The following is a 56,991-nucleotide window of genomic DNA, read 5'->3' on the forward strand; positions in this document are numbered from 1 at the left end:
GAAAGTTTTATTGAAAACGATTACATTTAAGATGTTCACACGATACATTCACTATCATTTAGGAGGCTTTTCTATGTCAGAAACAAGTACTGGCCGGCGGATAACATCCAGATTGTCCTATTCGTTTGGGGCGTTCGGTCACGATATGTTTTACGCAACATTATCAACTTATTTCATTATGTTTGTCACTTCCCATTTATTTGACAAGGACAGTGGCGGACAAAATGCGAAGATGATCGGGTATATCACACTGATCATCATGGTCTTGCGGTTTGTCGAACTGGTCATTGACCCGTTCATTGGAAATACCATCGATAATACGAATTCTCGCTGGGGTCACTTTAAGCCTTGGGTGGTTGCCGGTGGGACTGTGAGTTCAGCCATTATTATTATTTTATTTACGAACATGGGCGGTTTGAACACATCAAAGTCAATGCTCTACCTGGTATTATTCACGGTGCTCTACATCACGATGGATATCTTTTATTCGTTTAAGGATGTTGGGTTTTGGTCAATGATTCCTGCCATTTCATTTGATTCGGCGGAACGTGAAAAGACCGCAACATTTGCCCGGGTGGGGTCAAACATCGGGGCCAACATTGTTGGGGTCGTTGTGATGCCAATCGTCCTTTTCTTCTCCGTTAACTCAAATAGCGGTCAGGGGGATAATCGTGGGTGGTTTGCCTTTGCCCTGATCATCGGGGTCGTGGCATGGTTATCTGCCATTGCTGTTGGTATCGGAACAAAGGAAAATGATTCAGAATTGCGCCAGAATAAAGAAAAAACGAGTTTTAGCGCTGTTTTGAAAGTCTTGACGCGTAACGACCAATTGATGTGGCTTTCCTTAACGTACTGCCTGTACACGACTGGGATCGCAATTTTAAACTCGTTGGAACTGTACTACTTCACCTATATTCTCGGAAAAGCAGCTGAATTTAGTTTCTTAGCATCATTGAACGCTGTGATCGGGATCTTCTCTGTCCTGACCTTCCCATCGTTGGCACAGAAGTTTAGCCGGCGAAATGTGTTCTTCTCTTCAATCGTTGTGATGTTGATCGGGGTCTGCTTGTTCGTCTTTGCCGGTCATTCATTAGCACTGGTACTGACTGCTGCAGTGTTGTTCTACGTCCCACAAACCTTGATCTTCTTGGTTGTCTTGATGATTCTTTCTGATTCTGTTGAGTATGGCCAACTGAAGTTTGGTCACCGGGATGAATCATTAACATTGTCGGTTCGGCCGCTGCTTGATAAATTCGGTGGTGCCGTTTCAAACGGGGTCGTTGGGTTAACGGCTGTTTGGGCTGGGATGACCAGCGGCGCTACTGCGGGGTCAGTCACGCCCCATGGTCAAATGATCTTTAAGCTCATGATGTTTGGTGTGCCAGCCATCCTGATTCTTGCGGGAACGTTCACGTTCTACAAGAAGGTTACCTTGGATGAAAAGGAACATGCCCGCATTGTGGATGAACTCGAAAAGACTTGGCACGAACGTCTTGAAACGGATGACGATGAATCAATGGCCGATATCCGCGCGGAAGTGGATGCCGAAACGTTGACCTTGACGGCACCCGTTGATGGCGAACTCGTTGCGTTGAACACGGTTGGTGAATCAACGTTTGCGAGTGGTCAAATGGGCCAAGGCTTCGCAATCAAACCAAGCGATGGGCGCATCTTCGCACCGTTTGACGGGGTTGTGGAAGCGACCTTCCCAACCCGTCACGCAGTCGGCTTACGTGCTGCTAATGGGACGTTGGCTTTGATCCATATTGGCGTTGACACCGTAAAAATGCGTGGCACCGGCTTTATCAGCTACGTTGAAAAGGGTCAAGAAGTTAAACAGGGTGACCAGTTACTTGAATTCTGGCAACCCGCTCTGGCAAAGGCAGGCTACGATGATACGGTGATGGTCGTTGTGACGAATTACAAGGCCATCAAAGACTTTAAGGTGCTGAAAGAAACGGGTACCGTCAGTCACGGCGATAACGTTTTGAGCTTGTCCAAGCCTGAAGAATAATTAACCAGAGAGGCGGTTTGAAATGACGATTCAGATTGATGACACCCTATTTCACCTGCAGACGGACCATGTCAGTTATGTCTTCCACGTCATGGCTAATGGCGAACTCGGTCAGCTCTACTACGGGCCTAAGATTCATGCGAAAACGGCCTACGCAAATTTGGCGGCTGAGGATGAACGCGGATCAATGCCAGCACTCGCGGTTGACCAGCCGGCGTTTCAATTGGAAATGCTGAAACAGGAATTTGCGGGCTTGGCACGGGCGATTATCGATACCCGGCTACCAGATTGAAAATGCAGACGGCAGCCGAATCTCAGAATTTCGGTATGATCATTACGACTTAGTTGACGGGAAGACCCGGTTAGCACAGTTGCCATCAACGTTTGATGATGACGCGGACGATGCGCAAACGTTGACGATCTTTTTGAAAGATGCCGGTAACGGGGTAGCGGCCACACTGCACTATACCGTTTTCCCACATCAGGATGTCATTGTTAAAAGTGTGACCTACACGAATCAGGGCTCGCAAGCCGTCACCTTAAATGACGCATACAGCAGCGAGCTAGATCTGCCGGATGCCAAGTATGATCTCATTCAATTTTCTGGTGCCTGGACGCGCGAACGTCACCTGATTCGAACGCCGTTACGCGCAGGAATTCAAAGTGTCTCCAGTCTGCGCCATGCCTCCAGCCATCAGCAGAATCCCTTCTTCATGCTGGCGCGGCCAGATACAACGGACGATGCTGGTGAAGTTATCGGATTTAATCTGATTTATTCTGGCAACTTCATGGATCAAGTTGAGGTGGACCACTATGAGACGAGTCGCGTACTAACAGGTATTAATCCAACCGAATTTGCTTGGCAGCTGGATCCGGGCGAGACCTTTCAGACCCCGGAAGCCATTCTTAGTTTTTCAGCTAACGGAATGAATCAGCTGAGCCAACAATTATCAGCGTTCTATCAACGTCATTTGGTCAATCCGGCCTTTGCCCACCAACCACGGCCGGTGCTTATCAATAACTGGGAAGCCACGTACTTTGACTTTGATGAAGATAAACTCAGGACCATTGTCGACCAAGCACAACAGCTGGGCATTGAAATGTTTGTTCTAGACGACGGCTGGTTCGGCCACCGCAATAACGACCGGTCATCGCTTGGTGACTGGGTCGTGAATAAGGCTAAGTTTCCTAATGGTCTGGCACATTTTGTCGACCAAGTGCATGCTAAGCAAATGAAGTTTGGCTTGTGGCTCGAACCAGAAATGATCTCCGAGGACAGCCAGCTTTATGCACAACACCCAGACTGGCTGATTGCCGCACCTGGACGGCTTAAGACGCCTAGCCGCAACCAGCACGTGCTTGATATGTCGCGACAAGACGTTGTCGATTACCTCGTTAAAATGGTGAGCGATGTCATTCAAACGACGAAGCTGGACTATATTAAATGGGATATGAATCGCAATATTACAGACTTGTATGGGGCACAATTGCCTAAGTCTCGCCAGTTAGAGATGGGACACCGCTATATTCTTGGGGTGTACCAACTCTACGAACGCTTAACTAAGGCCTTTCCGAACGTCTTATTTGAGTCATGCGCCGGTGGCGGCGGTCGCTACGACCTTGGGATGATGTACTATGCACCCCAAGCCTGGGTCAGTGATGACACGGATGCTGTGGAACGGCTTAAAATTCAGTTTGGGACGTCCTACGGGTATTCACAATCAATGATGGGTGCGCACGTTTCCGCTGTGCCAAATGATCAAACCGGGCGGCAAACACCGTTTAAGACCCGGGGCGACGTTGCGTTCTTCGGCGACTTAGGTTACGAATTGGATGTGACTAAGCTTACCGAAGCTGATAAACGTCAGATCACCGCACAGGTCGCGCGCTACAAGCACTACCGGCCACTTCTGCAATTTGGGACCTTTTACCGAATCGATAGCCCATTTGAAGGGGACGGCAACGTGACCAGTTGGGCAGTCGTCAGTGCCGACCAGCAAACAGCCATTGCTGGGTGGTACCAGGTACTCCATCATCCTAATGGGCCATATCAACGCCTGAAGTTCCGGGGACTTCTTCCGGAACAACAGTACGTTGTCAACCAGTCATCGGAGCACTTCTACGGTGACGAACTCATGCGCGCTGGGATTATCCTTCATCCAGACATGATGACAGACGTCAGCAATGGCGACTATCAATCACAACTGTTTGTTGTGACAGCCGTGCAGGAATAACAACACGAAAACACCTAGGTTCAGGTCAGCCCCTTGCCTAGGTGTTTTTGTGTTTTATTTTTGGTTTGCTGGTGAAGTTCGTTGTATTGCGCGATTTGGTACTCCGCTGAGGTGGCTCGCGATTGACGTCGACAGCCACCTCAGCCAGCAGGGCCGACAAGTGGAACGAAGCGACAGTTACTCGTCCTTATGGAAAGGAAAATGCTTAGTAGCTATCCCCATTCATCACAGAGTTCTTAACAATCACGTAGTCCACAAGCCGAATATCGCTTAACTTGTCGCCGCCCGCGTATGAGATAGAGGACTGCAGGTCTTCCTGCATTTCTTCCAGCGTGTCGGCGATGTCGCCGCGGTATGGGACAAGCATTTGCTTACCTTCAACGTTGCGGTAGGCGCCCTTTTGCGTTTCTGAAGCGGAGCCCCAGTACTGCTTGAAGGTCTTGCCGTCAATTTTGATGACGCTGCCGGGTGATTGTAAGTGACCGGCAAGCAGGGAGCCGATCATGACCATGCTGGCGCCGAACCGAATTGACTTAGCGATGTCGCCGTTGTAACGAATCCCACCATCGGCAATGATCGGTTTCTTCGCTGCCTTGGCACAGAGCCGAATGGCAGCCAGTTGCCAACCGCCAGTCCCAAAGCCAGTTTTCAGCTTCGTGATGCAGGCCTTACCGGGACCGATACCGACTTTAGTGGCGTCGGCACCAGCGTTTTCAAGCTCCCGAACGGCTTCGGGGGTGCCAACGTTGCCGGCAATGACAAAGCTATCTGGCAACAGAGATTTGATGTGCTGAATCATGCGGATCACGGAGTTGGCGTGACCGTGGGCGATGTCGATGGTGATGTATTCTGGAACATCGTTGGCATCGGCCAGTTCTTGAATGAAATCGAGTTCTTCTTGCTTTACACCAACACTGATCGATGCAAATAAGTCTTGATCGTGCATGGTCTTGACAAACGCATGCCGCTTTTCTGGTTGGAACCGGTGCATCACGTAAAAGTAGTCGTGTTCCGCCATCCAAACCGCGAGTTCATCATTGATGACCGTTTCCATGTTGGCTGGGACGACGGGAATCTTAAATGTTTTGGGGCCGAATTTAACGGATGTGTCCGCCTGTGAACGGCTGTCAATAATACACTTGTTTGGCACGAGTTGAATATCTTCGTAATCAAATACTTCAGCTGGAATCATCATAAGTCGATCTCCTTTATGTGCTCAGTATAAAACTGAGACTTTTTGGCTTTAGACATAGCGTGACCCTCAAAGTTTAGTCGGGGATTCAAACCAGAATATTCGGCCTGTCTGCTACACTCTGGGGGTCACGAGTTCAATTTCAGTATTTAGTGGGTTGCTTCCTTGGCGTCAGTATCCTGCCAAGCGTCGATCAACACGTTAGTTTGCGTCCGGTCTGGGCCGACTGAGAAGGTGGCAATGTCAACGCCGACCAGTTCAGCTAACCGGTTAACGTAGTTTTGGGCGTTAACGGGCAGATCTTCGAAGTTACGGACACCGGTGATGTCTTCGTCCCAACCTGGGAATTCTTCGTAGACGGGCTTGCATCTGTTAATTTCTTTCAAACTAGCAGGGTAGTGATAGATGGTTTCACCATCCAATTCATACGCTTTGGCAATCTTCAAAGTCTTCAGACCAGTCAAAACATCCAAACAGTTCAGTGACAGGTGAGTAAGCCTGAAACGCGCTTTGCGTGACGGAGCACAACACTGTCAAACCAACCGATCCGACGTGGCCGCTTCGTCACAGTGCCGTATTCGTGGCCGGCTTCACGGATGAAGTCGCCGGTCTCGTTGCTTAATTCAGTTGGGAAGGGACCATCGCCGACACGTGAAGTGTAAGCTTTGCAGGCACCAACGACTTCGTCGATCTTGGATGGACCGACGCCGGAGCCAATCGTGACACCACCAGCGACGGGGTTGGATGAGGTGACGAATGGGTAAGTCCCGTGGTCGATATCCAGCATGACACCCTGGGCACCTTCAAACAACACGTGCTTGCCGTCATCGATCGCATCGTTGATCACAACGGAGGTATCGGTGACATAGTTTTTTAATTCTTGACCATAGTCGAAGTATTCTTCAAAAATATCGTCAAATTTCAATGGTTCATGGTCGTATAACTTGGTGATCAGTTGGTTCTTTTCTTCCAAGTTTTGGCGTAATTTTTCTTCAAACGTTTCTTTATCTAACAGGTCAGCAACCCGGATACCGATTCGTTCAGCTTTATCCATGTAAGCTGGGCCGATACCCTTGTTGGTGGTCCCAATTTTATTCGTTTTAGTTTGTTCTTGTAATTGATCAATGAGAATGTGGTAAGGCAAAATAACGTGTGCCCGGTTGGAGATCCGTAAGTTGTCAGTTGGCACGTTGCGGTCATGCAAATAACGCAATTCAGTAACCAGTGACTTTGGGTTCAGTACGACACCATTGCCGATGACGCTGATTTTGTCAGAATAGAAGATTCCTGATGGAATGAGGTGAAGTTTGTAAGTCTCACCCTTAAACACGATGGTGTGGCCTGCGTTGTCTCCGCCTTGGTACCGTGCGACAACGTCGGCTTTTTTGCTGAGAAAATCAGTGATCTTCCCCTTACCTTCATCGCCCCATTGACTCCCTACAACTACTATTGATGACATATGAACACCTCATAATCTTAAATTGCTTAGGCTGTAAAACACGAATAACCCAGCAAGAATTAGTATATCAAGTTCGGGAACCAAAAGCAACCTAAATCCGAATTATTTTTAAAATATCGATAGTGATCGTTCTTTATGAAAACGGTAAATGGGGTTTCTTCCTTTATATAGGTCATGAATTAATTCCGTTCACTTACATCCAGCGTGCAGATAAGAGATGAAAATTTTGTCTGATTATGTTATGATTTAACCATCAATTACCGAATATTAGTAACTAATGTTCGGAATTTACTAAAACCAGAAATGAGGATAACTATGCTCGAACGATACACACGGCCAGAAATGGCAAACATTTGGTCACTACACAACCAGTATCAATCCTGGCTGGAAGTTGAAATTGCGGTGGACGAGGCCTGGGCAAAACTGGGTGAGATCCCGCAAGAAGACGTCCACAAGATCAACGCAAAGGCAACCTTTGATGACGACCGGATCGCAGAAATTGAAGCCGTGACCCACCATGACGTTGTAGCGTTTACGCGTGATGTATCCGAATCCCTTGGCGAAGAGCGCAAGTGGATCCACTATGGCATGACCAGCACCGATATCGTGGATACGGCGCAGGGATACCGTTTAAAGCAAGCTAATGAAATTCTCCGAGCTGATTTGTTACATTTAAAGGAAGTTATTCGCAAACAAGCGCTCAAATATAAGGACACGGTCATGATTGGCCGGACCCACGGGGTACAAGCTGAACCAACCACGTTTGGCTATAAGATTGCCCGTTGGTATTCTGAAATTAACCGCGACATCAAACGCTTTGATGAAGCAGCTGCTGGTGTTGAAGCCGGCAAGATCAGTGGGGCAGTTGGGACGTTTGCAACGTGCCGCCATACGTTGAAGAGTACGTCTGCGATAAGCTTGGCCTTCGCGCTCAAGAAATCGCCAGTCAAGTACTGCCACGTGACTTGCACGCTGACTACATCGCCACCCTGGCTTTGATTGGGACTAGTTTGGAAGAATTTGCGACCGAGATTCGCTCGTTGCAACGTTCCGAGATTCACGAAGTTGAAGAACATTTCAACAAGGGACAAAAAGGGTCGTCCGCAATGCCACATAAGCGAAACCCAATCGGTTCAGAAAACGTGACTGGTTTAGCTCGGGTGTTACGCGGCCACGTCCAAACGGCATACGAAGATGTGTCATTGTGGCATGAACGTGATATCTCACATTCATCTGCAGAACGGATTATTTTACCGGACTCAACGGCAATTCTGGATTACATGCTGCACCGATTTGCCAATATTTTGGAGAACCTGACCGTTTTCCCAGACCGGATGAAGGAAAACATGAACTTGACTTACGGGTTGATTTACAGCCAACGCGTCATGTTGAAACTGATCGACGCGGGTCTGACACGGGAAGCTGCATATGATTTGGTGCAGCCACTGACTGCTCAGGCCTGATGAACATAAGCAGTTCCGGCCTTTGGTTGAAGGCAATGAGACGATTATGTCTCATTTGTCAGAGGACGAGATTGAGGATGCGTTTGATTATCACTACCATATTCGACACGTGGATGAGATTTTTAAGCGGATCGGGTTGGAATAGGTTGGTTATGTATTAGAAATAAATAGTGATTTTTCCAGTTTTTTTAGCAACTGGGTTCACTTTTATATTGCGGAAACGCGCTTCACAAGGGGCTAACGTGTAAGGGCTCTGACCAAAAAGTCAAAACCGGACTTTTCGGTGAGAGTCTTTCTCTGTTATATAGTGGAAACGCGTCCCACAAGGCAAGGGGCGGAGTGTAACGGACTCTGGCAAAAAAGTCAGGCCCGGACTTTTATACCAGAGTCCGTTACACTCCGCCCCTTAACCGCCTTGTTCCACGCTCTACTAGGTTCACTTTTATATTGCGGAAACGCGCGGAAGAAGGCAGGAGGCTCCTGCATAACGGACTTTGACTCAAAAAGTCAGGCCCAGAATTTTTAAGTCAAAGTCCGTTATGCTCCGCCTCCTAAGCGCCTTCTTCCACGCTCTAAAAATCCCCCTCCAGCACATGCTCCGGAGCAGGGATTTATTTGGATTAGGATATTGTGGTTGCCATTCGCATGAAATGGCTGTTAGAGGAATTTGTTCGACTCTTTCTCAGTAGGAGGAGGAAGAATCATCATGCACGGAATGTCAGTCAAAGAGGGGGGAGGACTGGCATCCCTTTTCAGAAAGTAAATCAGGGGAGTATATAGCAAGCAAGTTTGTTCTTTGCTTTGCTATGATTTAAATATACCTGAAAGTTGTGACGAAAGTGTGACCAAAAAAAGTTATATTCGTGAAGTAAGGGTTAATTAAAAGTTAAGAGAGAGTGGAGCAGGGCGGTTAAGGGGCACAATGTAAGGGACTTTGGCTGAAATTCCCGACCTTGGAATTTTAGCCAAAGTCCCTTACATGGCCGCCCCTTGCCCTGCGGAACTCGTTTGGGCTATGAGGCTAGAAAGGGTTAAAGGACTAAAATACTAAAGTATCAAAGTACTATAGAGCTAAAGCATGAAGCCCTAAACTCTAAAAGCTGGATTTTAAGGCCACATCTGCTACAGCATCCCTAACCTTGTACGCTACCGCGCCCAGTCTACCTAGCCGAAACGTGCAAAAAAAGCCGCTCCCGCCATATAAGTCCTAAGACCAAAATCAAAATTCGGGATTTCGGTCTTAGGACCCTTATATTCTGGGAGTAATCCCGCTTTTTTACTTGTTTCATGCGTTAAGTTAGAAGATATTCTTTCTAGGTCACCGTGCCGAAACGAGTTCCGAAAAACTGAGACCGGCCGCGTAAGGGCAATTAGTGACAAATCCAAGAACGGGATTTATCACTAATTGCCCTTACGCTCTGGTCTCAAACCGTTTTTCTCCACTCTCTTTAAAAATAAGTCCCCAAAAACTCACTAACCCGCCGCTTATAATTAGCAGGATTATACCAAAAGCTCTCAGCATGGCTCGCATTTTTCACGATCCACAACTGCTTAGGCGCCTTGGTCGACTCATAGTTTTCGTAAGCCATCTTAACCGGCACATAGGTGTCTTTACCGCCATGGATAAAGAGGATTGGCCGCCGGTTTTTTTTGAGCTGTTCCGTTGAAGAAACGTCATTCAAATAGTATCCCAATCGCTGTTTATTGATCGTACTAACAAGGGGTTCGATTGGATATTCTGGCAGGTGGTACTGGTTGTGCAGCAGGTACACAAGTTCCTCACGGATGCTGGCGTACCCACAGTCGGCGATGATTGCTTTGACTTGAGCGGGCAATTTTTCACCCGACAGCATTTCTACCGTGGCACCACCCATGCTGACACCAAACAGCAGGATCTTTTCGTCATCGCCGTTTTTGCCGATGATCTGCTCGATCCAGTGAATGTAGTCTAATCGATCCAACCAGCCAAAGTTGATGTATTTACCAGCACTATCGCCGTGTGCCCGGTCATCGGGCAACAGGACGTTGAAGCCGAGTTCATAAAACATCTTGCGTAGTTTGCCATCGTTTCGCGATTGCCCTTATAGCCGTGGGAAATGATAACCGTTTTCCCTTGACCAGCCGGGTTTGGAATATAGCTTGCCACCAGTTTATTTTCAGGGTCGTTTTCGTTCAGGTACCAGGTATCATGCGGAATTTGACGGTACCAGTCGACGTAGGCGTAGTAGTCGTCAGCGTATTTTTGCTTGTCTGCAGAGGTTTCAGGGACGTAGTTGACCCGTTTAAACGCAAAGTTGAAGAGCCGGTTGCTCATATAAACAGCCCCGGCAGAAACCGCGGCTAGGGGAAGTGTGAGTGCGAGAAGTCGTTTTTTCATCTTGAGCTCCTTTGAATGTTGGTTTAAGAAAAAAGATTATTAGCTTATTATCCTAAGCATTATAGTAATCTCTAATGATAAAAGTGTGGTCTACCTTATTAAAGTAGACCACACTAGTGTAAAACTCTTACGAATTAAGTCAAGCCTTAGTGAGGTATAAGGCCTTGAGATCAGCGATGTCTTGGGGAGATAACTGAAGCGCCTGGTTCAAAAAGCCGTTCATATTGCCATAGTTATCATGGATGGCGGTCATCGCCGTTTGATAGTAAGCATCCGAGACCCGCCAGAGCGCTTTGATCGAGTCCAACAATTGGCTGGATGCGCCTTCAGCCTTAGCGGAAGCCAGTCTGCGATTGACCAGGTCTGCCGCAACTTGGTTGGTCAACAGGTAGTCTTGTTTAATGGTCGTTTCAGGAACCCCCAGTGCGTTGAGGAGAAAAACGGCGCCCATTCCAGTCCGGTCTTTGCCGGCGGTGCAGTGAAACAGCACAACGTTATCTTCAGTGGCTAGCAGGGTGGTAAAAAATTGCTGGTAGGCGATGTGCGATTGGGTCGTCGTGATCATGTCGTGGTAGGTTTCCAGCATGTGCTGGAAGCCATTTTCCGCCTGCGCCTTCAATTCAGCTTGAATCTGCGCCTGGGTCTTGGAATTTTCTGTTTTGTCGTCGTCAAAAACGGGCAGGTGTTGGTATCGGACCCCAGTGGGCACACGGTCAGGTTCCTTGTTGATCTCAGTCTGAGAGCGAAAATCAACGTCCACGGTAACGCCATAGTTGAGCAGCGTTTGTTGATCCGTATCTGTGATCCGTGCAAGCGACGCCGTTCGGATGACCCGCTGCCATTTAACGGTCCGGCCATCCAGCGTTGGATAGCCGCCGAGTTCGCGAAAGTTGATGCCGCCGCTAATGTCTAATAATCGTTGCTTCGTCGTTTGCATGAAGGGGCCTCCTTGAGATTTCTGCATCCATTGTACATTAAATCATGAAAAAAGTCAGACAGCACGTCCGGTCCACATTGCTTTGAGCACTGTTATGAAAGCGTTATACTGGCGATACAATGACACATAGGAGGCGCGATTATGAAAATTGCAATTATCGGCGGCAACGGAAAAGCCAGTTCCAAAATTTACGAAGAGGACATCAAGCGCGGGCATGAGGCAACCGCAATTGTGCGGAATGCTGAGAAGGCGCAGGCGGTGCTTGGCGAAGATGCAGAATTGCTGGTCAAGGATGGGTTTGCGTTAACCAAGGAAGACCTGACCCGGTTTGACGTCATCGTGGACGCGTTTGGGGTACCGATGGGCTCACCATTGGCCTACCTGCACATGGATCTGGCAGCAAAACTGATTCACGATCTGCGCGATACGGACACGCGGCTGCTGGTCATCGTCGGGGCTGCCAGCCTGAATATGCCGGATGGCAAGCCGCTGATCGATCAATTATTGCAGGCGCCCGGCCACGAGGACTGGATCGGCGTCCCATTGAATCAATCTCACGAATTAGCGATCCTTCAAATGGTCGATAATGTGGACTGGGTCGCCATTTCGCCACAACGGAACTTTACGCCCGGCATCGATACGGGGTATATAATGGGAAGTAACGATGTGATGTTTGACGCCGACGGGAAGTCGGAGCTGACAACGGGAAACATGGCGCTGGCTGTGTTGGACGAACTGGAATCGCCGGAAAATCACCAGGAACGGTTTACGGTCCGTAACGCGGATACAGAATAAGACTATTGATGGCAGGTGGCAATTGTGAGTTTAAGCGGAAATTGGTTATATTTTAAAACAAAACATTCGCGGTTAAAACAACAGGTGGCGGCAGGGCTTCGACATCCGGGTCGCCGGACGGATGAGCTGGCTGCGACAAAGTTTGCGGCGCCGGAACGGGTCAAAACCACGGCAATGCCAAACGGCCGTCTGGTGACGCTGGTCACACAGGAGGCGGCCTCAAAGCACATTATCCTCTTGCACGGGGGTGCTTATACCTTGCGGGCAACAGAGAGTCACCGTGAATGGATGGAGCTCCTGGCAGCTGATACGGGTGCCAATGTGACCGCCATTGATTTTCCACTGACGCCGGAGTATACAGCACACGATACTGTGCCGTTTACCATTAAAGCCTATCAAGAACTCCGCAAACAATTTCCACTGGACGAGTACTTTTTACTGGGTGATTCGGCTGGCGGTGGCTTAGCGTTGGTACTGTTGCAACACTTGCGGGACAACCAGTTGCCGATGCCAAGCGGCACCTTACTCGTTTCACCATGGTCAGATCTCGCCATGACAGCACCGGCGTTTGAAGCCGGTGCGGCGGGTGACCCAGAGTTGCCGCTGGATGCGCTGCGAGAGGTGGCTGAAAGATATGCGGGTAAGCTAGCGTTGACGGACAAAAGGGTGAGTCCAATCAATGGTGATTTAGATCACCTAGGTAAAATTGGTTTGTTTTACGGGACCAGAGAAGTCTTACTGCCGGAGCACCAAGCGCTAGCTGAAAAGTTGGCGGCGACGGATGGTACGGATGTGGACACCCATGAGTTAAAGAATATGATGCATGATTATCTGCTGTGGACAAATTTGCCGGAGAGTCGGCGGACTTTTCGGTATTTGCAGGGGATGATGAGGTAAGAGCGCGGAGGAAGGCGATTAAGGGGCGGCCATGTAAGAGACTCTGCCTTCTGGAGCGCGTTTCGGTACGGTTGCCTAAAAAACAACTTTCATAGCGTTAATCAATTAACTAACAAGGCCGGTAGCGGCAATACCACTGTGATTTACGACAGATAGCTGCATTATTTTGACTTTCTAGGCTACCGTGTGGAAACGAGTTCCACAAACTAAAGACTTGCACAGAAGCGGACTATTTTACAAAATCCAAACCCGGGATTTTATAAAATAGTCCGCTTCTGCTCCAGTCTTTGACCAGTTTGTTCCACTCTCTATCGTTTAATCGTAACCCGCAAATCAGCCGGCTTATCAGTATCAGTAGGATTCAACTCTTCCTTATAATCGAAATTAGCATCTTCAAAATAGTGCCGCATTTCTTTATTAACCGCTTCCAAATCACGGTTGTTATTATCCTGATGGTTGATCAGCAGGGTGTATTCGTTAGCGTCTTCATCTGCGTTTTCAAAGTCGTAGACAAGGGCTACGGTGTTCAGAATTTCTTGAATTAATTGACGTTCTGTCATTGCCATAAAATCTACCTCATTTTCACAAATTAGTTACAACTCTAATGTACGCTTATTTGGGGGGAATGTTAAATAGAGAGTGGAAGAAGGCGGTTAAGGAGTGGAGCCTAGTGGACTTTGACCATTAAAGCCCGGTCTTGGCTTTGATGGTCGAAGTCCACTAGGTGCAACTCCTTGCCTTCTGTAACTCGTTTCGGCAATGTGGCATAGAAAGATAGCCAATAAATAATCTTCTAATCAGTGGTATGAAAAACAGTGAGTTCTGATGTGTTACTGATAGTCCAAAATTAACAGTTAACCACCAAATCCTCACAGTAGCGTAACAAGCATTGCTCTTAATGGGTTGTCAGCAGTCACGTGCGGATTCTCTACAAACCAGCCTTGACTATCTTTAGATATTTAATCGTGGTTACTTCCATCAGCAATATGAGTGAAATGACGGAATATAACGGACACATACCGCAATATAACCCGTGAAAATATTTTTGCTAATAGAAAAATCCACGAAAACAGCTCAAACTGCCCATTAAATCATGGTACACTAGATAGTTAAGAGCGTATCAAGCGAGTGCCTTGCTTTTCCGGCGACAGCATGCTATTTTCTTACTTTAAGTATGTGATTTTGTCTAGTGTTTAAAAACACCAGACCGGCACAAACAACGATTGAATAAGGGGGCTTTGAACGTGCGACCAAGAATTGCTTTACCGGCAGATACGTTAGCTGAGGCGACAAACATTATCAACGAACGTAACGCGGCTTATGCACCACGACCAGCGATTGAAGCGGTGGTTAAATCTGGCGGCGTGCCAGTGATCTTGCCAAGTGTTGACCCAGATGATGTGGTTGACTATATGGATCTGTTTGACGGGGTTTGTTTTTTAGGCGGCTATGATGTTGATCCCACGTTCTTTGGTGAAGAACCCTTTGAAAAATTGGGACCGACGTATCGCAAGCGGGATTTGTTTGAAATTGAATTATTGAAACAGTCTGTTGCGCGCGGCAAGGCCATTTTGGTATTTGCCGCGGGATGCAGCTGGTCAACATTGGCCTTGGCGGCACGCTGTTTCAGGATCTGTCACAGGACCCACACGTGACGTTGAAACACAATCAGCTGGCACCAGGCAACATGCCGTCACACCACATTACTGTGGCACCAGATAGCCGGTTATTTAAGATTGCGGGCGAGCGGCCCTATATCAATTCACGGCACCATCAGGCAATTCGCGATGTGGCGCCGACGTTGAAGGTCACTGCGCGGGCAGATGACCAGGTGATCGAAGCGGTTGAATCAATTGAAAATGACCAGATCTTAGGGGTGCAGTGGCATCCAGAGAATATGTATAAACACCATGCAAGTTCTAAGGCACTGTTTGCAGACCTTGTTGAACGCAGCACAGAAGTGGCGAAACGGACTCGCAAACAACCACAATAACTTTAAAAAGTAACCATCGTTTGATAGTAGAACGATTGGTTACTTTTTTGATTTCACAATATTATTAACTATACCAATTTCTAATGTTTCAGTTATACCATGAACATTAAACGTTTACTGCTAGACCAATCATTAAGAAAGTGCAATTTTTAAGACAAATCAAATGACGGCGGTGGTTATGCTATGATAACATCAGTTTATGAAATCGTTTTCTAAAGTAGGACGCCGTTAACGGCACGTTAAAATTGGAGGCTGGAGTTTTATGTCAATGAAGGAGCCGGAACATTACATTCTCGCCATCGATCAGGGGACCTCAATTACCCGAGCGATGTTATTTGACCATTCAGGGCGCAAGGTGATCGAGAGCCAAAAGACGTTTCCGCAATACTACCCGCATAATGGCTGGGTGGAACAGGACGCTAACGAAATTTGGAACTCGGTCCAGTCGGTGATTGCCAGTGCGCTCATCGATGCTGGGGTGCATCCAGAATTTATTGACGGCATTGGGATCTCCAGTCAACGTGAAACCACGGTCATTTGGGATAAGACCACGGGTCAGCCCATTTACCATGCAATCGGCTGGCTGTCTAAGCAGACGGCAGCCATCGCCAAGAAGATGGTGAGTGATGGGTACGAAGACGTGATCCACGAGAAGACTGGGCTGGTCATTGATTCCTACTTCTCAGCCACGAAGGTGCGCTGGCTGCTGGATAATGTCCCTGGGGCGCAGGAACGCGCTGAAAAGGGTGAGTTGCTGATGGGCACCATTGACAGTTGGCTGACCTGGAAATTATCAGACGGCCAGCTGCACATCACTGACTACACCAACGCTAGTCAAACCATGATGTTTAATATTAATGAGCTCACATGGGACGACGACATTTTAAAGTTGCTGAACATTCCGCGTCAGTTACTGCCGGAAGTTCACAGCTGTTCTGAAGTCTACGGGACGACTAAAAACTACCAATTCTATGGCGTTGAAGTGCCGATTGCTGGGATGGTTGGTGACCAGCAGGCAGCCCTGATCGGTCAGATGGCGTTTAAACCTGGTGAGGTCAAGAATACCTATGGTGACGGGGCCTTCATCGTGATGAACACGGGGGACAAGCCGCAGTTTTCCAACAATAAAATGCTGACGACGATTGCCTACGACCTTGGCGGCAAAATGACCTACGCGCTTGAAGGGTCGGTCTTCGTGGCCGGGACTGCGCTGAACTGGCTGGCTGAGAGCATGAAGATCATTGATAACGTGCCGCAATCTCGACAGGTCGCCATGGCGTCGACGGATGACGATGAAGTCTACGTAGTTCCTGCCTTTAACGGGTTAGGTGCACCGTACTGGGACCAGGATGCTCGCGGTGCCGTGTTCGGTCTCAGTCGTGGAACCAACCGGAGTGATTTTGTGAAGGCCACTCTGCAGTCGATCGCCTATCAGACGCGAGATATCATTGATACCATGCGCCAGGATACGGGGATGCCGGTGGTGGAAGTGCTGGCCGATGGTGGCGCTTCGCGGAATCGTTATTTGATGCAGTTTCAGGCGGATATTTTAAACGTGCCGATCGTGCGGTCCAGTGACGAAGAAACCACTGCTTTGGGTGCTGCCTTCTGTGCCGGGTTAGCGACTGGGTACTGGCAAGATCTGGATGACATTCAAAAAATTCACGCGGATGGGCAGACGTTTAAACCGGATATGGCGGATGACCGTCGGAAACGGCTGTACCACGGCTGGAAGGTTGCGGTAGAAGCAACAAGAGCGTTTAAAACCGAAGCATAGCGTGAGCAAATGAAGCTAAAAATAAGGCTAATCGACTGTAGATGTTGATTAGTCTTTTCTTAGCAAAACAGTGAAGTTCTTTTCCTGTTGCTATAAAAGAAAGCGGTTTATACTAATTAACAAGTATAAAAAGATTTAGCACTTATATAGAAATGAGGGATTCGCATGGCAAAAACAGATTTAAAGGCGGCGGTCATTGCTGGCACCGTCGCTGGTATTTTTTCAGGGTTCGTTAAGTTAGGGTGGGAAAACGTCCTGCCGCCGCGAACACCAGCGCGTAACGCAGTCAACCCGCCGCAGCATTTGATGGAGCAGGTTGGTGTTCCAGAAAAAATTCGGAATGCGACCTATACCTATTCTGAACAAAAGATGCCGATTGCCGGGTTCCTGATCCACTTTGGTTTCTCGACATCATTCGCCATTCTCTACAGTGTGGCGGGTCATTACCTCCCGTTCATTAAGGCGGGGAAGGGGTCGTTGTTCGGCCTGAGCATTTGGAGTGCCTTTCATCTCGGTGTTATGCCAGCGATGAAGACTGTGCCGGATGCTAAGGACCAGCCGATTGAAGAACATATTTCCGAAGCGGTTGGTCACGTTGTCTGGATGCACGCCAACGACTTTATCAGTGACAGCATCTACCGCAATTTGACGGCAAAACAGCACAACTAGTTTTTAATCGGGGGGGGTGTTGGGATGTCTGATTGGCAAACCAAGTGGCCTGAACGGCTCAGCTACGGACTCAGCGATGCAGCGGATAACCTTGTTTTTCAGGTAATGACGACTTACTTGCTGTTCTTTTACACCGATGTCTATGGTCTGACGCCGGGAGAAGCAGCTATCCTCTTCGTTGTGGCACGAATCGCGGATGTGATTGAAAGCCCGCTGATCGGTGTCTTGATCGACCATACCCATTCGAGGTGGGGCAAGAGCCGACCGTGGTTTTTATGGCCGGCACTGCCCTATGTGGTTTTTGCGATTTTAACCTTTGTCACGCCAGGGTTTTCACACACTGGAAAACTCGTGTGGGCTTACGTCACCTACCTGGGGTTAGGATTCTTCTACACGGCGGTCAACTTACCGATCACGGCCATTTTACCGACCATGTCGCGAAACGAACGCGAGCTGACCTTTCTCGGTGTGATTCGGCAGTTCTTTGGCAGTTCGGTTCAAATTATTGTGGCCGTCTGCACGCTGCCCCTAGTGGCATTTTTTGGTAAGGGAAATCAGCAACGCGGGTTTCTGCTGACGATTACGTTGTTTGGCGTGATCTCGTTGATCCTGATTTGGAACACGTTCTTTAACGTGCGGGAACGCTATAGCAATCCTAAAATTGCGCACCAGCCGTTTAAAAAAGTGTTGCCGATGATCTTGAAGAACACACCGTGGTTCGTCATATCGGTGGTGATCCTCCTGTTTTGGCTGGTGACCGCTATCAAAAACCAAACGGCAATTTACTATTTCAAATACACGCTGGGAAACGAGAACCTTGTCCCATTAGCGAACAGTTTTACGTTAGCGTCTCTGATTGGTGTTGTCCTGATCATGCATTTGTCCAATATTCGCGGCAATAAGCGTACCATGCTAATGGGAATTGTGACCGCGTTTGTCGGCCAAGTCATCATGTTAGCTGGGGTCTATCTGCCGCAGTTGCAGGTGCTCTTTGCCGGAATCGTTATTAATTCGATCGGTCACGGGATGATCGTCGGCCTGGTATCCATCATGATTTCAGATACGATTCGCTACGGGTCGGCCATGGGCATCCAAGCGGAAGGCATTCTGGCGTCTAGTGATAACTTTGGTGTCAACGTTGGATTGGGCGTCGGTGGGCTCATTACGGCCGGGCTGTTTGAGCTGTCCGGCTACACCGCTGATCACGCGCAGAACGCGGCCACACTGACAATGATCAATGTAAACTATATTTGGATTCCGCTCGTCATTTATGTGGTGATGTTTTTAGTGCTGCTGGGGTATGACGAGAAAAAGATTAGAAATGTGATTCACTAAAAACGCCTTGTGATGGGCGTTTTTTTGTTGCACTTTATTGTAATGAAAACAATTGTATTGACAACTATTTGGGCTGTGATAAACTCGGTGAGTACTTTAGTTGTACTTTAAACTGTTTTTTAAAAGGAGCGTTTAGAATGACACCAGAATTAACCGCAGAAGACTTGTTTGAGAGCTACACCGGCACCCATAGCAGTCCCTATGATGGTCAAATGGTCACCGTTTCCAGTCAAGTCACCTATGTTGGGCCAGATTCATATGGGTTGCCGTCAATTGAAATGGGCAATCCAAGTGACGGGAAACTCTGGGTCATGGCTGTTGTCAGTGACTATGATGCCGTTCATGAGGGGAATCAGGTGACCATTACTGGGAACTCGACTGGGTTTACGCAGGGTGGCGTTGTGCTGAAGCATAGTACGATTGTGGAAGTAGCCTGATTAAATTTCGGCTAGTTAAGTGGTGTAACTTGAATTTTATAAGGGTAATCGATACCCTAATGATGGTTTTGAATAAGGCATCGTTAGGAGCGTGACTCAAGTGAAACGTGAATTTGTACTTGATAACCAGTTAGTGACTCAAGCTGAGCATGTGTTTCAACAGTTAGGAATAAGTTCAAATAACGCCGTTACGCAGTTCTATCAGGCAGTTGTTGAATTTGGTGGTCTGCCGTTTGGATCGAAGACATCAGATGATTCGGATATCGAGTCAAAGATTCGTCAGGATTTGGCCGATATTCCGGCGGTGGATCTGAATCAGTCTGAGGAAGCCCGGCGTGAGTTTTTTGATGAGGATTAGGGTGAGTCGGATTTAGATTTATGTAGAGAAAGGGCGTCTTGGATTTTTTCCAAGGCGCCCCTTTGTATTGTTTTTTTGTTGGTGATTGAGGGTCTTGACTACTGTGCCGAAACGAGTTCCGGAAAACAGAAAGCTGCATGCAAATCAACTCTGGCAAAAATGCCAAGTTCGGTATTTCTGCCAGAGTTGACTTACACTCTGCTTCCTACCGTTTTCCTCCACTCTCTACCTCATTGCTTTCGGCAAATACCCCACTCGCGTCAACAGCTCTTTCGACCGATCCGTTGCCGGCTTAAAGCCGCGGTTGAACAAGTGTCGAAAATACATCAGGTTGTAAAGACCGGCCCAGACCAGATTGAAGGCAACGCTTGCCACGCTCATGGCGTAGCTCACCATGTTGTTGGTTGGCAGGGAATAAATGCCAAACAGCACGCCCATTTCAATGCCGACCATACACAGCAAGTTGTACCAGTCGCCGCGAAAGATCGGGACGATCAAGTTAAACCACAGGACGGTCCAGGAGAAGCCGACTTTAGCAATGCGGACATCGCCGTTTTCATTTTTCACAGTTGCGTAGTTTGGTGGCACCGGTAAGCCATTTGGTCCCTCGTTATTATCGCCGTTTTGAAACGGATTTTGCATGATAGACCTTCTTTCAAATTGGCTCGTTAAAAGTTATTCATCAATGATAAGACAAATTTTGCAAAATGGCTAGTATTCGGCCCGTGTAAATTTAACGACGGCTTCACACCGCGGCGTTTGCGGCATCATGTCGACGGATTGGATGTAGTCCACGTGGTACTTAGTTGTGAGCTGTTTCAGGTCGCGGGCCAGGGTCGATGGGTTGCAGGAAATGTAGACGAACTTCTGTGGCAGTGTGTCAAGAATCGTCCGGATAAGGCCATCATCAAGGCCAGTCCGCGGCGGGTCAACAATGAGGGCGTCAAACGAGAAGCCTTCGTCGATCCATCGTGGAATAACGTCTTCCGCCTTGCCGGTTTCGTAGTGGGCATTGGTAATGCCGTTTAACGCGGCGTTTTCGTTGGCATCCTTCACGGAATCCGCAATGATGTCCATCCCGCGAACTTCGTGGGCGGCGTGGGCAACGGAGAGGCCAATCGTGCCGACGCCAGCGTAGGCGTCGACCACGTTTTCGTTTTCACCAAGGTCAAGCGCTTTGAGGCTTCATCGTACAGTTTCACCGTCTGGTAGGGGTTCAACTGCAAGAACGCGCGGGCAGATAAGTTGAACTGCAGGCCCTTAAGTTCTTCGCGGATCTGATCCTTCCCGGCTAATCGAATGGTGTCATCACCCCAGATAAGTGAGGTTTTTTCTGGATTGATATTTTGCATGATGGAGACCACGTTTGGAAATTTAGCCTGCAGGTTGCTAACCAGTTCGTCGCGTTGCGGGAAGGTCGGCTTGGTCGTGACGAGCACCACCTGCAATTCATTGGTCGCAGCCGCCTCACGCACAACAATTGTTTTAACAAGTCCGGTCTCACGTCGTTCGTCATAGATGGCGACGTTAAGGTCCTGCAATTGCGAAACGACAAAGCGCATGACGGCCATCGTGGCGGGCATCTGAACGGAACAGGTTGCCAGGTCAACCAGGTTGTGGCTGTGCTCTTCATATAGGCCGGCAATGACCTGGCCCTCGGCCGTCTTGCGCACTTGGAACTGCGCCTTATTCCGATAGCTGTAGGGGTCGTCCATCCCAATTGTCGGTTTTAAAATGTAATGGTGGTAGCCATGTGGTTTGAATTTCTCAAGCGACTGCTGCACAACGTCACGTTTAAAGGCGAGTTGTGCCGGATAAGCGAGATGCTCGAGTTCAAAGCCACCGACTTGGCCAGCGTAATCATCTCGTGGGGTCACGCGATCCTTGCTGGGGGTTTTGATCCGGTGAATTTTCGCCGTCAGGAATGTTGCTTGATGCCAATCACTTCTGCGACGACGACCTCTGTGGGAAGGGCACCCTTAATAAAGACCAGCTTGCGTTTGTAGTAGCCGATCCCTTCACCATTGATGCCAAGACGCTTGATAGTCAGCGGGAACCGTTGACCGATTTCAACTTGAACGTCAGCTGACCGCTGTTGTGGTCGCCGATTGTGTGTGTAATGTTTTTGTGGGGTTGTCATTTTTTGTCCATTCTTTGGGTTGAGGTTGTTTCTTATTAAATACTGTCATCTAGTGCATAGAGTATTGTATCAGACTCGGCGAACATTTCAAAACTTGAGAGTGTGGAGCGAGGCGGTTAAGGGGCGGAGCAGAAGGGCGTCTGGGCACAAAAGTCTGGGTCTGACTTTTGTGCCCAGACGCCCTTCTGCAGTAGCCCCTTGCCTCGCGGAGCACGTTTCCGCAATATAAACTAGAAATTCAAGGATCTCCTGTATTAGTAACCAACTTAAGTACGGTCGCTAACTAATACCGACACCACAGCCTGCAATGCCGAACGGCTCCACTACGCTATTCTTGCGATATTAAGTAACAACTCCTCATGATGACCCCATAAAACTCGATAATTAGTCGATAACATTTTCAACTTGGCCTGAAGCATTGCTATTAATAGCCTTACAAGCAGTCGAGGGCGGATTCTCAGCAAACTCGGTTTAACACCTTATTGATACTTAACCAATAGTAAGAAATAAGCGCATAGTCAGTGGAATGGAGCAATTTGGCACGGAGCAGTGGTGTCGATGTCACTTGGTGGGCGCGGGTTTGGGCCACCTAGTGACATGCGAGACGATGAAGATCCATTCGAGTGGCGCACAGCGACAATCGAATTAGCTTCATCGCGAGCCACCACAGCGGAGTGTCAAATCGCGCAATGCAACGGCAGTATCATCCATAATTGGGAAGACTCCCTGTTCGAGTTAAATACAACAATATTGTTGCAACACAGAAAAACACACCCCAGACAACAGGCCTGAGGTGTGTTTTTGTAGTGTAGTTGAGATTAGTTAGTTGTTTACAAGTCTCATTATACGCTATTTGTAAGCGGTTTTACACGTTATTTTTCATAATATTGGTAACTGATGGTATATTCTTGTAATTTACCGGATGGCAACGTAATGTCACCGAACCCGTCGTGGTGAATGGCGTCTGGCAAAGTCTGCGCTTCAGTTGCTAAGGCGTTGTATGGCTTTGATTGGTTAAATGGGTTAGCGGTGAAGACGACCAGTGAGTTTCGGTCTGAGAAGATGTCCACGTGACGGTTAGAAGCACTGTCACTCAACGTTGCGATGGGCTTGTCAGCACTTGGAGTGACTTCATAAGCGTCATCAATTTCGACCTTCCCAGTTTCCTGCTTGATGTCAGCCAGGGCACTTGGGATGTCACGAGACTTGCTGAAATCGTAGCCAGTACCAGCGAGATCAACAAAGTTGCCAGTTGGCACCTTGTCTTTGTCGCTGAGTTCCAGCCGGCGCTTGCCGTTGACTTGGAGCTGCTGGGTGGTCAAATCTTTTTGACCATCGGTGATATTCCAGTAAACGTGGTTTGTTGGGTTAAACAGGGTATCAGCTGTCGAGGCGGCTGAGAAGGTGATGGACACCTTGTTGTCGTCCGTTAACGTAAAGGTGATGCGGGCGTCCAAGTCGCCAGGAAAGTTGTCTTCGTCGCTATCGATGTGACGTGAGAACGTCACGCTGGCGTCATGGTCACGAATGGATTGTTCCGCGTCCCAGATGATTTCTGAGAACCCGTGGAAGCCGCCGTGTAAGGTATTGTCGTTTTCGTTTTGGTCGAAATGAACTTCCTGACCATCAATGGTGGCTGTGGCCTTGCCGATCCGCCCAGCAACCCGACCAATCGACTTGCACAGACTGTATGATGCAGGACTGTCGTAGTGCGCGAGGTCGTCAAAGTGGGCAATCAACGGGGTACCGTTGACCGTAAAGGATTGCCAAGTGGCACCAAGGTCAGGACCTTAATAAAGTTACCGTCTTTGTTTGTAATTGTATATCGTTCAATGTCGTGGCCGTCTTTTTGGCCAAATACTTCGGATGAAATCTGCATGAAAAAATCCTCCTTATATGAAAACGATTAATCACCTACTAGTATACGCTTTTAAATGAAAAACCAAACTGAAAAATGAAAAAACTTTAGTAAAATAACGAGATTTTTAGTGAATTCTAATACCTTAACAAAACCTTTACACATCCTTCACAAAAACAACACAGAAACACAACAAAAAAACGACAATTCTTCTGTACAATAGATTTTGTAATCAAGTAACGCAATGTACAACTTGGAAGGAAGGATCACTATGCTACTTGACAACAATGATAATCATTGATAATCATATGGAAACGATCGCCGTTCAGCTTGTCTCAGTTTCGGACAAGGAACTGACGGCTAAAACCGAATCGAACCAACTGATCACAATTTCAACAGCTGAAACAAACAAGAAGGATCGCTCCTTCTGGCAATCGTTGAAGGATATTGCGCGAGCAAAAATCTGGGTGCCAGTCACTAAGGGCACGCATCAGCTTCTCCAATATGATTGGTTGACCGTTGCACCAGAAATGGCGTAAGGCAAAATAATTGGCTTTGAGGGCGACTCTTGCTACACTGGTATAGGTGTGATAATTGCGTTGAAACAAGGAGGAACCCCAATGTCATTAACGGATACGTACCAGTTAGCAAACGGGACCAAGATTCAGTGATTGGATTTGGTACCTGGCAGTCAGCGGATGGCGATGAAGCCTATCACGCAGTTCTGGATGCCCTGAAAGCTGGGTATCGTCATATCGATACGCCGCAGCGTATGGTAACGAAGACAGTGTTGGCAAGGCCATTAAAGATTCTGGCGTTGACCGTGACGAACTCTTCGTAACGACCAAGCTGTGGAATGCGGATCATGGTTATGATGCAACTAAGAAAGCCCTAGAAACGTCTCTAGCAAAGCTTGGCTTAGATTACGTCAACTTGTACCTGATTCACTGGGCAAACCCAGTTGCTTTCCGGGGTAACTGGGAAGAAATGAACGCCGGCTCTTGGCGGGCAATGGAGGAAGCATACGATGCTGGCAAGACAAAAGCAATCGGTGTCTCAAACTTCCGGCCCAAACATCTGGATGCCCTATTAAAGACTGCTAAGGTAACCCCAATGGTGAACCAACTGTTCATCAATCCGTCCGATCTCGAACCAGAAGTGGTGGCGTACAACGATGCCCATCATATTTTGACTGAAGCTACAGCCCATTTGGGACAGGGAAGCTGGTCAAGAACAAAGGTATTACCGCGATTGCTGAAAAATATGGCAAGTCCGTTCCTCAATTGATCTTGAGATGGCAACTCCAGCATGGTTTCTTACCATTGCCGAAGTCTGTACACACGCAGTACATTCAAGCCAACACCGAAATTTTCGACTTCAATCTAGCACATACCGATATGACTCAGCTAGATGAAGCTTTCAAAGGTGTGGCTGGTTATGCTCAAGATCCAGATACAGCGCGTTTTTAATCTAAACGTTTGCCATCACTAAACAGTGAGTTCTATTTTTAGATTCATTTAAACCATGCACACAACTGAAAAGCCGCGGCAGCCTGTGAGACTGTTGCGGCTTTTTTCTATGGGTTGAGATTGCTTGGTGATTTCGTTGCATTTCGCAATTTGGCAGGCCGTCGTCGTGGCTCGCGACTGAGCTAACTCGATTTCTGCTGCGCAGCTCTCGAGTGGATCTCAGTCGTCTCGCACATCAGTAACCGACCCAAGAACGGTCGCTAACTGATGTCGACACCACGACGGCCTGCCAAATTGCTCCATTCCACTGATTGTGAGCAAGCTTTCACGGCTAGTTTAGCATCTCAGTGGGCGTTAACCCATGTCCGAGGAGAATCCGCCCTCGACCGCTAATAAATTTTCTGACAGCAATGCTTTTTACGGTGTTAGCTCAGAGTTGTGTTTCACTAACTTGTTTCATGATGTTCCTGTGAATGCTTTCCGGTTAATGTTAATTCGATCAGGATTTTAGCGAAGTGGTGCCGGTCGGCATTGCAGGCTGTGGTGTCGGTATTAGTTGGCGACTGTACTTGGGTCGGTTACTAATACGGGAGACGTTGGAGATCCTTGAATTTCTGAAAAGACATTCACTAGCTCTCCAGAGCGACCCCACCTCAGCCTGCAGGGCCGACCGGCGGAACGGAGCGGGAATTGAATGCTATTTTCATCAGAAATCTGTAGAATACATCATGAAATCTTGGCCGACCACCTAAATGCGTTATAATACATGTAACCACTTACAAAAATAGAATAATTGCGTGGCACCACTGAGTTGTCGCGCAGCCTGGAGGGTTTAATCATGACAAGTAAACGACCAGTTGCGCTGGTAACCGGCGCCTCATCAGGGATTGGGTTTTCGATCGCGAAGCATCTGTACCGCCACGGTTTCACGGTCTATGCGGGCGCTCGGCGCGTGTACCAAATGGGTGGCCTTGAAGCGCTCGGCATTCACACCACTTATTTGGACGTCACAGATACCGATAATATTCAGACCGTTGTCAAACAAATTGCGGCGGACGAGGGTCGGCTTGATGTGTTGGTCAATAATGCCGGTTACGGGGTGTTTGGTGCCATCGAAGAGGTACCGCTGGAAAAGGCGCATCAACAGTTTGATGCCAACGTGTTTGGTGTGACTGAAATGAGTAAGGCAGTTCTGCCAATCATGCGTCAGCAGCAGGATGGGCGGATCATCAATATTAGTTCCCTGGACGGCAAGATTGCCAATCCATTGGGTGGCTGGTATGTCGGGTCAAAGTTTGCGATTGAAGGCATCAGTGACGCAATGCGGCTTGAACTGGCAGACTTTGGTATCAAGGTCATCGTGATCGAACCGGGTGACATTAAGTCAGACTGGGCTAAGATTTCAGCCGAACAGTTGGCTGACGTCGCTGGCGATGGCCCTTACCAAGAGTTGTCCGCAGAAGCGGGTGCTTTTTTAAAGACCATCAGCGAGTTTGGGTCTGAGCCGTCAGTGATTGCGCGCAAGGTTACTTTTGCGGCGACTGTGAGACGACCACGTGCCCGCTATGCGGTTGGCGGCGGTGCGCCGGTTGGTGCGTTTGCACGGCGGGTGTTGCCGGACAGTGCCATGGACTTTCTGCTGCGACAAAGCGGCAAGTTGGCATTGAAGTATCAAAACAATAAGACAGACCCTGATAACCCAGATTTCGACGACGCTTCAGAAGTTGACGAGTAAAACGGTTACAGGTATGATTAAGACAAACAACACGAGGGGTGTCCCGTAACGGGGCTGAGATGGCGGTAACGTCTATCCCTTTGAACCTGTAAGGTAATGCTTGCGTAGGAACGTGTTCATCGATGACCGGGTAACCGGAAGTGGGTCGAACAAGAGACGTTCTTGTTCGGCTCTTTTTTGCGCACAACGTTGTTTTAAACCATAATTCACGTGTATTAGACACGTAGCGGAGGTTAGCAACATGAAAATTAGTTTATTGGATGAGATTCGAGAAAAGAACCCAGTGGTGTTAAACATTTCGAACTTTGTGACGGTGCAGGATGTGGCCAACGGCATCAACGCTATTGGGGCGTCACCGATCATGTCCGAAGAGATTGCTGAAACCGACGAGATGGTGGGGATTAGTTCAGCAGTTGCACTGAATCTTGGCGCGTTTTCAAAGCCTCAGGTCGACCATATTTTAGCCATGGGCCAGGCCGCCAATGCGCAACACCGGCCGCTTGTGCTGGATCCAGTTGCTGTTGGTGCAATTAGTTACCGGAAACAAGTAGCCGCTGATTTGATGCGCCAGTTCCAGGTGGACGTGATCCGCGGTAACGCCGGTGAAATTGCGGCGCTGGCGGAAGTTGCATGGGACGCTAAGGGCATCGATGCTGGATCTGGCAATGCTGATTTGGCAGAAATTGCGAAGGCATGCGCTAAGAAACAGCACGCTGTCGTCATTTTAAGTGGCGAAACGGACTACATCACGGATGGTGAGCGCGTGGTTCGCGTGCAAAATGGGACACCACTGTTCCAGCTCCACGTTGGATCTGGTGACATGTTGAGCAGTATCGTGGGCGCCTTTTGTGCCGTAAGTGATGGCGATTACTTTGAAGCAGCGCAGACGGCTTGCCTTGTGTTTGCTGCCACGGGGGAGATCGTTGCCAACCAATTGGGCGAAGAACGTCCCGGCACCTTTGCGGCCCAGCTGATGGATGCGCTCCATCTGGTTTCTGTTGCGGATATTGAAAAAATTGCGAAGTTTGACTGAAAGGCGTGAACAATAGTGAGTGAAGAGGTTAATTCGTTTCCCCAGACCCTAACGATTGCGGGGACTGATTCCGGTGGCGGTGCCGGTGTGATGGCTGATCTGAAGACCATGCAGGAGCGCCACGTGTTTAGCTCGGCGGTCATCGTTGCCGTAACGGCGCAAAATACGCTGGGCGTCCAGGATTTTATGGCGCTGCCAAAGAAAATTATTGATGAACAGTTCGCTTCACTGGCGGATGATTTAGCAATCAAAGCCTGCAAGACGGGCATGTTGGCGGATGCCGAGCATGTGGACATCGTTGTGGATAATCTGAAAAAATATGATTTTGGCCCAGTTGTGGTGGACCCGGTCATGATTGCGAAGGGTGGGGCAGCGCTGCTGGCCGACGACGCGATCTGCTCCCGCTGGCAACGATCGTCACCCCCAACCTGCCTGAAGCCGAGCGCCTGACTGGCTTGAGCATCAAGAGCGATGCCGCCATGCGTGAAGCTGCCCAACAGTTGCAGGCTGCCGGCACTAAAAACATCATTATCAAGGGTGGCCACGGCAACACCGACACGGTTCGCGATTACGTGCTGCTGGAATCTGGCAAGGATTTCTGGCTGTCAGCACCGCGTGTCGATACAGTGCGCACCCACGGGACCGGCGATACGTTATCGAGTGCCATGACCGCTGAAATTGCGAAGGGGAATAGCATTGAAACGGCGATTCGAATTGCTAAGGATTATGTTGAAGCAGCTATTCGTAACACGATTCAAGTTGGTCATGGTCATGGCCCGCTGAACCACTGGGCATATGGGGAGGCGCACGCTAATGATTAGTTTTGAACCATCAATGTTAAAGGCTTACTTCATCTGTGGCACCCAAGACCTGAGACCGGATCAAGATCTGGTCGAGACGGTGCAGACCGCATTGCGAGCAGGCATTACAGCCTATCAGTTTCGGGATAAAGGCGCCGGTTCAACGCTGACACCGGAAACGCGATTAACGGTCGCAAAACGGTTGAAAGACTTGTGTCACTTGGCGTACGTCCCATTTATTGTGGATGATGACGTTGACTGGCGAAACGCGTTCACGCTGATGGCATCCATGTTGGCCAGTCGGATGAAGGTGTGCAGTCGGTCATCGCTGAGATGGGAGACCAGGCGTTCATTGGCCTTTCATGTTCAAACGAGACTGAGATTAAGGCAGCAAATGCCATTGAGGGCATCGCCTATTACGGCAGCGGTCCGGTCTTCCCAACGGGATCAAAGGCGGATGCTGACCCAGTCATTGGGTTAGCAGGATTGCAGCATCTGGTTGAGCTGGCAACGCGGCCAGTGGTCGGCATCGGCGGCATTACGGTTGATCAGTTGCCAGCCGTGATCCAAACGGGTGCGGCAGGGTCGTCAGTTATTTCGATGATTGCGGGCAGTTCGGATATTGGCGGGGTTGTGAAGGCGATGAAAGAGGCCTAGAGCGTGGAAGGAGGCGGTTAAGAGGTGGAGCCTAAGCGACTTCAGGCAGAAATTCACGGTTCTGGAATTTGTGCCTGAAGTCGCTTAGGTGCAACCTCTTGCCTCCTGGAACGCGTTTCGGCACAGAAGCCAAGAAAGCAAAACAATAAAACGCAAAAAAACACGACGAGTAATTTCGACTTCTCGAAATAACCAGTCGTGTTTTTAGTCTCTAAAAGACGCCGCTCCCAAAATTTTTGTAATATTTCAACCCACCAATTTCACCCAGCATTTCCCAAGATGTATCTTTAAGAATTTAATTAAAATAAAATAAGCTTAATGAAACTGTATGACGATCTAAGACAACAAAAATAGCCTCAAATAATGCACGACAAAAACCACAATGTGTTGCTAATCGTGACTTATCATGAAAGCGGTTGGACAATACTGCTTATCAGAATACGCCCTGAATCCCCATTTAACAGGCGTGGTGTCTTACTTATTTTTAGTGATTGTATTTATTAAATGTATAAGTGAATTTAATATTACATAAAAATTACATATGTATTACAAATGTTACGTACAGCGTTCGCTAAATTCAAAAATGTGCTATCTTTAACTCAGTAAATATTTAATGGGGTTCACTGTATTACTCGTTAACTAACGAGTAAGCACCATTTTCGGGGAGATGGCATTTATGAAATTTAGTCGACATAATCAACAGCAACAAACAAAAGTTTTAAACGATAACGCACGGTTCAAATTGTATAAGTCAAAGACAAAGTGGCTGGTCAGCAAACGGGTCTTAGGGGTCATGGTCGCTACGGTTGCGGTTGGTATCGGCCTTAGTTTAGGGATGGCTGGTACGGCATACGCCGACACAACGGTTACTGATGTTCCAATGGATCAGCAAGCGACACCGTCTGAGCCGGCGACTGGATCAACTGATTCAACCAGTGACGTTACATCACAGGAGGCACCAGTTGATCAGCCAGCGCCACAGATTGATGGCACCACAACAACGGATACACCTGCCGAACCAAACTCAGTATCCACTACTAACGAGAATGACACGTTAAAAGGTGATGGTAGTGAAACGAGTACCACGCCGGTTGATGCAACACGGCCAATTACAGCAACGGATTCGCAATCGTCTTCGGAGTACTTTACTCCGGGAGAATCGGCCATTAAAAATGATGGGAAAACGTCAACCAGTAAATCGCCAACGACTACCGCGGATGAAACAGACGGTAGTTTTACGTTAACCCAGGATACTGTTAAAAATAAGGCCGGGAACATCATCTTCAATAACGATGTTGATATGACTCATGATTGGGAGATGAGTGGGTCCTTTAAATTCAGTAAGGACGATGACGCTACAGCGGATGCCACAGATACGAATGCCGATAATGATTCGGACTGGGGTGTTGGATTTAGTGGTTGGCAACTTGGTGATGGGGCAGGAATTGTGATTTCAGGAGCCACCCAGGACCAACTTGGTTTAGGTGGCGATGGCAATGCATTCGGTATCGGTGGTGTTGGCAATTCGATTGCGGCAGTTATTGATACGCATTACAACACACAATCTCAAACTGGAAAAGCTGCCAACGGTGTGAACTACACTGAGGTTGCTGACGAACCCGTTTCCACTGCTAGCGGTCTTGATAACGATCCAGGCACGTTACAAGTGATTGGAAATCGTTGGATTAACAAAAACGGTCACCCGGAAAATGGGGTTGCACTTGATGTGACTGGTACAAATGGCAGTCAAGATACGAGTGCTGGCGGAGCGGCAATCCGAAATGATGGTTTGAATCAAGCTGTTGTTAAATTTGTGACCACCAATGCAGATGGGTCCGTTGTCACTCCAGACGTGGACTCAGAGAAGGCTTATTCACCATCGAGTGCAGTAGGGTCTTCCACCGCAGCTAACGCATCTGGTGAACACTTTGTTGCCACTTGGAAACCAGATTTGACCACGCTTGATCCAACAACGGGAACCGTGAGTGGGACTTTGACGGTGACCTGGTACGGCAATGATAGTGACGCCTACAAAAATGGGTTTACCATTTCCACTAAATACACGGCTTCAACGAATTCTAGTATTGGTTTGATTTCATCCAATGGCAATCAAACTGCAACAACTGTTGCCACGGTTGACAGCTTTACTGGAAATGTGAAGTCTCAGCTTGTCACCATCGACTATCACGTCAACGGCACGGATGCACCCGAACTGCAAACCTCCAACGTCAGCGCGAATATTGGTGATACGCTGGCAGTGAGCCCAGATGGGACGACTGCCAGTGATGTGAACCTGACACTGCCAAAGCTGCAGGGCTACCACGTGTCACAAATCACCTTGAATGGTCAGAAAATTGCGGCTGATCAAGTTATCATGACCGTATCACGGGCAGCTGCGGATAATACACTGTTAGTGACTTACGAACCAAACACGATTAAAACGACTGTAACGGTTCCAACAACGCTTGTTCAAACAAACGGCGATGAGACTAGTGGCACTGTCACAATCTAAGATGTTTCTGGATCCGTTGGGGAAACAGTCACGGTTGAACACATTCCTGGCACATACACAGACGGAAATGGGACAGTTTATACTACAACTGAAACGACTACGCAGGGTCTTGTGAATGCTGACGGATCAATTACAGTTAAGACGCCGGTTGCTTACACCGCGATTCCCGCGAAGGATGCAACCCTCACTTATGTGGACACGACCACAGGAAAAACGGTGGCGACGAAAATTGTGTCTGGGCAAGAGGAAATTTCGAGTGACGTACCATTTGTGACGACTGACGATGGTACCTATACGGCAGATGATGGCACTGTTTATGGCTTGGCAGACGGTCAGGCAATGAACGGTAAAATCACCTTCGTGGATGGCGACGCCGATAACTTGACGGTTAACCTCATCGAACTGACCACTCAAAGCAACGGTACGTTATCCGTCGTACCAGTCATTCAAATTGAAACCAATGGTGACGATAGCACGCTTTCTAAAAACGTCATCAGTAATTCAGACACTGGCAACATTAGTTTTACGGATACGGCTAACAAGACCACTAACACGAATACTTGGCAGAACGATGGTAATTCGTACATGGTTGATATGACGTTGTTGCGAGGGATGACAGTTACGATTACACGAATGCCACAGTCAAAGTCATGGATCAAAATGGTCAGGTCATTGAGACACTCACCGGCGTGGATTTAAATGACATTATTGACTCAACGACTGGAGAATTAAAAACGATTTTTCTCAATGTTCCTCAGGGCAGCCAATTGTCTGGCGCGCAAGTGTTGGGGAAGACAGGCGTTACGACTGATGATACTGTAGTGATGACGGGGGCTGAGAATGGGCTGTCAGATGCCCAAAAGACCGGTACGACAGTTATTATTAGCGTTCCAGGGGAAGAAATCGATTATACTGTTTATCCCACTCATAATGGTGGTAAAAAATTGACTGATCCTGTAAGTGAACATGGGAGAGTTGGAACACCCATTACGATACCTAATATTCCTGGGTATGAGCCTGCCAATAAAGATCAGAAAGTAACGGCTGATGAGGTTTCTATCGTTGAATACACGCCGACTGAACAAAAGGTGACGGTCGTTCCAGTTTTGCAGGATGTGCAAGGTGAAACGGTGATCAAGGTTGATGACGGCACTGATTTAACAGTAAAAGGGAGCACAGACAGTAAGGTTGACGCTCCGAAAATCTCAGGGTATGAACCAACAACTCAAGTTGAAATTCCAGCCGCAAATGGTACGACCACGACCATCGTTTATACGCCAACACAACAAACGGTGACTGTTAACCCAGTTTCAAGTGATGGCACACAAATGGTTATCACAGATGGGACGATCTTAACTGTTTCAGGGGACACTAACACAAATGTTGACGCACCAGTGATCCCGGGATATACCACGGATCAAAAAGTTAAGATTCAATCAACAGATGGCACCCAAACGGTTACCTATACGCCAACTAAACAAACGGTGACAATTGTGCCGATTAGCAGTAAAACCGGCGAACCAATTACAACGGACAAGCCACTGCAAGTAACTGGAACGACAGGCAGTACAATCGATATGTCATTAATTCCAGGATACTCGACAACTGAAACGATTCAGACGCCTACACAAGATGGATCACAGAATGTGACTTACACACCCAATAGTGTGACTGGCACTGTCGAGATTTCAAACACTGATGGCACCAAAATAACAGTTGATGGTGTGACCGGCGATACTGATGAAATCGTTGATGTGACGGTACCTTTGAAAAAAGGGTACACCTCAGATCATGACACTGTTAAAGCGACCGTGGGCCGAGACGGTAAGATTACAACAGATGAAACGGTAACCTATACACCCAACACGGTCACGGGATCTGTGAAAATCCCTAGTAATAAAGGCGACATCATTGTCAACAACGTTACAGGACAGACGGACGAGATGGTTTCTGTTGAAGTGCCAAAGAAGAAAGGGTATACGGTAGATCACAACAAGGTTCAAGCCATTATAAATCCAGATGGCACAATCACCCCAGACGAAACGGTGACCTACACACCTAACTCAGTAACAGGATCTGTGAAAATTCCTAGCAATAAAGGCGACATCATTGTCGACAACGTTACCGGACAGACGGATCAGACGGTTACTGTTGAGGTACCGGATAAGCCGGGCTACACAGTAGATCACAATACGGTGAATGCGACAGTAAAGCCAGATGGCACTATCACCACGGATGAAACGGTGATTTACACACCAAACACAGTAACAGGCAAGGTCAAGATTCCTAGCAATAAAGGCGACATCATTGTCGACAACGTTACCGGACAGACGGATCAGACGGTTACTGTTGAAGTACCGGAGAAGCCGGGATATACGGTAGATCACAATACGGTGAATGCGACAGTAAAGCCAGATGGCACAATCAAAACAGACGAAACAGTAACCTACACCCCAAGCCCAGTAACAGGCACGGTCACAATCCCCAGCAACAAAGGTGACGTCACGGTCGACGGTGTCACAGTTGAGGGTGATCAGTCAGTTGACGTTAAGGTGCCAACGCTACCAGGCTACACGCCTGACCATGACACGATTTCGGCCCATTTGGATACGAAAGGCAACATTACAACGGATGACAAGGTCATCTATACACCAATCGTAACCAACCAACCCGACAATTCAGGCTCTGGTCAAAACACTGGCAGCAATTCCGGTGATACTCAAAACACTGGGACCACTTCAACACCGAAGAACGATGGACAGAACAACCAGCCAAGTATTGTGACACCTGAACAGTCGGATGGTTCTGACAGCACTACTGTGCAGAAACCGACCGATCTCGCATCAATCAGTGAAACGGTAACGCCAATTCATATCGCAAGTCACGGCGCCCACAAGGGGACGACCTGAATACAGCTCAGTCACCTTCGAAACACGAGTTAGCTTCGGCAGCGGTTGATATGGTACCCGCATTAGCGAGCGACACTGGTAACCAGACGGCAACATCTCATACGCAACGTGCCGATGATCAAGCGCTGTAAGCACCATGCAAAATGATATCGCGGGCGCAACGACTCATCAGCAAGCCACACAAAACGAGACGTTGCCGCAAACGGATGAACAAGCGTCAGCCTACTCAATGATGGGTCTGCTTGGCATCCTTATGAGCTTCCTAGGCTTAGGCGTCACGCGTAAGAAACATGACACAAAATAGATAACTAGCTCAATCATTAAGGAGATTACGTAAATTAAACGTAATCTTCTTTTTGTATCAACCTTGTGAATGATAAGTCCTATCTTAACCACCGTTATGACTAAAAGTGATACACTGGCTTCACAAGATAGTTAACGGGGGTAACAACTGGTTAAAGGGGGGCGTTGAGGATGAAAAAACAATTGATAGGATTGCTGGTCGGCTTGGTTTTTGGCGTCGTTGGCTTCACTGGAACGCAAGCTCAAGCGGCTACGCTCTGGGAAACGGGGACCGATCTCATGCCAAGCACGACGTTACTGCACCAATCACCTGACTATTATGCTCAAAATAAGGCAATCCTTACAAAACAGTATAATTTGGTGGGTGACGTAGCTCGTTTTCACCACAACCAAATTCAAGTCTATGTCACGCAGTCCAAGCTACGGCCATTTGTTCAGACAGCAATGACCACTTGGAATCACGCGTTGGGGCAGACAGTCTTCGAATTTGGGACGGCCACGGCACATCAGTTAACAGTGACGACAAAACCAAGTCAGGATTGGGATGGCTTAATTACGGGCAACATAATCTATCTCAACAGCACGCACTTACAGAACGCAACGTATGTGGATGAGGTTGCCAATACAGCAACAACTCGGCGGTTAACGGCAGACTACTTAGCACAAGAGGCCCGCTATAACGCTTCAACAGGGCACACAAGACAGGTCGCCTATGCCAGCGCGACACAGTATTATCAAAAATTGCTTACTGCTGAGAGGGCGGCTGCTCCAACCTATCAAGCGTTTTGGTCAGGCACGATGACCCATGAATTCGGACACGCTTTAGGGTTGATCATACGCCGTACCTCTCGGATAGGATGTACGCGCCTGCAAGTTCAGGCAATGTCAGCAGTCCTGTCGCCGGCAAGTACACGTGGACGGGACCGAAAGACCCTGCGGATACGCAACGCCAATCTAGCAGTTTATCATTCCGGGATGTTCGGCGGGCAGAATTGAGTCAACTCCTAGGGTACTGGTAAGGGGATTCAGGTATCAGTAACCCAACGTATGAGCGGTTTCTTGCTGACTATTTTCACTTACTTTTAAAAAGAAAACAATTGACAAAACTAGCAAAATAGAATAGTATTTGGGCATCAAATTGCATTGATAGACCAAACAAACATCGCAACACGTTGTGACTAATGCGGATAGCAGTTGATACGTTTCGGGTCAATTACGTTCAGAGATCATCGTTGTCTCATCAAGCAGGATGTAACCGATACGGCCGCGTGGTAACGCGTTGTTTAGTCCCTATTCGTTTCAACGAGTAGGGACTTTTTGGCACTAGCCAGTGTGATAAAAAGGGAGACGCTGAGGATGACGTCTAGAGGAAAAATCGGAATAGGACTTTCAGTATTTGGGTTAGCGTTGCTACTGGCTGCTTGTGGGCAGTCAAGCAGCGGCACTGGCATGCAAAAAACAGGGACACAAACGAAACCATTAAAGGTAACGGCGAGTCAAGCCATGGCAACGGCTGACCCAACGAAGGCGACTGATGTCGTGAGTCAGGCTGCCATTGCGCAGGTCTATGAGGGGCTTTACACCACGAACCAGAAGGGCAAAATTATCCCAGGGATTGCCACGAAGGTCGTTAAGCCAACTAACGGCGGTAAGACCTACACGTTTACGCTGCGAAAGAATGCGAAATAGTCAAACGGGACAGCGGTCACGGCGCAGGATTTCGTTTACGCTTTGCGGCGGCAGGCTGATCCTAAGACCAAGTCACAGGAAGTCGGCCACATTGCTGAAATTAAGAACGCCACGGCGATCAACAATGGTAAGTTGCCACTGAAGGACCTTGGTGTGACGGCGCTATCGAAGACAAAGCTGCGGATCACGTTAACGCAAAAAACGCCGTGGTTTAACTCGCGGTTGGCGGCAGAACTGTATCCATTGAACGAGAAATTCACTGAAAAATACGGCAGTAATTATGGCAGCAGTGCAGCAAAAACGCTGAGTGACGGGCCATATGTATTGAAGAATTGGAATGGGACGAGCGACACGTGGACCTATGCCAAAAACAAAGATTACTACGACAAAAAGAGCGTTCGGATCAAGACCGTTGACGTGCAAACGGTCAAGGATGTGACGACCGCCCAAAATTTGTTTGCGTCAAACAGCGTTCAGCAGACGACCCTGACTGGGACACAGGTTCAGGCGGCATCGACAGGTAAGCTGGCCAAGGAGTTGCACATCACCAAGAGTAACCGACTGGCCTACTTGGATTGGAATTCCAAGCATAAGACGCTCAATAACACGAATTTGCGGCTGGCTGTGAGCTACGCCATCAATCGACAGTCGCTGGTGAAGAACGTGCTGAAGGATAAGTCGATTGCAGCCAAAAGTGCGGTTACTGAGGGGAACTTCAGTAATCCATCGACGGGCAAGGACTTTAACGCAGACACCGGCAATCTTTATCCCTACAACGTCAAAAAGGCCAAAGCATACTGGGCCAAGGCGCAACAGCAGTTAGGCAAGAAGAAACTTCATATTCAGTTGATGACGGCTGATGATGACGTCAGCAAGGCCGTTGGGGAGTACATTCAAAGCACCGTTCAGCAAAATTTGAAGGGCATCACAGTGAGTCTAACGACGGTCCCTCTGAACAACGAGATTTCAGCGATGGAAAAGGGCAACTTTGAGTTGGCTTCCATGGGCTGGACGAGCGATTTCAAGGATCCGTTAGACTTCCTAAACAAAGCTTCGATCACAAACGCCATCAACTTTGGCCGGTTCCATAACGCCGAGTATGAAAGTCTGATCAAGACGATCACGGATGACAAGCAGTCGGCTTCGGCGCGGTACACGACCATGCAGGCAGCCGCGAAGATGCTTGCTAAGAACCAAGGCTTCACGCCGTTGTATCAAAGTACCAAGGCAACCTTGATTAGTTCAAAGGTTGCTGGTGTGCAGCCGACATTATTACGTGATACACTGTATCGATACGCTTATTGGAAATAAAAACTAAAAAGTGAGGCTACCGTCATGAGCAAACCATTCATTATTGGAATCCCGGCTGAAGCACGGGAATTCAACTACGCAATCAGAAACAACGTGAACCAACCGGAAGTTGCCGCTATTGTCAAAGCAGGCGGTGTGCCTATCATGATTCCAACGCGCGAACCCAAGTTGATGGCCAGCTACATTGACCTGTTGGATGGCCTGCTGGTGCCAGGCGGCCCTGACGTCGCACCGAGATTTTACGTGGAAGAACCACATCCACGTTTGGGCGATACGGATGCACTCTTGGACGAGAGCGGCATTCAACTTGTTAAATTAGCAGTGGAACACAACATCCCGATCATGGGGATCTGCCGCGGGTTACAAGTCATCAACGTTGCCTTAGGCGGCAGTCTGTATCAGGACATTGAGTCACAGTTTGATACACCTGTTCAACAACATTTTCAAAAGGCGCCCATGGCTCAGGGGACTCAGCACGTTAGCGTTGAAGAGGACTCCCTGTTAGCTGCTGCGTTGAACGGTGCCTCACCGATCTTAGTGAACAGTCATCACCATCAGGCTGTGAAGAAGGTTTCTGGCGCCTTGAAAGTGACTGCGACCGCAAATGACGGCGTGATCGAAGCAGTCGAGACCAAAAACAGCGACTTGATTGCAGCCGTTCAGTGGCATCCTGAAACCATGTTCCAAGTCAACGACCAGCAAATGGCGCTGTTCACCAGCTTCATGAACCGTGTTGCTAAATGGCGTCAAGCCGCGAAGACGGGACAGCACCTGATATGATCGACCTTTCTGAAGATTAATTTTTTTATGCAAACAACCATCAGACATCCCTGTTTTGGGTATCTGATGGTTGTTTTAGGCTTTTGGATAGTGTTTTGAGTCCGTTGCATTGCGCGATTTGGCACTCCGTCGTAGTGGTTCGCGATGAAGCTAATTCGATTTCTGCTGCGCAGCTCTCGAATGGATCTCCATCGTCTCACACATCAGTAACCGACCAGAAAACGGTCGCTAACTGATGTCGACACCACGACTCCGTGCCAAATCGCTCCATTCCACTGACATTGAGCAGTCTGTTTATGTTGGTTAAGCATCGAAATACAGTCAAGGTTAGTTTGAAGAGAATCCGCCCTCGACTGCAAGTCCGCCATTAGTAGCTATGCTTTGTACACAGTGTGAAAATGGATGCGTTAATACTTAAGTGGATGAGACAATGTTGTGAACTCTTAGACATACAGTGACGTAATGGAGAATGTAGGACAGTTGATGCGACAGTATGGCAGGAACATTCAATCAGTATTTTTAACTTCACCCAAGCCAAAGGTCACATCGCCAGCCAACTGCAGTTCCTGCAGCCGTTTGGTGCCCCAATCATACATTGCGTTGACGATGGGCAGCAGCGTTTCACCAAGTGGGGTGAGGGTTACACGTTGATCTTTCACTGGCTTACGGTCGACGAGACCATCAGCGGCTAATTCTTTCAATTTTTCTGAAAGTTCTTTATGTGAAGCCGCTGGCAAGAGACGTTGGATTTCAGAAAAGTAGTAGGCGCCTTCCTTTCCTAAATGGTAGATGATATTGATCTTCCATTTGCCGCTAAACATGGAAAGGGTGAACTCTTTTGGACAGTTGAAAACGCCGTTGATCAGCTTTTCCTGGACTTCGCTACGAACAAGATCAGTCATTTTTCGAACTTCCTTTCATGGGTTACTAAAAAGTGCGTTATTGTAATTTATAGTGAATTGAACGATAATGAAAGCGTTAACAATAAGTCAGGAGGGACATCATAATGAGTAAAGTATATTTATCAGCAAAATTGCCAGAGGTTGCGACTGAAAAATTGTCTGAAAACGGCTTGGACGTCTCGACTTTCGCTGGCGAAGGTCTTATTTCTCATGATGAACTGCTCAAGGCAGTGGCCGACATTGATTTCTTGATCACCCCGTTATCAACCAAGGTGGACAAGGCCATCATCGACGCCGCACCAAAACTCAAATTAATTGCCAACTTCGGTGCTGGATTTAATAATATCGACACCGCCTACGCAAAGGAAAAGGGTATTCCTGTGACCAACACCCCTGCGGTCTCAACGAATGCGGTTGCTGAAGTGACCATTGGTTTAATTTTAGCACTAAGTCACCGAATTGTTGAAGGTGACCAGAAGATGCGTCACGAAGGGTTCCCTGGCTGGGCACCACTGTACTTCTTGGGCCACAAAATTGCCGGCAAAACGCTTGGTATCGTGGGTCTAGGGAATATTGGGAGTGACGTGGCTCGTAAAGCTAACGGACTGGGCATGAACGTTCAGTACTACAAGCCAAACCAGTTGTCTGACCCAGAGGAACGGTCAATGAAGGTGACCTACAAGTCATTTGATGACCTCGTTAAGACCAGTGACTACATTACGATCAACGCCCCTCAAACGCCTGAAAACCACCATCAGTTCAACGCCGATGTCTTCAAGGCGATGAAGAAGACCGCCTCGATCGTCAACGTTGGTCGGGGACCGATCATCGATGAGGCAGCCTTGTTGGATGCTTTAAAGAGTGGTGATATTGCTGGCGCTGCCCTTGATGTTTACGAACACGAACCAGAAGTTGATGACGGCTTCAAGACATTGAAGAACGTTATCCTGACCCCTCACGTTGGGAATGCTACGGTGGAAGCCCGGGACGCAATGGCAACCATTGTTGCGGACAACGTGATTGCTGGCGATAAAGGAAATAAAATTAAGTTTATTGTGAACAAGTAAGTGAAGTTATTAAAAAATTGTCCTTCAATCAGGTAAATCCACAGATTGAGGGACTTTTTTTGTTTTTTACTTGACTTACACCCGGTCTAACTTTATACGATGGGTCTAATCCTCGAGGTGATAATGATGACGACAATAAAGGAAGTTGCAAAATTAACAGGTGTTAGTCCATACGCCATAAGATTTTATGAACGCGAAGGACTCCTTGATGTGCCAAGAACAAAAAGCGGTATTCGAAACTTTGATGATGCAAGTGTTAACGCGGTAATCGCAATTGCGCATTATCGGAATGTTGGGATGTCCTTAGAAGGTATTCGACAGATTTTTGCAAACTATGATGATCACGAACTATCTGTGAAGTTACTTAAAGACACGAAAAAAAGGTTGGACGCCCAAATTTCGGCATTAGAATCAACTCGGGACTATTTAATTAACAAAATTGCACTTCATCAACAAATTGCAGACAAAGAAAGGATTGACAAAAATGGCAAAAGATAAGGTTATCGTCATTACGGGTGCTTCAAGCGGAATTGGTGAAGCCACGGCTAAATTATTAGCCAGTGATGGAAACAAAATGGTGTTAGCTGCTCGACGTGAGGAAAAGTTACAACAACTGGTTAGTGACATTAACGCTAATGGTGGAACAGCTATTTATGTCTTAGCTGATGTATCAAAGTTAGAAGATGTCAAAAATATTGCGCAAGTCGCTGTGGATGAATTTGGTCGGATCGATGTTTGGATGAATAATGCTGGACTCATGCCTTTATCTGAGTTTAGTCATGGAAAAGTAAGCGAATGGGATAGAACGATTGATGTTAACCTAAAGGGAACCTTATATGGTTTTGACGCTGCACTTCCGCAAATGAGAGCTCAAGAATCAGGTCAATTTGTTAATATCGCATCTATTTCAGCACACGTTTCAGGAGTTGCTTCTGGTCCATACGCAGCCAGCAAGTTTGGTGTTTGGGCGGCAAGTGAAGCCCTCCGACAAGAAGAAGTAAAGTCAGACTCTAATATTCGTGTAACTGTAGTTTCGCCAGGTGCCATTGATACTGAGTTGCCACAGCACGTGACAGATCCGGAACAGAGTGATGCCATGAAAGGGTTTTATGGTTCGACAGCTATTCCCGCTGATGAAGTCGCGCGTTCTGTTCAGTTTGCGATTAATACGCCAGAAAATACCTCAATCAATGAAATAGTGCTGCGCCCTACAAAACAGTTTATGTGAGGAAAATATTAATCAGTGAAAAGTTACATTGGCGCATCTTCATGTTATAAATCTTTTTGCTTTTGACACCGACCCCAAAATCAAGTATCATAATAACTTATCGCAACATGCTGAACCCGAATTAAAAAAAGTTTGACGTGTAATAATCGCTGAATTAGCAACATTTATTAGATATTTGAATGAATTGTTCGTGAAAAATGTGCTTGACGTTTTTTAAAATTAAAGTACAATGAGAATCAAGTTAGCGAACTAACAGAGAGTCGGTGAATTGCTGAGAACCGACACCGGAAAAATGGCAGTTTCAAACAAGGTTGCGCAACCGTTATCAGCGACAAAAGGCAGACCGCATATGGCCTGTGAAACTTGGGTGGAACAGCGTTAAGGACGCCCCTTGTACTAGGAAGTAGTACGAGGGACGTCCTTTTTCTGTCCCGTTTTGGATCAGCAGCGAAGAAAAGGAGCACTATATGCAAAAAGATGAGAAAAAGTTATCACGCTCATTACAGAGCCGGCACATTCAAATGATTGCCATTGGCGGAGCATCGGAACCGGTCTATTTCTTGGTTCCGGGAGTGCCATCAAGACATCCGGCCCGTCCATTATTTTGGCGTACCTGATCGTTGGTCTGTTTTGTTTCTTCATGATGCGGGCAATCGGTGAACTGCTGCTGTCTGATACAAGCAAGCACTCGTTTCTTGATTTTGTGAAACAATATCTCGGTGACCGGTTTGAATTTGTGACGGGCTGGATGTACTGGTTTTGCTGGATCAGTCTGGCCATGGCTGACCTGACCGCAACTGGGATCTACATGAAATTCTGGTTCAAGGACTTGCCGCAATGGGCGGCGCCGTTCGTTATTCTTGTGGTGCTGTATGCGACAAACAAGGTCAACGTTAAGCTCTTTGGGGAATTGGAATCGTGGTTCTCGATCATCAAGGTGGCCGCAATCATTATCCTCGTGGTGGTCGGGTTCGCACTGGCCATTATCGGCTTTCACGTTGACGGTCAGGCAGCGTCGTTTAGTAACTTGGTGAGTCACGGCGGCTTCTTCGCCACGGGTGGTTACGGCTTCTTGATGTCATTTCAAATGGTCGTCTTCGCCTTTGTCGGCATTGAAATGGTCGGCCTGACTGCTGGCGAAACGGACGATCCGAAAGCAAATTTGCCAAAAGCTATTAACAGTCTGCCGATTCGAATCGGGCTCTTCTACGTCGGGTCAATGATTGCTATCATGGCCGTCTATCCATGGAACGACATCACCACGACAACGAGCCCCTTCGTTCAGGTCTTTTCCAGCATTGGGATCACCGGTGCCGCTGGAATTTTAAACTTCGTTGTGCTGACCGCGGCCTTATCCGCCACCAACAGTTGTTTATTCAGTACCAGTCGGACACTGCATGCGTTAAGCAGCGGCGGCAACGCGCCAAAGCGGTTTATGAGTCTGAATAAAAATGGTGTTCCAAACGCATCGCTGAACTTTTCGACAATGGTGATGATGATTATCGTGGTCCTCAACTACATCATGCCGGCCAGTGTGTTCAGCCTCATCTCCGGGGTGTCGACGATCAACTTCGTGCTGGTCTGGATCGTGCTGATCTGGTGCCACATTCGCTACCGACAAGCAAATCCAGCGGGTGCAGAAACGTTTAAAATGCCGGGTTACCCGTTGACAGACTGGGCAAGCCTAATTTTCTTCAGCGCGGTTTTGGTATTCTTGCTGATCAACGCTAGCACGCGCGTCTCGATGCTGATTTCACTTGCTGTGTTTGTTGTGCTGCTTGGGGTTTATCAGGTGGTTTATAAGCCGGCGTTGAAGGAAACGAGGTAGAGCGCGGAGCAAGGCGGGTTAGGGGCGGTGTGTAACGGACTCTGGCAGAAAAGTCCGGGCCTGACTTCTTTGCCAGAGTCCGTTACACGTTAGCCTCGTTCCTTGCGAAACGCGTTTCCACTATGTGAAATAGAAAGACGCTTCTATTTTCCAGAACCGTTTCAGCACACATGCCTAACAATGGACTGGAATCGTTTCTTTTCAAATAAAGATAAAAACGTACTTTAAAAAAGGAAAGAAGAAAGCAGGAAAAAAACATTTTCCTGCTTCTTTTAGTGTTTTGGGAGTAACTTAATCTTGGTCTTTCGACAATGAGTTCAGTGATCTTTCCTGACAACCAATGAGGTTATCAACAACCTGACGAACAACGAGCTGATTATGCTCTGACTCAAAAAAATCACTAGGGGTTTCAAAGGGAAGGCGACCATCCTTGACGATTGCTTGGGAGAATAATTTAATCGCCGTTTGGTAAGACAGACCCAGATTTAGGAGTTCAGTCTCGGTCTGTTCTTTAAGGTCGGCATCCAGCTTAACAGTGAGCAGCGTTTGCTTTTTACCTGCCATGAAATCACCTCACACCTTGATAATATCTGAGATTAGGTGTGTATGCAACAAGTTAACGGACATTTGTGCATAAAAATGATGATTTGTTTAATTGCTTTATTAGTCAACTATTAGATTTTATTAAATTATTTCTGGATTTAGAGCGTCTTTTCAACGTTCACGCACGGGACACCATCTTCTTCATAAACATCGGAAACGAAATGGTAACCCTGTTTTTCGTAAAACTTTTGAGCAGTCAGCTCACTATGAATAAGCGATGTTTCAAACTCTTCATTGCGACCGACTTCTTCCAAGGCTGCAATAATCTGGGCGCCAAGGTGTTGACCACGATAGGCTTTTAACGTCGCAATCCGCCCAGGACGCATGGTCGTTGCATCGATGACCTGGAAACGACCAGTTGCGACAGGTGTTTCGTTATCTGCATAGCAGACAGCATAGACCATGTCCGGCGTGTCGTTGTCGTCGAATTCATCTTCAATTGCTATGTGGCGTTCCTGGACAAAAACGTTCATGCGGACAAAGAGGGCGGCTGCGTGGTTCCATGGTTCTGATCCTGTGTGACAGTTCATAGAGGTGCCTCATTTCTTGTTGAGTTGGTTTTGGGGTTTATTATACGCAGGTTGGTTGGGAATGGGTAGGGGTGATGTGGTTTTTGGTTAAATGAGGGAGGCTTCTATACCCGATGTTATTTCTTAAAGGAGGTGAATTATTTATTTGCGGGGTGGCTTTCTCGTTTATCTAGCGGAAACGCGTTCAGAAGGGCAGAGGCTCCTGTGTAAGCAACTCTGGCACAAATCCCAAGTTCGGGGATTTATGCCAGAGTTACTTACACTCCGCCCTCTAAGCGCCCTTCTTCACGCTCTTCACATTCTCTTCAAACTCTTTTAAGTTGTCTTTAAGCTGCTGTCTATATAGTTATCAGTGTACTCAAGTACAAGAGATACACGAGTACATCTATCACAGTGATAACTTCAACCCTGAAAGGAAATGCCCATGAAAAAAACCTTAGCAGTTATTCCCGCTCTACTGACTGTAGCCACCATTAGTCTGGTGACTTTACGGGCGAGACGACACGCTTAACATCTCATAGATTCAACCCCTAAACACACACAACCCAATAACACACAAGCAACACAATCAGAGGAGAACCAACACACACACTTTTCCCCAAAAAAGTAAATTCAATTTTCCTCTACCCCTTTTAAACCTTGTATAAAAACACCAGCGATCCGCATAGTCGCTGGTGTTTTTGTGTAGAGCGTGACGTAGGCGTTATCGTAATATGGTTTTTCTGGTGACATGAAGGAACCTCCTGAAATATGCTAGCAATTATTCTGATTTTATAAATTATGATAGCATCATCCGTCGTTTACATGCCGTTTGTTGCAAAAAACATGGGGATTCCCTTATCAAAATTTTTAAGTCGGCCGTACTGCGCGTTGTCTTTTAGCCTTGGCGGTTTATATATAACTGGAAAGCGATGGCAGCAAAATCCAGACGCAAATTGAAAGCGGTTTTTATTGGGGAAATGCCTAATTCATTTCAAAAATGCGGTCACTTATAATGAAATTATGTTAATCAGACACCGCGGCGATGGGCTTTTAAATGAAATGTCCTTAACCTAGCTACCAATCGTACATACTAGCGTCATATTTGGGGCAGTCGCTGCGGTGGCGTTACAACACTGTAAATGGGAGGATCTTTACGCATGACAGATGCAGTTCAGGATGAAGCAACGCTTAAAGCAAACCTTGAAGACGCTGCAAACGAGCACGGAGAACCTCACTGGTTTGTGGATCGCCGGTTAGCGGCCTTAGATCAGCTGGCGACACTGCCGTTGCCAACAGCACAGGGGCTGACCATTGATGAGTGGCCGTTGATGCCGCTGGATAAAATCGAGTGGCGGCGCTCCGACCGTGACTTAGCGGCAACCATTAAGCCGGATGACCAGCAAATTCAACTGGTTCAGTTGGGGCAAAAATCGATCATCAATTCATTACCAGATGACCTCGACGACCAGGATGTCGTTTTAACGGATGTTTTCACCGCTTTGCGAGAGCACCCGCAGTTGATCGAGCGCCGATTTATGTCGAAAATGATTCCGAGCACGACCAACCGATTAACCAGCTACCATTTGGCTTATCTGAGTTCCGGCATCTTTCTATACATGCCTAAGGACGTCAAAATCGACCAGCCAATCGACATTGAGCTGATTCAGGACAGCACGCGGCCGCAGCCGTTGGTCAGCCACGTGTTTGTGGTGGCTGAGAGCGGCAGCCAGTGCCAGTTGACGATTCGATTGGCGACGAAAGGGGACACGGCCAATACGGCCAACCTCCTCGTTGAGGTGATGGCGCGGGCGGATAGTCATTTAGACATTACCGCAATCGATGCCTTGGGCGCGAACACGACCAGTTATATTAAGCGCCACGCGGTAGTCAGCCGAGATGCGACGGTCAACTGGCATGTCTGCGAGATTAGCAAAGGAAACACCATTGCGGAAACGACGTCGGATTACGCCGGCAGCGGTGCCCAAAGTGCCATTATCAGCACCGCAGTCACCGACCAGCAGCAACAGGTCGCCATTACCACGGCGGTGACCGACCACGGGAAGCTCGTTGGTGAAGGGACACTATGTGGTGTTCAACTGGGTGATTCAACGTTAGCCAGTCACGGTGACCTACTGCCCGCAACGGCTGATACAGCAACACTAAAGAAGGGGTTAACTGCACCGTTCGCTGAGGCATCGGCAAACGTGCAGCAACAAATTTGCGGCGCTATCGCAGGGCGGCTAAGCTCGAACTAGCAGGCGGGGGGAGACTTCTGTCTTAGGGTCAACTGTCTGGTTGATCTGTGTTGGGTCACAATTTGGTTTAGGATGAAAGGGTTGTCAGATATGAAGAAGAACAGAACGATGCATCGTTTGGTTTTAGGGTTAGTGAGTGTTGCAACGCTGTTAGTTGTTGCGACGGGGTGTGGGAACTCCAGCAGTTCCAAGAAGTCGTCATCAAGCAGTACGAGCACGACCAAAGTTGTTACTGACATGAGCGGCAAGAAGGTCAAGATTCCAAAGAAGGTCACGCGCGTTGCCGATCTTTGGCACGCGAATAACCAAGTGGTCTTACTGTTAGGTGGCCAAAAGAAACTGGTTGCCACCACGCAGATGATTCAACAACAGCCATGGTTTAAGACCGTTTATCCAGGTATTTCAAAGGTCAAAGCGCCATTTGCGGGTCAAGATTTACAAGTCGAAGCGCTGTTAAAGACGAAGCCGCAAGTTGTTATTTCATCTGATCCAGCCAAATCAAACAGGCCCGGAATGCAAAACTGCCAACGGTCAACGCGATGTACCAAAACTTTGCAGGTCTGCGTAAGTCGGTTAATTTAACGGCGGACGTTTTGGGCGGCAAAGCACCTAAGGTTGCCAAAGAATATCAAAAGACACTGACCAACAACATCAACTACGTCAAGTCAAACCTGAAGGGCGTTTCAACCAAGCTAAGGTGTTGCACATTGTCAGCACCGCTAACCTGGACATTGTTGATGGTCAAAACACGATCGTGAACGACTGGATCAAGGATGCCGGTGGGCAAAATGCTTTGAGTCAAAAAGGCAACATGATCACGTTGACCACGGAACAATTAGCAAAGTCAAATCCTGATGTCATCATCGTGGGTCAAGCGACGGATGCGGCTGCTCGCAAGGCATTGGAAAAGAACCCTGTTTTGAGCAAATTGACGGCTGTTAAAGAAGGTCATGTTTACGGGAACCCACAAGGCACCTTCCCATGGGACCGTTACAGTGCTGAAGAAGCCCTTCAAGTGCTCTGGGCAGCCAAGAAATTGCACCCAGCAGACTTTAAGAACTTGAACATGACCACCAAGACGAAGCAGTTCTACAGCAAGTACTACAAGTACAACTTGTCGACTACTCAAGCTAACCAGATTCTTGCCGGGGAAAACCCAACGACTAAGTAATATTGTTGAGGGCGTTGCATTCCGCAATTTGGCACTCAGATTGAGCATACAATTATCTTTGGCTTCACATCAAAATACAGTCAGAACCAGTTTGTAGAGAATCCGCCCTCGACTGCTATGATGCCATTGATAGCAATGCTTAATGTGTTAGTTGCAAGCAATCGTAATTGTAATTACTTTGATAGTTCAATAAAACAACTCTTGCCTTCGTATCTGTGCAAGGGTTGTTTTTGTTTGTCTGATAATTGCCCAGAAAATCTATTTGTGATGCCTTGCGAAGTCACGATCCAATGGCAATTTATCAAAACAATCACCCATTTTCCGAACCTATCTTTAATACTTGATTCGGTAAAACGTAGTAATCTTAAACAAGATATTTAAAAAGGTGGATCAACACATGTACGTCCTTAAAACACAGCGTGACTTAAAGCTGAATGTGGCTCAAATCGCAGCCGTTGCCAGCACGCATGAGACGCGTTTTTTCTTTGAGAATAGTCAGCAAACAACGCAATATTTTGGCTGGCAGCCACTCACTTCAACGACTGGCAGTTTTGACCGGGTTCAGGCGTGGTTTACGCAGCTGACGATTGAAGGGGATACCGAAATGGCAGCGATTCTTGGCGGTTTTCCGTTTGAACAGGAGCCAAGCGATGAGACTGGTGCGCTCTCCAACGGCTTTTTCTTCCTGCCCGCAGTCATGGTTCAGCGCCAAGCTGACGGTCGGTTTTGCATCAGCGTTATTCAGGAGACTGCTGCGACAGCTGAGCAAATGCTTAAAGAGACCCTTCACCAGCTTGATACTGCTGACATTCTTTTGCCAGCACAGTATCACATGAGCACGGAGACGGCGGTGGCCGCGGATGCATGGGCGGCTGGTGTGCAAGAAACGGTAGCTGAAATCAAGCGTGATCGCACATTGAAAAAGGTCGTTTTGGCCCGCCAGTTACGCGTCACCGCAGATCGTCGTTTTGCACCTGAGCGGGTCTGGCTTAATGCGCGACAACAGAATCCGGAAGCCTACCACGTGTTGTTAAAGGTCAACGGTACGGCATTTATCAGCAACACACCGGAACGCCTGATCAAGTTTGACCATGACCAGTTTCAAACGGCAGCGGTTGCTGGCACGGCGCCACGAGGCACAACGAAAGAACAAGATGACCAACTGGCCACACAATTGCAGCGCGATGACAAGAATCAACGCGAGCACCGCTATGTTGTGGACACCATTGCCGCAACACTGCGGACGCAACAGGCAGTTGTCGAGTATGACACGACACCGCAAATTTTAAAGAATAAAAATGTGCAACACTTATACACGCCCATTACCGGAACACTGGCCAGCAACTGGTCACCATTTACCTTACTGGCAGCGCTGCATCCGACGCCCGCATTGGGTGGAGTGCCTCGCAATCAGGCACTGCGCGTGATCGGCCAGGTTGAACACGAGCCACGCGGATTATTTGGCGCGCCAATCGGCTACCTGACGTTTCACCAGACCGGCGAGTTTGTGGTCGGCATTCGCAGCGCCGTGCTGCGTCAGGCTTCTGCCACACTATTTGCGGGGGCAGGCATTGTGAGTGAGTCGGTTGCCGAGACCGAACTTGCGGAAACGCAATTGAAATTTAAACCCATGTTGCAGACACTTTTCGGGGAGGATGAGAAATGACAAACGAGGGGTTAACCACCTACGTGCAGACGATCATCGACGCCATTGCGGCGCAGGGAGTGAAACAGATCGTGATCTCACCGGGGTCGCGGTCAACGCCGGTCGCCTTGCTGTTGATGCACAACGCAGGGCATGATCAGTTTTCACTCTACGTTGACGTGGACGAACGGTCAGCCGGTTTCTTTGCGTTGGGCATGACAAAAACGACGCACGAGCCAACGTTGCTGATCTGCACGTCTGGCACCGCGGCGGCAAACTACTATCCCGCTGTGATCGAAGCCCAGCTGACACATCAGCCGCTCATCGTTTTGACAACGGACCGGCCGGCGGAGCTGACAAATATCGGCGCACCACAGGCCATTGACCAAGACCAGTTATACGGCAACCATGTTAAAACTTTTGTGCAATTACCGTTACCCGCGGCGGATGATACAACGTTGCGGTACGTGTCTTTCAATGTGCAGCGGACAATCATGCAGCACAGGCGACCGCTCGGGGACCGGTTCATTTGAATTTGCCGTTGCGAAAACCACTCATGCCAGATTTAGCCCCAGTTAACGAACCCCACCCTAAGACATTGACAGCACCTGTAACACAGGCCGTTTTAACCGCGGCGGCGTTGTCCCAATTGACGGCGCGGTTATCTGGCAAACGCGTGCTGATTCTGGCTGGCCCAGCGGAAAGCAAAGATGAGTTGGCTGGGGTGTTGGCGTTAGCGCACAAAGGGCGGTGGCCCATCTTAGCCGACCCACTCAGTCAGTTACGGCAAACGGATGACGACCTGCTGATAACGGGGAGTGACATCCTGTTTGATGGGGCAATCACCCTCGGCGACGCCCAACCAGATGTTGTGCTGCGGTTTGGCGCGACCCCCGTTTCGGCAACGGTGATCCAGTGGCTGCAGACGTTTACGGGTCAGGTGATCCTGGTTGATCCCAATCAGGCGCTGGCAGACCACAGTTTATCGACGCAGATTCAACTGACGGTGACACCGGCAATCCTGTGTCAGGCGTTGCTCCCGCAAGTACTGCCGGCCCCGGCGCGGTACTGTCAAATCTGGCAGGCACTTGAAGCTGCTTATCGGCAGTCGGTTAGGGCGATTCAAGCGACAGAGGCCCGTATTCCAGTGATAATGAGCAATAAACTGCAGGACAGCGCTATTTTTGTCAGCAATTCGATGCCGATTCGCGACGTGGACCACTTTTATTTACCAAATAACGGCCATAACCGGATCTATTGCAACCGCGGGGCAAACGGTATTGACGGTGTCGTTTCCAGCGCGCTAGGCATGGCGGCAGTTAGCGGTACGCCGAATAACTATCTGCTGATTGGTGACCTCGCGTTTTTCCACGACATGAACGGGTTGATGATGGCCAAACGGCACGCGCTTAAGGTGACGATCATTGTCGTCAACAATAATGGCGGCGGGATCTTCTCGTTTTTACCGCAAGCCGCAGCCAAGGACTACTTTGAACCACTCTTTGGCACGCCGCAGGATCTTGACGTCGCAACCGTTAGTAAGCTTTACGGTGCGCAATACGAGCGCGCCACGACTGCCGAGGACCTGCAATCTTATTTAAACGAAACACCAACGGGTCTGCGGATCATTGAAGTCCCGTCAGACCGGGAAGAAAATACGCAACAGCACCGTCAATTAAGCGATGCGTTACACAAAGTCATGGAGGACGTTCTTGAAAATTACAACACAAACAAGTCAAATTAACGTTTCTCATAGCGGTAACGGGGCACCGATTTGGGTGCTACTGCACGGATTCATGGGCACTGAAATTGATTTCGAGTGGCTAAAGCCCCGGCTGTCGGGTCCGTGATCTGTCCTGACTTATTAGGCCATGGGGCAACGGTGACACAGCCCGAGACGGCCTTCAGCATGGCCAACCAGGTTGAGGCGCTACACGACATGCTGGGCCAGTTGTACCCGCAAAATGTAACCTACAATGTGGTCGGCTACTCCATGGGTGGGCGGGTCGCCATTGCGTTTGCTGCCCAGTATCCGGACCTGATCGCCCACTTATTTGTTGAGAGCGGCCGGCCAGGACTAGCGTCGGCACAAGAGCGTGCTGACCGACAGGCCCACGATGCGCAATTAGCAACCCAATTGGAAACGACTGGCTTAACCAACTTTGTTGACCGCTGGGAAGCCCTACCGTTGTTTGCAACCCAACGAAACTTACCTGCCGAAACTCAGCAACGGGTGCGGGCAGGGCGGTTAGCGCAAGCACCTCAATTACTGGCGAAAAGTTTGCGCGAGATGGGCACGGGCAGTCAGCCTGATTACTGGTCAAGCCTGGCCACCTTTACCTTTCCAGTGACACTCATTACCGGCCAACAGGATGAAAAATTCACCAAGCTTGCTGATGCCATGATGACGACACTGCCGAATGCGCAACATCGCGTTGTGACCAACGCAGGCCACAATGTTCATTTGGAACAGCCTGAAGCGTTCTTGGATATTCTGACTGGAGGTGACTAGCATGCAGCTTGCTTCGATACGCATGTTGCCAGTCAGTTTGCCGCTAAAACAACCGTTTACGTCAGCGCACGAGCAATTGGCCGACTGTCACGTGACGCTGGTTCAGATCACGACAACTGATGGCCTGATGGCAACTGGTGAACTCGAGGCCTTTGATAACCCTGGCTATAACACGGAAATGCAGGCTTCGGAGGCGCAGGTCATTCGCGGCTTCTTGGTGCCACCGCTTAAGCGGAATCGAGACATCAGCAGCTTAAATCCGGATGACCTCTGGCCTGACGTGAGCGGCCACCGGATGGCGAAAGCGGCCGTGGAAATGACACTCTGGTCATTGGCAGCTCAAGCCGAACATCAGTCACTCGCTGCGTTGTTGGCCGCCGAAGCGAAGACTGAGCAGCGTTCGGAAATTGAAGTGGGTATCAGTCTGGGCATTGCGGATCTTACACAGCAGTTGCAACGTATTGCAGCTGCTCAGGCAGCCGGCTATTCGCGCATTAAGTTGAAGGTTGGCGGCGTGGCAGACATTGCTGTCATCAACCAAATTCGGCGTCAGTTTCCAACGATTCAAATGATCATCGATGGGAACGGCGCCTTTACTGAAAACGACGCGGCCGAATTGCAGCAACTGGACGCACTTCACGTGGACATGCTGGAGCAGCCCTTAGCATCGGGTGACTTTGCGGGCCACGCGCAATTGCAGCGTCAGTTGAAGACACCCATCTGCTTGGACGAAGATATATTAGACCTCAAAGACGCCCAACTAGCCGTTTTGATGGGCAGCTGTCGGGCAATCAATTTAAAACCAGCAAGGGTCGGCGGCTTCACGAAAGCGTTAGCGATACTGGACTATTGTCAGCAGCATCATATTCAGTGCTGGGTCGGCGGCATGGTGGAAAGCGACCTGGGGCGCTATTACAGCCAGTCACTGGCACGGCTGATAACACTCAGTTATCCAGGAGATGTGGGCCCAGCAAGTCAGTTTTTTGAGACTCAGGTCAGTGATCGGGTGGTAAAGTTGACGGATGGTAAGTTGAAGTTACCGGAAGAAGCGCCACGTTTATTGCCGGCTTACCAGAAGCAAATGATGCTGCAAGAGAATTTATTGGGTTGAACATTGTGTGAAGCATTGCTATTGATGGGCTTGGTAGCAGTCGAGGGCGGATTCTCTTCAAACTTGGTTTAATGTGATTTTGATGCTTAACTAGAAGGCAAAGTAGGCTCAATGTAAGTGGAGTCCCAAATTACGGAATGCAACGGACTATTAACTGCTTTACATTCAGCACGATTCTTTCGTAGCCTAAACGAGCGACAGGGTGCAACTCCTTAACCGCCCCTGATTCTGCAGACTACAAAAACGTCCCCCAATCCTCTGATTGGGGGACGTTACATCATATTAGAATTGAATCTAGTTGAAACCTATTTGATTAAGCCCAGAAGGCAGCAGCAATCTTTTGCCCCTGGTCGATTTTTGCCCATTCCTGTTCCTGTGTGAGTTCGTTTCCTGAGTCGCAGGAAGCAAAGCCACATTGGTGTGACAGGTAGAGGCGGTCCTTGCCTAAAATGTCGCTTGCTTGGTTCAGCAACCGATAGACGCGGTCCTCATCATCTAAGGTGTTGGTCTTACTTGAGAGTAAGCCAAGCACAACTTCGACGTTTGGCCGGTCTTGCAGGGCCTTCAGCGCGGTGATATCACCGGCGCGTTCGTCGTCCCATTCCAAGAAGAAACGGTCATAGTGCTGGTCGTGCAGGAATTTCTGCGCGATTGCAGCGTAGCTCCCACTGGCAGCGTGGCGGGATTCATAGTTGCCGCGGCAGTTGTGGGTCCAAACTTTAAGGCCAAGTTCGTGACCGTAGTCGGCAACGGCATTGTTGATGGCAACGAAGTCATCGGCGAGGTCGGCAAGACTACCGTTGCCCTCGGAGAAGAAGCTTTGTTGGTTGTCATCCGCAAATAATTCCCATAAACAGTCGTCAAACTGGATGATCTGACCACCGGCATCCTTGTATTCCGTTAAGAATTCTTTGTAGGCGTTGATTAAGCCAGCTTTGAGCTCATCGGCGGTCTTATAAACTTCATCTGGACCATAGAGGTGGTCGATCAGTGCAAGTTCTGTGAAGGCATGTGCGGCGCCCCAGACAGTTAATTTCACGTCGTTATCGCCGGCTTGGGCCTTCAGGTTCTTGTAGATATCGATGAAGTGGTGGTTTTTACCGGAAAGCGGTGCGGTGATGCGCACGCCAATGTCTTTCCGGGTTTCAAAATCACCGCCATCATGGTCCTCAAAGGTATAGCCGTGGTCGGCAATGTAGCGTTCAACGCCGCCAAAGCCCCAGATGAAGTCGAGGTGCCACATTGACTTCGTGTATTCCCCATCTGTTAGCACGTCCAAACCGTGGGCCTTTTCTTCAGCAATGATGGTTTTCACATCTGCTGATTCAACCGTTTGGTAACCGGGTAGGTCATTGTAAAACGGGTACGAAATGTCGTCGCGTTTTTCGATTTGGGTCTTGTAGTCTAAGAGATCTGTTGGTCGTAATAGAGAACCAACAATTTGGAATCGCGTTTTTGTCATGTGGCAGGGCCTCCGTTAAAGTTTGATTGAGATTAGTTTAACAACAAATGAGAAAAATAGATAATCCTAATTATCTTGGTGATATAATAGGTATTACCTATAATGTCAAAACGGGGGTTACTATGCGCATTCAACAACTAGAATACTTAGAAAAAATTGCCGCTACCGGGTCGATCAACGAAGCGGCTAAACAGTTATTTATCAGTCAACCATCACTGTCACAGGCGATGAAGGAACTGGAAAAAGAATATCAGGTGCAGCTGTTTTACAGGAGTAAAGCAGGCATCACACTGACGGATGCTGGGCGGGAGTTCATGAACTATTCCCGGAGTGTGTTGGATCAGGTCAACCTGTTGAACCAGCATTTTGGTCAGGGGACAGTGCGAAAACGCGTCTTCAGCGTTTCTGCGCAACACTACGCTTTTGTGGTGCATGCGTTTGTGGAGCTGGTGAAGGAGATCGGTGGCGATACCTACCAGTTTACGTTGCGGGAGACCCAGACGGAAAACGTGTTGGATGATATTCAGACGTTGAAGAGCGAACTGGGCGTCATCTACATCAACGCGTTTAATAAAACCGTGATGATGCGTTTGATTGCGGAAAAGGACTTGGAATTCACGCCGCTGTTTGACGTGCAACCCCACGTGTTTGTTGGCCGTGACAATCCGCTGACCGCAAAGTCGCACATTACCTTGGCCGACCTAAAGGATTACCCGTACCTGTCTTATGAGCAGGGCGATACCAACTCGTTTTACTTTTCAGAGGAAATTCAAAGTACACTGCCACATAAAAAACACATTCGAATCAGTGACCGGGCAACAATCTTTAACCTCATGGTCGGGCTTAACGGCTATACCATCAGTTCCGGGATCATCAGCAGTGAATTAAACGATGAGAAGATCGTCGCCATTCCATTGGATGTAGACGACACCATTACGCTGGGGTATTTGCGGCATAAGAAGATGGAGTTGAGCGCGACTGCTCAGCTTTATTTGGAGATGTTGAAGGACCATATTCGTGGGTACGGGTTTGAGATCAAGTGAGGCAGTAATGCAGGTCATCAGGCCGTTGCATTGCGCGATTTGGCACTCCACCGAGAGTGGCTCGCGAATAAGCTAACTCGATTTCCGCTGCGCGGATCTCGAGTGGATCTTATTCGTCTCGCATGTCACTAAATGGCCAAAGAACGGCCATCAAGTGACATCGACACCACGGTTCCGTGCCAAATCGCTCCATTCCACTAACTTAGAGCAACCTATTAACCCGTTGTTAAGGATTGAAATAGCGTCAAAGCTAGTTCCTAGATTATCCGCCCTCGACTGCGTGTATCCCGTTCGTCAGTAACGCTTAAACGTGGGCAATTACCACAGGTTGCCTGCAACATTTGCCACTGTAGTCAGTCAGCGCAGTTGGACTGAACTGTCAGCGTACCTTCAATCGCACAATGGTCGTCATGACTGTTTAACGACGAACTCGAAAATTACCGCAGCAAGCACATTTTCCATGATTGCAAAAGGTTACCACTACACACCGATAAAACGCAGTCGAGGGCGGATAATCGT

Annotated in this window: 39 protein-coding genes, 12 pseudogenes and 1 riboswitch; of the genes and pseudogenes, 38 read left to right on the forward strand and 13 right to left on the reverse strand. The window is 48.3% G+C overall.

The window, feature by feature from the left end; translation table 11 throughout:
* The first annotated feature begins 73 nt into the window (after nucleotides 1-73).
* Both JCM11969_RS06795 and JCM11969_RS06800 read left to right on the forward strand, forming a co-directional pair.
* Nucleotides 74-2,014, forward strand: coding sequence for a sugar MFS transporter (locus tag JCM11969_RS06795; protein ID WP_054709707.1), 1,941 nt, complete (start codon nucleotides 74-76; stop codon nucleotides 2,012-2,014).
* Between the two features lie 22 nt (nucleotides 2,015-2,036).
* Nucleotides 2,037-4,248: pseudogene (locus JCM11969_RS06800) on the forward strand (alpha-galactosidase).
* A 205-nt stretch (nucleotides 4,249-4,453) separates the two neighbouring features.
* Here the strand turns inward: JCM11969_RS06800 and JCM11969_RS06805 are convergent.
* Together JCM11969_RS06805 and JCM11969_RS06810 are read right to left on the reverse strand one after the other, a co-directional pair.
* Nucleotides 4,454-5,440, reverse strand: coding sequence for a GMP reductase (locus JCM11969_RS06805; protein WP_054709800.1), 987 nt, complete (start codon nucleotides 5,438-5,440; stop codon nucleotides 4,454-4,456).
* 149 nt (nucleotides 5,441-5,589) lie between these two features.
* Nucleotides 5,590-6,899: pseudogene (locus JCM11969_RS06810) on the reverse strand (adenylosuccinate synthase).
* 315 nt (nucleotides 6,900-7,214) lie between these two features.
* Between JCM11969_RS06810 and purB the strand changes: the two are divergent.
* Nucleotides 7,215-8,507: pseudogene (gene purB / locus JCM11969_RS06815) on the forward strand (adenylosuccinate lyase).
* Between the two features lie 1,303 nt (nucleotides 8,508-9,810).
* Here the strand turns inward: purB and JCM11969_RS06820 are convergent.
* Nucleotides 9,811-10,739: pseudogene (locus JCM11969_RS06820) on the reverse strand (alpha/beta hydrolase).
* A 139-nt stretch (nucleotides 10,740-10,878) separates the two neighbouring features.
* On the reverse strand, nucleotides 10,879-11,676 hold the full coding sequence (locus JCM11969_RS06825; RefSeq protein WP_054709710.1) for a tyrosine-protein phosphatase: 798 nt from the start codon (nucleotides 11,674-11,676) through the stop codon (nucleotides 10,879-10,881).
* Between the two features lie 141 nt (nucleotides 11,677-11,817).
* On the opposite strand from JCM11969_RS06825, the gene JCM11969_RS06830 reads away from it, so the two are divergent.
* Both JCM11969_RS06830 and JCM11969_RS06835 read left to right on the forward strand, forming a co-directional pair.
* Complete coding sequence (locus JCM11969_RS06830) at nucleotides 11,818-12,471, forward strand: NAD(P)H-binding protein (protein ID WP_054709712.1); 654 nt, start codon at nucleotides 11,818-11,820, stop codon at nucleotides 12,469-12,471.
* Nucleotides 12,472-12,495: 24 nt separating this feature from the next.
* Entirely contained in the window at nucleotides 12,496-13,368 is an 873-nt protein-coding gene (locus JCM11969_RS06835) for an alpha/beta hydrolase fold domain-containing protein (protein ID WP_054709715.1), read from the forward strand.
* A gap of 308 nt (nucleotides 13,369-13,676) precedes the next feature.
* On the opposite strand, the gene JCM11969_RS06840 is transcribed toward JCM11969_RS06835, so the two are convergent.
* Nucleotides 13,677-13,928 carry a hypothetical protein gene (locus JCM11969_RS06840; protein WP_054709802.1) on the reverse strand — a complete coding sequence of 84 codons (252 nt, stop codon included), beginning with the start codon at nucleotides 13,926-13,928 and terminating at the stop codon, nucleotides 13,677-13,679.
* A 684-nt stretch (nucleotides 13,929-14,612) separates the two neighbouring features.
* Here JCM11969_RS06840 and JCM11969_RS06845 point away from each other — a divergent pair.
* The 6 genes and pseudogenes from JCM11969_RS06845 (at nucleotide 14,613) to JCM11969_RS06870 (ending at nucleotide 19,937) form a co-directional block, all read left to right on the forward strand.
* Nucleotides 14,613-15,361: pseudogene (locus JCM11969_RS06845) on the forward strand (gamma-glutamyl-gamma-aminobutyrate hydrolase family protein).
* A 262-nt stretch (nucleotides 15,362-15,623) separates the two neighbouring features.
* Nucleotides 15,624-17,138 carry a glycerol kinase GlpK gene (glpK, locus tag JCM11969_RS06850; protein WP_082409223.1) on the forward strand — a complete coding sequence of 505 codons (1,515 nt, stop codon included), beginning with the start codon at nucleotides 15,624-15,626 and terminating at the stop codon, nucleotides 17,136-17,138.
* Between the two features lie 165 nt (nucleotides 17,139-17,303).
* Nucleotides 17,304-17,807 carry a DUF1440 domain-containing protein gene (locus JCM11969_RS06855; RefSeq protein WP_054709717.1) on the forward strand — a complete coding sequence of 168 codons (504 nt, stop codon included), beginning with the start codon at nucleotides 17,304-17,306 and terminating at the stop codon, nucleotides 17,805-17,807.
* A gap of 24 nt (nucleotides 17,808-17,831) precedes the next feature.
* Nucleotides 17,832-19,142 carry an MFS transporter gene (locus JCM11969_RS06860; RefSeq protein WP_054709721.1) on the forward strand — a complete coding sequence of 437 codons (1,311 nt, stop codon included), beginning with the start codon at nucleotides 17,832-17,834 and terminating at the stop codon, nucleotides 19,140-19,142.
* 137 nt (nucleotides 19,143-19,279) lie between these two features.
* A complete protein-coding gene (locus JCM11969_RS06865; RefSeq protein ID WP_054709724.1) occupies nucleotides 19,280-19,579 on the forward strand; it encodes an OB-fold protein in 300 nt (99 codons plus the stop codon).
* Between the two features lie 100 nt (nucleotides 19,580-19,679).
* Complete coding sequence (locus JCM11969_RS06870) at nucleotides 19,680-19,937, forward strand: hypothetical protein (protein WP_054709727.1); 258 nt, start codon at nucleotides 19,680-19,682, stop codon at nucleotides 19,935-19,937.
* A 225-nt stretch (nucleotides 19,938-20,162) separates the two neighbouring features.
* Here the strand turns inward: JCM11969_RS06870 and JCM11969_RS06875 are convergent, their stop codons facing one another.
* The 4 genes and pseudogenes from JCM11969_RS06875 to JCM11969_RS18815 all read right to left on the reverse strand — a co-directional run bounded on the left by JCM11969_RS06875 (nucleotide 20,163) and on the right by JCM11969_RS18815 (nucleotide 23,956).
* Nucleotides 20,163-20,579, reverse strand: a complete 417-nt coding sequence (locus JCM11969_RS06875) for a hypothetical protein (protein ID WP_054709730.1) — start codon at nucleotides 20,577-20,579, stop codon at nucleotides 20,163-20,165.
* Between the two features lie 69 nt (nucleotides 20,580-20,648).
* Nucleotides 20,649-22,077, reverse strand: a pseudogene (rlmD, locus tag JCM11969_RS06880) (23S rRNA (uracil(1939)-C(5))-methyltransferase RlmD).
* 872 nt (nucleotides 22,078-22,949) lie between these two features.
* Nucleotides 22,950-23,816 (reverse strand): aldose epimerase family protein, encoded by an 867-nt coding sequence (locus JCM11969_RS06885; RefSeq protein WP_054709733.1) that lies wholly within the window; start codon nucleotides 23,814-23,816, stop codon nucleotides 22,950-22,952.
* A complete protein-coding gene (locus tag JCM11969_RS18815) occupies nucleotides 23,813-23,956 on the reverse strand; it encodes a hypothetical protein (protein WP_225353168.1) in 144 nt (47 codons plus the stop codon). Before JCM11969_RS18815 ends, JCM11969_RS06885 begins: the two co-directional genes overlap by 4 nt.
* A 257-nt stretch (nucleotides 23,957-24,213) precedes the next feature.
* Between JCM11969_RS18815 and JCM11969_RS06890 the strand changes: the two genes are divergently transcribed.
* The 15 genes and pseudogenes from JCM11969_RS06890 (at nucleotide 24,214) to JCM11969_RS06945 (ending at nucleotide 39,133) form a co-directional block, all read left to right on the forward strand.
* Nucleotides 24,214-24,474: a hypothetical protein gene (locus JCM11969_RS06890; RefSeq protein WP_083215449.1), complete on the forward strand. Its 261-nt coding sequence runs from the start codon at nucleotides 24,214-24,216 to the stop codon at nucleotides 24,472-24,474.
* Between the two features lie 128 nt (nucleotides 24,475-24,602).
* Nucleotides 24,603-24,776, forward strand: a complete 174-nt coding sequence (locus tag JCM11969_RS18820) for a hypothetical protein (RefSeq protein ID WP_225353169.1) — start codon at nucleotides 24,603-24,605, stop codon at nucleotides 24,774-24,776.
* A pseudogene (locus JCM11969_RS06895) lies at nucleotides 24,737-25,404 on the forward strand (aldo/keto reductase). Before JCM11969_RS18820 ends, JCM11969_RS06895 begins: the two are co-directional and overlap by 40 nt.
* Nucleotides 25,405-26,242: 838 nt before the next feature.
* Nucleotides 26,243-27,139 (forward strand): oxidoreductase, encoded by an 897-nt coding sequence (locus JCM11969_RS06900; protein ID WP_054709741.1) that lies wholly within the window; start codon nucleotides 26,243-26,245, stop codon nucleotides 27,137-27,139.
* 24 nt (nucleotides 27,140-27,163) lie between these two features.
* A riboswitch (TPP riboswitch) is annotated at nucleotides 27,164-27,267 on the forward strand.
* Between the two features lie 113 nt (nucleotides 27,268-27,380).
* Nucleotides 27,381-28,172, forward strand: a complete 792-nt coding sequence (gene thiM, locus JCM11969_RS06905; RefSeq protein WP_054709746.1) for a hydroxyethylthiazole kinase — start codon at nucleotides 27,381-27,383, stop codon at nucleotides 28,170-28,172.
* A gap of 15 nt (nucleotides 28,173-28,187) precedes the next feature.
* A pseudogene (thiD, locus tag JCM11969_RS06910) lies at nucleotides 28,188-28,993 on the forward strand (bifunctional hydroxymethylpyrimidine kinase/phosphomethylpyrimidine kinase).
* Nucleotides 28,968-29,629 (forward strand): annotated as a pseudogene (gene thiE / locus JCM11969_RS06915) (thiamine phosphate synthase). Before thiD ends, thiE begins: the two co-directional pseudogenes overlap by 26 nt.
* A 676-nt stretch (nucleotides 29,630-30,305) precedes the next feature.
* On the forward strand, nucleotides 30,306-32,141 hold the full coding sequence (locus JCM11969_RS06920) for a lectin-like domain-containing protein (RefSeq protein WP_054709749.1): 1,836 nt from the start codon (nucleotides 30,306-30,308) through the stop codon (nucleotides 32,139-32,141).
* A 111-nt stretch (nucleotides 32,142-32,252) separates the two neighbouring features.
* Nucleotides 32,253-32,840 (forward strand): hypothetical protein, encoded by a 588-nt coding sequence (locus JCM11969_RS06925; RefSeq protein WP_054709752.1) that lies wholly within the window; start codon nucleotides 32,253-32,255, stop codon nucleotides 32,838-32,840.
* Nucleotides 32,792-35,050, forward strand: a complete 2,259-nt coding sequence (locus JCM11969_RS06930; protein ID WP_054709757.1) for a hypothetical protein — start codon at nucleotides 32,792-32,794, stop codon at nucleotides 35,048-35,050. Before JCM11969_RS06925 ends, JCM11969_RS06930 begins: the two co-directional genes overlap by 49 nt.
* Before the next feature lie 136 nt (nucleotides 35,051-35,186).
* Nucleotides 35,187-35,354 carry an LPXTG cell wall anchor domain-containing protein gene (locus JCM11969_RS17060; protein WP_082409224.1) on the forward strand — a complete coding sequence of 56 codons (168 nt, stop codon included), beginning with the start codon at nucleotides 35,187-35,189 and terminating at the stop codon, nucleotides 35,352-35,354.
* A 170-nt stretch (nucleotides 35,355-35,524) separates the two neighbouring features.
* Nucleotides 35,525-36,349: a zinc metalloprotease gene (locus JCM11969_RS06935; protein ID WP_054709760.1), complete on the forward strand. Its 825-nt coding sequence runs from the start codon at nucleotides 35,525-35,527 to the stop codon at nucleotides 36,347-36,349.
* A 360-nt stretch (nucleotides 36,350-36,709) separates the two neighbouring features.
* Nucleotides 36,710-37,042 (forward strand): hypothetical protein, encoded by a 333-nt coding sequence (locus JCM11969_RS18825; protein ID WP_225353170.1) that lies wholly within the window; start codon nucleotides 36,710-36,712, stop codon nucleotides 37,040-37,042.
* A 12-nt stretch (nucleotides 37,043-37,054) separates the two neighbouring features.
* Nucleotides 37,055-38,353 (forward strand): annotated as a pseudogene (locus JCM11969_RS06940) (peptide ABC transporter substrate-binding protein); the annotation flags it as partial.
* A gap of 24 nt (nucleotides 38,354-38,377) precedes the next feature.
* Nucleotides 38,378-39,133, forward strand: coding sequence for a gamma-glutamyl-gamma-aminobutyrate hydrolase family protein (locus JCM11969_RS06945; protein WP_054709763.1), 756 nt, complete (start codon nucleotides 38,378-38,380; stop codon nucleotides 39,131-39,133).
* 506 nt (nucleotides 39,134-39,639) lie between these two features.
* Here JCM11969_RS06945 and JCM11969_RS06950 read toward each other — a convergent pair.
* On the reverse strand, nucleotides 39,640-40,035 hold the full coding sequence (locus JCM11969_RS06950; RefSeq protein ID WP_054709766.1) for a winged helix-turn-helix transcriptional regulator: 396 nt from the start codon (nucleotides 40,033-40,035) through the stop codon (nucleotides 39,640-39,642).
* Between the two features lie 104 nt (nucleotides 40,036-40,139).
* Here JCM11969_RS06950 and JCM11969_RS06955 point away from each other — a divergent pair, with 104 nt between their 5' ends.
* From JCM11969_RS06955 to JCM11969_RS06970, 4 genes and pseudogenes are all read left to right on the forward strand, one after another.
* Nucleotides 40,140-41,102, forward strand: a complete 963-nt coding sequence (locus JCM11969_RS06955) for a 2-hydroxyacid dehydrogenase family protein (RefSeq protein ID WP_054709770.1) — start codon at nucleotides 40,140-40,142, stop codon at nucleotides 41,100-41,102.
* A 123-nt stretch (nucleotides 41,103-41,225) separates the two neighbouring features.
* Complete coding sequence (locus JCM11969_RS06960) at nucleotides 41,226-41,600, forward strand: MerR family transcriptional regulator (RefSeq protein WP_162231458.1); 375 nt, start codon at nucleotides 41,226-41,228, stop codon at nucleotides 41,598-41,600.
* On the forward strand, nucleotides 41,587-42,330 hold the full coding sequence (locus JCM11969_RS06965) for an SDR family oxidoreductase (protein ID WP_054709774.1): 744 nt from the start codon (nucleotides 41,587-41,589) through the stop codon (nucleotides 42,328-42,330). Before JCM11969_RS06960 ends, JCM11969_RS06965 begins: the two co-directional genes overlap by 14 nt.
* A 467-nt stretch (nucleotides 42,331-42,797) precedes the next feature.
* A pseudogene (locus JCM11969_RS06970) lies at nucleotides 42,798-44,158 on the forward strand (amino acid permease).
* Between the two features lie 291 nt (nucleotides 44,159-44,449).
* On the opposite strand, the gene JCM11969_RS06975 reads toward JCM11969_RS06970, so the two are convergent.
* Together JCM11969_RS06975 and JCM11969_RS06980 are read right to left on the reverse strand one after the other, a co-directional pair.
* Nucleotides 44,450-44,722 (reverse strand): type II toxin-antitoxin system RelB/DinJ family antitoxin, encoded by a 273-nt coding sequence (locus tag JCM11969_RS06975; protein ID WP_054709776.1) that lies wholly within the window; start codon nucleotides 44,720-44,722, stop codon nucleotides 44,450-44,452.
* A gap of 137 nt (nucleotides 44,723-44,859) precedes the next feature.
* Nucleotides 44,860-45,291: a GNAT family N-acetyltransferase gene (locus JCM11969_RS06980; protein ID WP_054709779.1), complete on the reverse strand. Its 432-nt coding sequence runs from the start codon at nucleotides 45,289-45,291 to the stop codon at nucleotides 44,860-44,862.
* Nucleotides 45,292-46,430: 1,139 nt separating this feature from the next.
* Between JCM11969_RS06980 and JCM11969_RS06985 the strand changes: the two genes are divergently transcribed.
* The 7 genes and pseudogenes from JCM11969_RS06985 to menC all read left to right on the forward strand — a co-directional run bounded on the left by JCM11969_RS06985 (nucleotide 46,431) and on the right by menC (nucleotide 53,967).
* The gene (locus JCM11969_RS06985; RefSeq protein WP_054709781.1) at nucleotides 46,431-47,528 is read left to right on the forward strand and encodes a SufD family Fe-S cluster assembly protein; all 1,098 of its coding nucleotides are present in this window, start codon (nucleotides 46,431-46,433) and stop codon (nucleotides 47,526-47,528) included.
* A 90-nt stretch (nucleotides 47,529-47,618) separates the two neighbouring features.
* Nucleotides 47,619-48,699, forward strand: a pseudogene (locus JCM11969_RS06990) (ABC transporter substrate-binding protein).
* A gap of 397 nt (nucleotides 48,700-49,096) precedes the next feature.
* On the forward strand, nucleotides 49,097-50,365 hold the full coding sequence (locus tag JCM11969_RS06995; RefSeq protein ID WP_054709784.1) for an isochorismate synthase: 1,269 nt from the start codon (nucleotides 49,097-49,099) through the stop codon (nucleotides 50,363-50,365).
* Nucleotides 50,362-50,877 (forward strand): thiamine pyrophosphate-binding protein, encoded by a 516-nt coding sequence (locus JCM11969_RS18830; protein WP_225353172.1) that lies wholly within the window; start codon nucleotides 50,362-50,364, stop codon nucleotides 50,875-50,877. Before JCM11969_RS06995 ends, JCM11969_RS18830 begins: the two co-directional genes overlap by 4 nt.
* 23 nt (nucleotides 50,878-50,900) lie before the next feature.
* Nucleotides 50,901-52,088, forward strand: coding sequence for a thiamine pyrophosphate-dependent enzyme (locus JCM11969_RS07000; RefSeq protein WP_225353173.1), 1,188 nt, complete (start codon nucleotides 50,901-50,903; stop codon nucleotides 52,086-52,088).
* 75 nt (nucleotides 52,089-52,163) lie between these two features.
* On the forward strand, nucleotides 52,164-52,856 hold the full coding sequence (gene menH / locus JCM11969_RS07005; protein ID WP_054709787.1) for a 2-succinyl-6-hydroxy-2,4-cyclohexadiene-1-carboxylate synthase: 693 nt from the start codon (nucleotides 52,164-52,166) through the stop codon (nucleotides 52,854-52,856).
* Nucleotide 52,857: 1 nt separating this feature from the next.
* Nucleotides 52,858-53,967, forward strand: a complete 1,110-nt coding sequence (gene menC / locus JCM11969_RS07010) for an o-succinylbenzoate synthase (RefSeq protein ID WP_054709789.1) — start codon at nucleotides 52,858-52,860, stop codon at nucleotides 53,965-53,967.
* Between the two features lie 313 nt (nucleotides 53,968-54,280).
* On the opposite strand, the gene JCM11969_RS07015 is transcribed toward menC, so the two are convergent.
* Nucleotides 54,281-55,429 (reverse strand): cobalamin-independent methionine synthase II family protein, encoded by a 1,149-nt coding sequence (locus tag JCM11969_RS07015; protein WP_054709793.1) that lies wholly within the window; start codon nucleotides 55,427-55,429, stop codon nucleotides 54,281-54,283.
* Between the two features lie 122 nt (nucleotides 55,430-55,551).
* Between JCM11969_RS07015 and JCM11969_RS07020 the strand changes: the two genes are divergently transcribed.
* Entirely contained in the window at nucleotides 55,552-56,472 is a 921-nt protein-coding gene (locus JCM11969_RS07020; RefSeq protein WP_054709797.1) for a LysR family transcriptional regulator, read from the forward strand.
* Nucleotides 56,473-56,991: the final 519 nt, after the last annotated feature.

The sequence above is a fragment of the Secundilactobacillus paracollinoides DSM 15502 = JCM 11969 genome (genome assembly GCF_001311135.1).
GTDB lineage: Bacteria > Bacillota > Bacilli > Lactobacillales > Lactobacillaceae > Secundilactobacillus > Secundilactobacillus paracollinoides.

What these genes read in the sequence shown, in the direction of transcription:
- JCM11969_RS06795 (WP_054709707.1), top strand. Translation starts at nt 74, where the DNA reads ATGTCAGAAACAAGTACTGGCCGGCGGATAACATCCAGATTGTCCTAT.
- JCM11969_RS06805 (WP_054709800.1), bottom strand. Translation starts at nt 5,440, where the DNA reads ATGATTCCAGCTGAAGTATTTGATTACGAAGATATTCAACTCGTGCCA.
- JCM11969_RS06825 (WP_054709710.1), bottom strand. Translation starts at nt 11,676, where the DNA reads ATGCAAACGACGAAGCAACGATTATTAGACATTAGCGGCGGCATCAAC.
- JCM11969_RS06830 (WP_054709712.1), top strand. Translation starts at nt 11,818, where the DNA reads ATGAAAATTGCAATTATCGGCGGCAACGGAAAAGCCAGTTCCAAAATT.
- JCM11969_RS06840 (WP_054709802.1), bottom strand. Translation starts at nt 13,928, where the DNA reads ATGACAGAACGTCAATTAATTCAAGAAATTCTGAACACCGTAGCCCTT.
- glpK (WP_082409223.1), top strand. Translation starts at nt 15,624, where the DNA reads ATGTCAATGAAGGAGCCGGAACATTACATTCTCGCCATCGATCAGGGG.
- JCM11969_RS06855 (WP_054709717.1), top strand. Translation starts at nt 17,304, where the DNA reads ATGGCAAAAACAGATTTAAAGGCGGCGGTCATTGCTGGCACCGTCGCT.
- JCM11969_RS06860 (WP_054709721.1), top strand. Translation starts at nt 17,832, where the DNA reads ATGTCTGATTGGCAAACCAAGTGGCCTGAACGGCTCAGCTACGGACTC.
- JCM11969_RS06865 (WP_054709724.1), top strand. Translation starts at nt 19,280, where the DNA reads ATGACACCAGAATTAACCGCAGAAGACTTGTTTGAGAGCTACACCGGC.
- JCM11969_RS06875 (WP_054709730.1), bottom strand. Translation starts at nt 20,579, where the DNA reads ATGCAAAATCCGTTTCAAAACGGCGATAATAACGAGGGACCAAATGGC.
- JCM11969_RS18815 (WP_225353168.1), bottom strand. Translation starts at nt 23,956, where the DNA reads ATGCAGATTTCATCCGAAGTATTTGGCCAAAAAGACGGCCACGACATT.
- JCM11969_RS06900 (WP_054709741.1), top strand. Translation starts at nt 26,243, where the DNA reads ATGACAAGTAAACGACCAGTTGCGCTGGTAACCGGCGCCTCATCAGGG.
- thiM (WP_054709746.1), top strand. Translation starts at nt 27,381, where the DNA reads ATGAAAATTAGTTTATTGGATGAGATTCGAGAAAAGAACCCAGTGGTG.
- JCM11969_RS06920 (WP_054709749.1), top strand. Translation starts at nt 30,306, where the DNA reads ATGAAATTTAGTCGACATAATCAACAGCAACAAACAAAAGTTTTAAAC.
- JCM11969_RS06930 (WP_054709757.1), top strand. Translation starts at nt 32,792, where the DNA reads ATGGATCAAAATGGTCAGGTCATTGAGACACTCACCGGCGTGGATTTA.
- JCM11969_RS17060 (WP_082409224.1), top strand. Translation starts at nt 35,187, where the DNA reads ATGCAAAATGATATCGCGGGCGCAACGACTCATCAGCAAGCCACACAA.
- JCM11969_RS06935 (WP_054709760.1), top strand. Translation starts at nt 35,525, where the DNA reads ATGAAAAAACAATTGATAGGATTGCTGGTCGGCTTGGTTTTTGGCGTC.
- JCM11969_RS18825 (WP_225353170.1), top strand. Translation starts at nt 36,710, where the DNA reads ATGACGTCTAGAGGAAAAATCGGAATAGGACTTTCAGTATTTGGGTTA.
- JCM11969_RS06945 (WP_054709763.1), top strand. Translation starts at nt 38,378, where the DNA reads ATGAGCAAACCATTCATTATTGGAATCCCGGCTGAAGCACGGGAATTC.
- JCM11969_RS06950 (WP_054709766.1), bottom strand. Translation starts at nt 40,035, where the DNA reads ATGACTGATCTTGTTCGTAGCGAAGTCCAGGAAAAGCTGATCAACGGC.
- JCM11969_RS06955 (WP_054709770.1), top strand. Translation starts at nt 40,140, where the DNA reads ATGAGTAAAGTATATTTATCAGCAAAATTGCCAGAGGTTGCGACTGAA.
- JCM11969_RS06960 (WP_162231458.1), top strand. Translation starts at nt 41,226, where the DNA reads ATGATGACGACAATAAAGGAAGTTGCAAAATTAACAGGTGTTAGTCCA.
- JCM11969_RS06965 (WP_054709774.1), top strand. Translation starts at nt 41,587, where the DNA reads ATGGCAAAAGATAAGGTTATCGTCATTACGGGTGCTTCAAGCGGAATT.
- JCM11969_RS06975 (WP_054709776.1), bottom strand. Translation starts at nt 44,722, where the DNA reads ATGGCAGGTAAAAAGCAAACGCTGCTCACTGTTAAGCTGGATGCCGAC.
- JCM11969_RS06980 (WP_054709779.1), bottom strand. Translation starts at nt 45,291, where the DNA reads ATGAACTGTCACACAGGATCAGAACCATGGAACCACGCAGCCGCCCTC.
- JCM11969_RS06985 (WP_054709781.1), top strand. Translation starts at nt 46,431, where the DNA reads ATGACAGATGCAGTTCAGGATGAAGCAACGCTTAAAGCAAACCTTGAA.
- JCM11969_RS06995 (WP_054709784.1), top strand. Translation starts at nt 49,097, where the DNA reads ATGTACGTCCTTAAAACACAGCGTGACTTAAAGCTGAATGTGGCTCAA.
- JCM11969_RS18830 (WP_225353172.1), top strand. Translation starts at nt 50,362, where the DNA reads ATGACAAACGAGGGGTTAACCACCTACGTGCAGACGATCATCGACGCC.
- JCM11969_RS07000 (WP_225353173.1), top strand. Translation starts at nt 50,901, where the DNA reads ATGCCAGATTTAGCCCCAGTTAACGAACCCCACCCTAAGACATTGACA.
- menC (WP_054709789.1), top strand. Translation starts at nt 52,858, where the DNA reads ATGCAGCTTGCTTCGATACGCATGTTGCCAGTCAGTTTGCCGCTAAAA.
- JCM11969_RS07015 (WP_054709793.1), bottom strand. Translation starts at nt 55,429, where the DNA reads ATGACAAAAACGCGATTCCAAATTGTTGGTTCTCTATTACGACCAACA.
- JCM11969_RS07020 (WP_054709797.1), top strand. Translation starts at nt 55,552, where the DNA reads ATGCGCATTCAACAACTAGAATACTTAGAAAAAATTGCCGCTACCGGG.